General features: G+C 62.1%; 47 protein-coding genes and 1 tRNA gene (2 of these 48 cut by a window edge). 16 read left to right on the top strand and 32 right to left on the bottom strand.

Features of this window, described 5'->3' with window-relative positions; all coding sequences use genetic code 11:
- Positions 1-1025, bottom strand: the 5' end (the start) of a protein-coding gene (gene prsK, locus H7X47_RS16320) for an XrtA/PEP-CTERM system histidine kinase PrsK (RefSeq protein WP_193369787.1). It extends 1036 nt beyond the left edge of the window; the window shows 1025 of its 2061 coding nt (coding positions 1-1025); the start codon lies at positions 1023-1025; its stop codon lies beyond the left edge, outside the window.
- A gap of 527 nt (positions 1026-1552) precedes the next feature.
- On the opposite strand from prsK, the gene prsT reads away from it, so the two are divergent.
- Positions 1553-4339: an XrtA/PEP-CTERM system TPR-repeat protein PrsT gene (gene prsT / locus H7X47_RS16325; protein ID WP_193369788.1), complete on the top strand. Its 2787-nt coding sequence runs from the start codon at positions 1553-1555 to the stop codon at positions 4337-4339.
- 225 nt (positions 4340-4564) lie between these two features.
- Here prsT and H7X47_RS16330 read toward each other — a convergent pair whose 3' ends face one another.
- From H7X47_RS16330 to H7X47_RS16360, 7 genes are all read right to left on the bottom strand, one after another.
- Positions 4565-5548 (bottom strand): PEP-CTERM sorting domain-containing protein, encoded by a 984-nt coding sequence (locus H7X47_RS16330; RefSeq protein ID WP_193369789.1) that lies wholly within the window; start codon positions 5546-5548, stop codon positions 4565-4567.
- A gap of 392 nt (positions 5549-5940) precedes the next feature.
- On the bottom strand, positions 5941-6819 hold the full coding sequence (locus tag H7X47_RS16335) for a ThiF family adenylyltransferase (RefSeq protein ID WP_227010550.1): 879 nt from the start codon (positions 6817-6819) through the stop codon (positions 5941-5943).
- A 54-nt stretch (positions 6820-6873) separates the two neighbouring features.
- Positions 6874-7686 (bottom strand): PEP-CTERM/exosortase system-associated acyltransferase, encoded by an 813-nt coding sequence (locus H7X47_RS16340; protein WP_193369791.1) that lies wholly within the window; start codon positions 7684-7686, stop codon positions 6874-6876.
- Between the two features lie 293 nt (positions 7687-7979).
- Complete coding sequence (locus H7X47_RS16345) at positions 7980-8840, bottom strand: PEP-CTERM/exosortase system-associated acyltransferase (protein WP_193369792.1); 861 nt, start codon at positions 8838-8840, stop codon at positions 7980-7982.
- A gap of 788 nt (positions 8841-9628) precedes the next feature.
- On the bottom strand, positions 9629-10477 hold the full coding sequence (locus H7X47_RS16350; protein WP_193369793.1) for a hydrolase 1, exosortase A system-associated: 849 nt from the start codon (positions 10475-10477) through the stop codon (positions 9629-9631).
- Positions 10474-11289 carry a hydrolase 2, exosortase A system-associated gene (locus tag H7X47_RS16355; RefSeq protein ID WP_193369794.1) on the bottom strand — a complete coding sequence of 272 codons (816 nt, stop codon included), beginning with the start codon at positions 11287-11289 and terminating at the stop codon, positions 10474-10476. Before H7X47_RS16355 ends, H7X47_RS16350 begins: the two co-directional genes overlap by 4 nt.
- Positions 11290-11309: 20 nt before the next feature.
- Positions 11310-11561 (bottom strand): acyl carrier protein, encoded by a 252-nt coding sequence (locus H7X47_RS16360; RefSeq protein ID WP_193369795.1) that lies wholly within the window; start codon positions 11559-11561, stop codon positions 11310-11312.
- Between the two features lie 116 nt (positions 11562-11677).
- Here H7X47_RS16360 and H7X47_RS16365 point away from each other — a divergent pair, with 116 nt between their 5' ends.
- The 4 genes from H7X47_RS16365 (at position 11678) to H7X47_RS16380 (ending at position 17263) form a co-directional block, all read left to right on the top strand.
- Positions 11678-12442: a GNAT family N-acetyltransferase gene (locus H7X47_RS16365; RefSeq protein ID WP_193369796.1), complete on the top strand. Its 765-nt coding sequence runs from the start codon at positions 11678-11680 to the stop codon at positions 12440-12442.
- A 132-nt stretch (positions 12443-12574) separates the two neighbouring features.
- Positions 12575-14203: an acyl-CoA ligase (AMP-forming), exosortase A system-associated gene (locus H7X47_RS16370; RefSeq protein WP_193369797.1), complete on the top strand. Its 1629-nt coding sequence runs from the start codon at positions 12575-12577 to the stop codon at positions 14201-14203.
- On the top strand, positions 14200-15405 hold the full coding sequence (locus tag H7X47_RS16375) for a pyridoxal-dependent decarboxylase, exosortase A system-associated (protein ID WP_193369798.1): 1206 nt from the start codon (positions 14200-14202) through the stop codon (positions 15403-15405). The genes H7X47_RS16370 and H7X47_RS16375 overlap by 4 nt, the downstream gene beginning before the upstream one ends.
- Before the next feature lie 7 nt (positions 15406-15412).
- Entirely contained in the window at positions 15413-17263 is a 1851-nt protein-coding gene (locus tag H7X47_RS16380; protein WP_193369799.1) for an asparagine synthetase B family protein, read from the top strand.
- 34 nt (positions 17264-17297) lie between these two features.
- Here the strand turns inward: H7X47_RS16380 and H7X47_RS16385 are convergent, their stop codons facing one another.
- The 13 genes from H7X47_RS16385 to H7X47_RS16445 all read right to left on the bottom strand — a co-directional run bounded on the left by H7X47_RS16385 (position 17298) and on the right by H7X47_RS16445 (position 32522).
- Positions 17298-18089, bottom strand: coding sequence for a YdcF family protein (locus H7X47_RS16385; protein WP_193369800.1), 792 nt, complete (start codon positions 18087-18089; stop codon positions 17298-17300).
- Positions 18090-18134: 45 nt separating this feature from the next.
- On the bottom strand, positions 18135-19421 hold the full coding sequence (locus tag H7X47_RS16390) for a nucleotide sugar dehydrogenase (protein ID WP_193369801.1): 1287 nt from the start codon (positions 19419-19421) through the stop codon (positions 18135-18137).
- Positions 19422-19473: 52 nt separating this feature from the next.
- Positions 19474-21408: an XrtA/PEP-CTERM system amidotransferase gene (locus tag H7X47_RS16395; RefSeq protein WP_193369802.1), complete on the bottom strand. Its 1935-nt coding sequence runs from the start codon at positions 21406-21408 to the stop codon at positions 19474-19476.
- A gap of 63 nt (positions 21409-21471) precedes the next feature.
- Positions 21472-23196 carry an exosortase A gene (xrtA, locus tag H7X47_RS16400; protein ID WP_193369803.1) on the bottom strand — a complete coding sequence of 575 codons (1725 nt, stop codon included), beginning with the start codon at positions 23194-23196 and terminating at the stop codon, positions 21472-21474.
- Positions 23196-24242 carry a FemAB family XrtA/PEP-CTERM system-associated protein gene (locus H7X47_RS16405; protein WP_193369804.1) on the bottom strand — a complete coding sequence of 349 codons (1047 nt, stop codon included), beginning with the start codon at positions 24240-24242 and terminating at the stop codon, positions 23196-23198. Before H7X47_RS16405 ends, xrtA begins: the two co-directional genes overlap by 1 nt.
- Positions 24200-25108 carry an XrtA system polysaccharide deacetylase gene (locus tag H7X47_RS16410; protein ID WP_193369805.1) on the bottom strand — a complete coding sequence of 303 codons (909 nt, stop codon included), beginning with the start codon at positions 25106-25108 and terminating at the stop codon, positions 24200-24202. The genes H7X47_RS16405 and H7X47_RS16410 overlap by 43 nt, the downstream gene beginning before the upstream one ends.
- A gap of 105 nt (positions 25109-25213) precedes the next feature.
- Positions 25214-26185, bottom strand: coding sequence for an XrtA/PEP-CTERM system-associated ATPase (locus H7X47_RS16415; RefSeq protein WP_193369806.1), 972 nt, complete (start codon positions 26183-26185; stop codon positions 25214-25216).
- Positions 26186-26341: 156 nt separating this feature from the next.
- Positions 26342-27526: a nucleotidyltransferase domain-containing protein gene (locus tag H7X47_RS16420; RefSeq protein ID WP_193370052.1), complete on the bottom strand. Its 1185-nt coding sequence runs from the start codon at positions 27524-27526 to the stop codon at positions 26342-26344.
- A 44-nt stretch (positions 27527-27570) separates the two neighbouring features.
- Positions 27571-28449 carry an HprK-related kinase A gene (locus tag H7X47_RS16425; protein ID WP_319633621.1) on the bottom strand — a complete coding sequence of 293 codons (879 nt, stop codon included), beginning with the start codon at positions 28447-28449 and terminating at the stop codon, positions 27571-27573.
- 373 nt (positions 28450-28822) lie between these two features.
- Positions 28823-29194 carry an HPr-rel-A system PqqD family peptide chaperone gene (locus tag H7X47_RS16430; protein WP_193369807.1) on the bottom strand — a complete coding sequence of 124 codons (372 nt, stop codon included), beginning with the start codon at positions 29192-29194 and terminating at the stop codon, positions 28823-28825.
- Between the two features lie 5 nt (positions 29195-29199).
- On the bottom strand, positions 29200-29946 hold the full coding sequence (locus tag H7X47_RS16435; protein WP_193369808.1) for a hypothetical protein: 747 nt from the start codon (positions 29944-29946) through the stop codon (positions 29200-29202).
- 1495 nt (positions 29947-31441) lie between these two features.
- Positions 31442-31518, bottom strand: a tRNA-Val gene (locus tag H7X47_RS16440).
- 107 nt (positions 31519-31625) lie between these two features.
- Positions 31626-32522: a S1 family peptidase gene (locus tag H7X47_RS16445; RefSeq protein WP_193369809.1), complete on the bottom strand. Its 897-nt coding sequence runs from the start codon at positions 32520-32522 to the stop codon at positions 31626-31628.
- Between the two features lie 423 nt (positions 32523-32945).
- On the opposite strand from H7X47_RS16445, the gene H7X47_RS16450 reads away from it, so the two are divergent.
- The 3 genes from H7X47_RS16450 (at position 32946) to glmS (ending at position 38072) form a co-directional block, all read left to right on the top strand.
- Positions 32946-34928, top strand: a complete 1983-nt coding sequence (locus tag H7X47_RS16450; RefSeq protein WP_193369810.1) for an XrtA/PEP-CTERM system exopolysaccharide export protein — start codon at positions 32946-32948, stop codon at positions 34926-34928.
- Between the two features lie 241 nt (positions 34929-35169).
- Positions 35170-36171 (top strand): hypothetical protein, encoded by a 1002-nt coding sequence (locus H7X47_RS16455; protein WP_193369811.1) that lies wholly within the window; start codon positions 35170-35172, stop codon positions 36169-36171.
- A 77-nt stretch (positions 36172-36248) separates the two neighbouring features.
- The gene (gene glmS, locus H7X47_RS16460) at positions 36249-38072 is read left to right on the top strand and encodes a glutamine--fructose-6-phosphate transaminase (isomerizing) (protein ID WP_193369812.1); all 1824 of its coding nucleotides are present in this window, start codon (positions 36249-36251) and stop codon (positions 38070-38072) included.
- 26 nt (positions 38073-38098) lie between these two features.
- On the opposite strand, the gene H7X47_RS16465 is transcribed toward glmS, so the two are convergent.
- From H7X47_RS16465 to cysD, 4 genes are read right to left on the bottom strand one after another with little or no spacing between them, the layout of a single operon-like run.
- Positions 38099-38854: a metallophosphoesterase family protein gene (locus tag H7X47_RS16465; RefSeq protein ID WP_193369813.1), complete on the bottom strand. Its 756-nt coding sequence runs from the start codon at positions 38852-38854 to the stop codon at positions 38099-38101.
- Positions 38855-38859: 5 nt separating this feature from the next.
- On the bottom strand, positions 38860-39093 hold the full coding sequence (locus H7X47_RS16470) for a hypothetical protein (protein ID WP_193369814.1): 234 nt from the start codon (positions 39091-39093) through the stop codon (positions 38860-38862).
- Positions 39094-39153: 60 nt separating this feature from the next.
- Positions 39154-41133, bottom strand: a complete 1980-nt coding sequence (gene cysC / locus H7X47_RS16475; RefSeq protein WP_193369815.1) for an adenylyl-sulfate kinase — start codon at positions 41131-41133, stop codon at positions 39154-39156.
- Positions 41134-41150: 17 nt separating this feature from the next.
- Positions 41151-41945: a sulfate adenylyltransferase subunit CysD gene (gene cysD / locus H7X47_RS16480; protein WP_193369816.1), complete on the bottom strand. Its 795-nt coding sequence runs from the start codon at positions 41943-41945 to the stop codon at positions 41151-41153.
- A gap of 391 nt (positions 41946-42336) precedes the next feature.
- On the opposite strand from cysD, the gene pgmG reads away from it, so the two are divergent.
- Both pgmG and H7X47_RS16490 read left to right on the top strand, forming a co-directional pair.
- Entirely contained in the window at positions 42337-43743 is a 1407-nt protein-coding gene (gene pgmG, locus H7X47_RS16485; RefSeq protein WP_193369817.1) for a phosphoglucomutase/phosphomannomutase PgmG, read from the top strand.
- A 627-nt stretch (positions 43744-44370) separates the two neighbouring features.
- Positions 44371-44526, top strand: coding sequence for a hypothetical protein (locus H7X47_RS16490; protein ID WP_193369818.1), 156 nt, complete (start codon positions 44371-44373; stop codon positions 44524-44526).
- A 24-nt stretch (positions 44527-44550) separates the two neighbouring features.
- On the opposite strand, the gene H7X47_RS16495 is transcribed toward H7X47_RS16490, so the two are convergent.
- On the bottom strand, positions 44551-45888 hold the full coding sequence (locus H7X47_RS16495; protein ID WP_227010551.1) for a LacI family DNA-binding transcriptional regulator: 1338 nt from the start codon (positions 45886-45888) through the stop codon (positions 44551-44553).
- Here H7X47_RS16495 and H7X47_RS16500 point away from each other — a divergent pair.
- From H7X47_RS16500 to H7X47_RS16525, 6 genes are all read left to right on the top strand, one after another.
- Positions 45887-47317 carry a sugar ABC transporter ATP-binding protein gene (locus H7X47_RS16500; RefSeq protein ID WP_322096503.1) on the top strand — a complete coding sequence of 477 codons (1431 nt, stop codon included), beginning with the start codon at positions 45887-45889 and terminating at the stop codon, positions 47315-47317. The genes H7X47_RS16495 and H7X47_RS16500 overlap by 2 nt on opposite strands.
- A gap of 2 nt (positions 47318-47319) precedes the next feature.
- Positions 47320-48342 (top strand): ABC transporter permease, encoded by a 1023-nt coding sequence (locus tag H7X47_RS16505; protein ID WP_193370055.1) that lies wholly within the window; start codon positions 47320-47322, stop codon positions 48340-48342.
- Between the two features lie 107 nt (positions 48343-48449).
- Positions 48450-49400 (top strand): substrate-binding domain-containing protein, encoded by a 951-nt coding sequence (locus H7X47_RS16510; protein ID WP_322096504.1) that lies wholly within the window; start codon positions 48450-48452, stop codon positions 49398-49400.
- Positions 49401-49468: 68 nt separating this feature from the next.
- Complete coding sequence (locus H7X47_RS16515) at positions 49469-50524, top strand: sugar phosphate isomerase/epimerase family protein (RefSeq protein WP_193369820.1); 1056 nt, start codon at positions 49469-49471, stop codon at positions 50522-50524.
- 10 nt (positions 50525-50534) lie between these two features.
- On the top strand, positions 50535-51686 hold the full coding sequence (locus H7X47_RS16520; protein ID WP_193369821.1) for a Gfo/Idh/MocA family protein: 1152 nt from the start codon (positions 50535-50537) through the stop codon (positions 51684-51686).
- A 534-nt stretch (positions 51687-52220) separates the two neighbouring features.
- Positions 52221-52655, top strand: coding sequence for a YccF domain-containing protein (locus H7X47_RS16525; protein ID WP_193369822.1), 435 nt, complete (start codon positions 52221-52223; stop codon positions 52653-52655).
- Here H7X47_RS16525 and H7X47_RS16530 read toward each other — a convergent pair.
- The 6 genes from H7X47_RS16530 to H7X47_RS16555 form a co-directional block, all read right to left on the bottom strand.
- On the bottom strand, positions 52652-53755 hold the full coding sequence (locus H7X47_RS16530; RefSeq protein ID WP_193369823.1) for a sulfotransferase: 1104 nt from the start codon (positions 53753-53755) through the stop codon (positions 52652-52654). The two genes, H7X47_RS16525 and H7X47_RS16530, sit on opposite strands and share 4 nt — an antisense overlap.
- Positions 53740-54126, bottom strand: coding sequence for a hypothetical protein (locus H7X47_RS16535; protein WP_193369824.1), 387 nt, complete (start codon positions 54124-54126; stop codon positions 53740-53742). Before H7X47_RS16535 ends, H7X47_RS16530 begins: the two co-directional genes overlap by 16 nt.
- Complete coding sequence (locus tag H7X47_RS16540; protein WP_193369825.1) at positions 54126-54356, bottom strand: hypothetical protein; 231 nt, start codon at positions 54354-54356, stop codon at positions 54126-54128. Before H7X47_RS16540 ends, H7X47_RS16535 begins: the two co-directional genes overlap by 1 nt.
- Positions 54357-54382: 26 nt before the next feature.
- Positions 54383-55729 carry an arylsulfotransferase family protein gene (locus tag H7X47_RS16545; RefSeq protein ID WP_193369826.1) on the bottom strand — a complete coding sequence of 449 codons (1347 nt, stop codon included), beginning with the start codon at positions 55727-55729 and terminating at the stop codon, positions 54383-54385.
- 248 nt (positions 55730-55977) lie between these two features.
- The gene (locus H7X47_RS16550) at positions 55978-57333 is read right to left on the bottom strand and encodes an arylsulfotransferase family protein (RefSeq protein ID WP_193369827.1); all 1356 of its coding nucleotides are present in this window, start codon (positions 57331-57333) and stop codon (positions 55978-55980) included.
- 315 nt (positions 57334-57648) lie between these two features.
- On the bottom strand, positions 57649-57671 hold the 3' portion of the coding sequence (locus H7X47_RS16555) for a trypsin-like peptidase domain-containing protein (protein ID WP_193369828.1). Its footprint extends 1291 nt past the window's final position; the window shows 23 of its 1314 coding nt (coding positions 1292-1314); its start codon lies off the right edge, out of view — the gene reads right to left on this strand; the stop codon is at positions 57649-57651.

Consider the following 57671-nt stretch of genomic DNA (forward strand, 5'->3'; position numbering starts at 1 on the left):
ACCATCCAGAGGGCACCAGCCGGGCTGTCCAGCAGGTCGGCCAGGGCCTTGACCACGCGCAGGTCGAGGGGGTCTTCCTGGTCGCTGGCGGAAATCCTCTGCAGGAGGCGGCGCCACTCCTGCCGGTAGTCGAATTTTTGCTTTTGCAGGTGCTCCGCCAGGAAGCGTCGGATGTAGGAGCGTAGCGTCCCCGACAGCAGGGAAGCGCAAAGCAGCAGGATCGCGGCGAATACGAAGATGATCTGGGCGGCTTGGCTCCAGCTGCCGCCGTAGTCGCGGATATAGTAGGCCGCCAGCGCCATCAGGCCGAGGTAGGCGCCGGTCACCACTATCACAGTCGAGCCGAAGACCATCTGGGAGGAGAGGGCCAGGGAAAGATGCCGGGCCTCGGCGCGGAAGATGTTAATGACGAAGAGAGGGACGAGAGACAGCATGACGAAGCCGCGGACGCCCAGGAATGCCTCATCGATCGAGCGGTAGAGCAGCGCGTCGGCGAAAAAGAAGACGTCATAGGCAAACATGCCGCCGACTGCGAGACAGAGATACTTCACGCCCCAGCGATCACCGCGCCGGAAGCTGCGAAAGACGGTCTCGGTAAGCGAAAGCCCGCCGGCCGAGATGACTAACCCGAGGCCGATTGTCAGCGTTGTAGGCGGCTGTTCCGAGAAGGCGTGCAGGAGGTCGATGACGACGGTCGCGGCTGTCAACCCGGCAATGACCAGCCACCCCAGGCGAATGCGGCGGGGATGGTTGTTCCGCATCTCCGCGCTGAGGGCGATCAGCATCCAGAGGAACAGGACCCAAGCCAGGGAGGCGAGGTGGTGCAACAGGCTTACCAGGGAAGACAGTTCGGGCGGCAGGGGGTAGAGCAGCGCTGCGCCGGCCCAGGCGGCAGTGATCAAGGTGGCCAGGACGAACGCATGCCCCGGCCACGCCCAGCGTCCCCAGAGAACGTAAATCAGGGCGAGCGCCAGGTAGCCCCCAACGGTAGCGATGTAGCCGAGCTGATCGAATGCTGTTGTCACTTTGTTTCAGCGCCCCGGAACCTGATCGGACGACGCACAACCGGATAACGGTGACCCGGCCGCTAGCCTATGCGGCCTCGAGAGCGCCACGCCTTCTCACGGGCCGCTGCTCTGCCGCTTCAGACAGTCAATATCGCCCGGCTTCGGTTTCAGGCAAAGCCGATGGCGTGGCTCTCGCGCCTTATGAAATGGAGTTGTCGATTATCATAAAGAGCGCAGCGACAGAATGGCGGCCTGTATCGGCAGGTTGATCGAATATCTCACCTGAATCGGACTTGCTACCCCTTGGGCGTCCCTGAAAGATGTCTGTTGCGGCCCTGCTCTGCAATCCAAGGGGCCTTGGCGCCCAACTGAAGGCCGCCTGGGTCGGACAATGCAACGGCTGTTGGTCCGGAGGGCATCCTGTGGCCGCACCCGAGCGGGAAGGAGGAAAGTCCGTGCCTAGGATCAGTCCGCCGCTTACGAGCGCGCTATCATTCCGCCGTCTTTCACAGCGACCGCTTTCACAGGGATTTAGGCTGCTCGGCGTGACGCTTCTGCTCGGCAGCTTCCTGCTATTCGGGGCAGCTGCCTTTGATCAAGCGGCTGCGCAGAGCGAAAGCTATCGGAGGGCGCAGCAGTATCTGGAATCCGGGGATACCGCCGCCGCGCTTATCGAAATCAAGAACGCCCTTCAGGCTGACTCGAACAGCGCGCCGGCGCGGATACTGCTGGGCGAGATCTACCTTAAAATCGGGGACCCGCAAGCAGCGGAGACCGCGTTCTTGCGGGCCCGCGAGCTTGGCGCCGATGACGAGAGGCTTGATCTCATGATTGCTTATGCCCGCCTGGGGCAGGGCGCCTTCAGCGAGGTCTTGTCGGAGGCTACCGGTCAGGCAGGGGGCTCTACGCCGGTGCAGAGAGACCTCATCGTGGCAAGGGGCGACGCCTTGCTCGCTCTTCAAAAAGTCGGTGAGGCGGAAGAAGCCTATGACTCGGTCCTCGCGTTGGCGCCGCACGCCCTGGCGTACCGTGGCAAGGCCGCCATTGCACTCGCCCGTCAGCAGCCGGAGAAGAGCCGCAAATTGCTGGATCGGGCGCTTGCGCTGGAACCGGAGAACGCCGATATCATAACGGCAGACGCCGAGATGTATTTCCGCGATGGAAAGTACGACATCGCCCGTCAGCGTTTCGAGCGGGCTGTCGAACTCAACCCGATCCTGCTGCTCCCGCGCCTCGGCGTGATCCGGGCCGCACTTGCCGAAGGGGACGTCAAGGGCGCCCTGGCGAAGATGACGAAACTCAAGGCGGCCCAGCCGAACAGCGGCCTGGTGCTGTTTCAGGACAGTGTCGTTCAACTGGCGGCAAAGAACTTCGAAGCGGCCAAGCGTTCCGCCGATGAGGTCCTGGCCATCAACCGCTATCACACGATGGCGCTCAATGTTGCCGGCATCAGTGCTTACTCGCTCGGCCTCTACGAGCAGGCCGCCGCCCGCCTGACCCAGTATCTGCAGACAGTGCCGGAAGACCGGCAGGCACGCATAGTCCTCTCGGCGACCTTCTTGGAATTGAAGGATGTTCCGGCGGCCAAGGCGACGTTGCGGCCTCTGCTCACTGAGCAGCCGCGGGACGCCAAAGTGCTTGCCATGATGGGAACCGCCGAGGCCTTGGCCGGCAACACTGATGCAGCTATCCAATATCTGGACGAAGCCGTGGCTGCGTCTCCCGAGGACGCCGTGCTGCGATCGCAGCTCGGCTTGGTCAGACTCGGTGCCGGCCGGACCTCACAGATGGTCGCCGGCACGCCGCCAGCCGCGGGGTCCGAGGGCCCCACCGGCACCCAGGCAAGCGGCACCGAGCCCAATGAGGTCGCCCTTATCCTGGGGTTGCTGAGAGCCGGCGAATTCGACCTGGCCCTGGAGAACGCGCAGCGCCTGCTGGAAAACGAACCGGATAGCCCCCGATTGCTGGTCCTCACCGGCCTCGCGCACCTCGGACGTTCGGAGAAGGAACTGGCGGAGAAGGCCTTTTCGCGCGCCGTGGATTTGGATCCAGCTTCGACCGATGCCACGCTGAACCTGGCGCGGCTGAAGGCGCAGGACGGTGATCTGGAGACGGCCGAGACACTTTTGCAGGGCCTCGTTGCACGACAACCCGATAACTACCTGGCGATGCTGGACCTCTCCTCCCTGGCCGGGCAATCCGGAAATGTCAGAGCACAAGCGGACTGGCTGGAGAGGGCCGTCGCGGCCCAGCCGACGTTGCCGACCCCGCGACTCAGGCTCGCGCTGCTCTATTTGCACAATCAGGCCGCCCTGAAGGCCCTGGAAGCGGCAGAGCCCGGTTTGGCCCAGAACCCCGACAGCAGGGAGTTTCTCGGCGTTGTCGGTCAAGCGCAGCTGCAGGCCGGCCAGACCGATGAGGCGATCTCGACGTTTGGGCGACTTGTAGAGCTCGCTCCCGAGGCGGTGGAGGCACACTACCTGCTGGCCAGGGCTTACGGCCTGGCCGGAAAGCACGCGGAGATGAAGTCCCAGCTCAATCGTGCTCTGGAGATCGACCCCAAGCATTTGCCGTCGCAGGTTGCGCTCGTGCGTTTCCTGGTGCTTGACGGCGAGCTGGAGCAGGCCCGAAGGGAAATGGCGGAGCTCAAGGCGGCACACCCTGACAATCCCGAGGTGCTGGCACAGGAAGGCTGGATGGATCTTCGGCAGGGCGATGCCGGCGCGGCGGCGAGGCTGCTGCAAGCGGCCCTCGATCGTTCGGGATTGCAGGCAAGCCGGGACCTTGTCGAAAACCTTGCGCAGGCGCACTGGCGGGCGCGCAACTGGGATGCGAGCGTCGCGGTGCGGGAAGACTGGTTGGACAGGAATCCCAAAGACGTTCCGATGCTGCTAGCCGTGGCGCAGTCCTACGCTCAGCTGGGCCGTGTCGATGACGCGACTACCGCTTTCCGGGCGGTGCACAGCCTGCATCCCGGCAGCGTCCTTGCCTTGAACAATCTGGCCTGGCTCCTTCAGAAGGCGGCCCCGGATGAGGCACTCGAATATGCCGAAGAAGCCAACAGGCTGGCGCCGGGAACGCCTTGGGTCATGGATACCCTGGGGTGGCTGCTGCTGGAGCGCGGCGACACGCTCAGAGCGAAGGGTCTCTTCGCAGATGCGGCTGCGAAGGCGCCGGAGAATCCTCAGTATCGCTACCACCTTGCCCAGGCGCTCGGACGGTCAGGCCAGAAGGATGAGGCGAGGCAGATCCTGGAGGCGCTTCTTCTGGACGAGAGGCTGGCGTCCGACCATGACAAGATTCGTGGCATGCTTCAGCAGGTCGGCGACTGAAGCCTCAGGAGAGTAAGCCGCCCCTTTTTCGGGGCCCGGGTCTGTTGCCGGCCTCTGTAGTGGCACAGTCAGCGGCCGGGAGTCAGAGCCCCTCTCTGCTGCAGTCCGTGGTGGCCGGCCGCTTTGGCCATAGGACTCATACCATTTCGGCAAAGAGAAAGAGCACCGGAAACCGGTGCTCTTTCTTTTATGAAACCAGGAGATCGGTTCTGCGAAGCAGGCCCCTTACGCCTGCGGGGACTGCCGGCGGATGGCAATGCCGATGGCGCCAAGTGCCAGGAAGCCGACACCGAACATCAGGAGGGATGCCGGTTCCGGAACCTGCAGCACGAAGTCAATGCTGCCGTCATGGTCCGAGTCCACCGTGAACAGCGCGTCTCCCTCCTCACAGGTACCGGCCAGGAAGCAGGCGCTCGGAGTGGTGATCACGTTGTCGGTGTTCTGGTCGATAAAGACCGCGATCTCGACCAGGCTGCCGAGCAGATCGTTGAAATCCAGATCGCCGTCGACAAAGAACCAGAAGTCCGCCAGGGCGAAGGTCACTTCGCCGATCAGCGTTGAGGTGCCGCGCAGGAAGTCGCCGGTGGCGGCATCGAAGACGTTGGTGCCTTCGCCGCCGACGATCAACACGGAGAGGACCAGGGTGCCGTCGTTGAAGGTCGCGTCGACGTCGTCGGTTTCAGCGATGGTCGCCCCATAGTCGAAATTCGTGCGGCCGGCGCCATTCACGCCGAAGTCGACGTAGAAATTGAAGGTCGTATTGCCGACCGCGTCGTAGGTGATATTGCCGATCAGCTCGCCGGCATCCTCAGGGTTGGGCGAAAGCGCTGTCGAGGTGCCGGTCAGGCCGGTCCACTCCGCCGTCAACTGGTAGCCGCCGAGGCTATTCAGGCCTTCGGTGTCGCCACCGCCGCCGGGAATGAAGCCCGTGACGTTCAGGTGGCCACTGTCCGAGAAGGCGTCGCCGTCGCTCAGCATGCTGTCCCCGTCGCTGTCGAACTGGGTGGTCGTCGTGTTGGCGAAGACGCCGAGCTGGTCGAAGGATTCCGTTATCTGATCGGGATCGATTATCCCGTCCAGGTCAGTATGGCCATCAACGCCGCCGCCGGCGCTGAAATCCATATAGACGGCGTCGGCATGAGCAACTCCCGCCAGCCCGAAGACCATGGCGCCCACGAACAGCGGAGCGAAAAGTGTTTTCTTGTTCATGCTTCCGATCTCCTTTGGTCTGCTGCAGCGGCAAGAGGCGGCGCTACAGACCTATCCTCACTATCCCTGGCATCGCCCACGGCGGTGCCTGGTTCCTATAGGAAGCAAAGCGCGTGCCAATCTGACATTGACCGTCAAGGCATTGATATATTGGGGAGAAATAAGAAGGCGCCGAAACCCGGCGAACGCCGGCGCAGAAACTGTAAAAATGTCTTACGACGACCCGGGGGGCGTTTGGGGGCTGTGTCTTGCCGGAAAGGGGCGGCGGCTCTTCAAAAAGCTGGGGGGGATCCTATCCTATTGTTCCATAATCGAAAATGGCTGACTGGTCGGGAAGGGGTGGGGCAGTAAAGTTCTTTGACACGTCACCGGCGCCTTGTCGCCGGGCCGTGTCACCTGCCGTGCAGCAGCCGCTTGATCTGCTTCTCGACCGCCCTGAGTTTCAGACGCTGCAACGGGTTGTCGTTGCCGAGGAAAAGGCGTCGGCAGACGAAGCGGCCCTGATGGACGTCAAACTGATGGTAGTAGGGGGCGGGGCGAATGCGACCGCGGCGTAAGAGGATCTTGACTGCCTCCGCGCCGACGACGCCGGCACAGAGTTGTACCGCGGCGGCGGAGGAGGGGCCGCGCCGTTCCACGAGGTTCAGCCGACTCGGATCGACAAGGTAGTTTCGGTGCAGCCCCTTCGGGGCCAGCCCAAGCAGAAACCGCGCGTACTGGCGCTCCTCCGGCAGGCCTTCCATACGGAAGTACTGTTCGAATGTCATGCCGCCGGGCAGGAAGATGAGATAGCAGGTTCCGAAGCCGATGGGACCGGCAGTGATGGCTGGGATACCGAGTTCGGCGCAGCGACGGAAGACTTTCGCCCTAATACCGGGAACGAAGAAATCGAACCCGTCGACGAAGAGTTCGGCGTGGGAGAGGAAAGCGTCGATGTTGGCTTCGGTGATTCCTTCGGGAAAGCTCTCGATCTCCAATTGAGGGTTGATGTCGCGAGCCATTTCGGCCATGACCTCAACCTTCGGGCGGCCTATCGTCGAGACGGCGGCGCCGGCCTGGCGGTTAAAGTTCGCCAATTCGAATATGTCCATGTCGGAGATGTTGAACGCGCCGACTCCCATGCGCGTCAGAGTCAGCAGATGGGCGCCGCCGACGCCGCCCATCCCGGCAATGGCAATCCGCTTGCGGCGGAGCTCCTGCTGTTCATCCGCGGTGATCCAGCCGATGTTGCGGTCGAATGCCCGGTCATACTCGAAGTCGCTGTCGATCATCCAAACAAACATCCATTGCTGACGGTCGGCGATGACTCAGCGTGGCGAAGATTCTCACTCGGAGCGGCCGGACTGCAGACTCACCAGGCGATCCCAGTGTTGTCCGCCGTCGGTGAGGATGTCCCAAACGTCCGGCCGCTCCGTTTGCACCTGGGTCAGCATGGTGTCGAGCTTGATCAGACAGGGCTGCCGGTGGCCGTGGTAATCGACCAGGGGGCCGATGTCCTTGAAATGAATGCCCAATCGAGCCAAGAGACGCAGCAGGGGGCGCTCCATCACCGCGCACCAGTAGTAAATGCCGTGGTCGAGACTGATCTGCACAAGGCCCTCGATCAGGCCGAGCGTCATGTTGGGAATGATGCGCCGCTGATGCTCTCTCTGCTCTGGCTCGTTGCTGCGGGGGTACAGCCAATCGCCCTGGCGTTTGCGGAATTCCTTGGAGATGCAGAAGCGGGAGATCTCTCCCATCTCCTGCACTGGAAAGAGTTCCGGCTGGAAGATGGTAGGATCCGTGCAGACCTGTTGCAGGGCGAAGCTGTGTTCGGGAGCATTCTGGTCGGGCAGGATCAGGCGCACCGCACCCGCCCAGCTGTGGGTAGGTAGGTGCAGCAGGAGGCAGTGAACGGCACGCTCGTCGTAGGTATCACGCTCTCGGCCGTCCGGATTGTCTGCAGGATCTTCGAAGGGATTCTCAATGCAATAGACCTGGTAGCGCAGGCGAAATGCTGCGTCACGCAGTGCATCATCCTCCTCTCCAACCACTACAGTCTCGAAATACTGCCGATAGCTGTCCCGGGCAGGCGGCATTGCGACGTTCCGTTTCGGCCCAGCGCCTGGAGGCGTAGGCGTGACCTTTTCCGGCGCCATTGGAACTCCGGAGTTTGGGAGTGACCCTGACGTCACAATCATACCGTCAAACAAAAAAAGCAACTGCCGTCGCGGCGCTGCCACTCTCAACACAGATTTCAGGCGACGTTTCAACCACAAAAAATGCAGAGGCTGCGGCGCGAAACTGCTGCTGGGAGGCGGGCCGTGCTACGACCAAAAAAGAATGGATTTGCAAGTCGCGCCCATGCGTTCGCGACGGTTTAGGGTGGCGTCCTCAGCACGAAAGCGAGTGCCAACCGAGTTGCGGCAAGTGGCGAATCGGCCAGCGGCGTTCAGGCCACGGACTTTCCGTATGCACTGGAGAGCAGAAAACCGCCGACCGTAATGATATCCCAAAACTCCGGCTGCTCGACTTCTGCGCGAGCGAGCAGGGCCTGCAGGTCGGCAAAGCAGATCTGCCGCAGTCCCCGGTGCTCGACCAGCGGACCGGCATTCTGAAAATGCAACCCGAAGCCGCGTAAGCGCCGAAGCAGGCTCGGTTCCGCCGCAAGACACCAGTGCGTGATTCCGTGCTTCATGCTGAGGCGCACCAGTCCACGAATTAGTCCGAGTGACATGTACGGCAGCAGCTTGCCGCTACTTTGCAGAGCACGCATGGACAGACTGGATCTGTCCCGGACGGCTTCCTGCGATTGCCAGAGAATGTCCCGCGCCGATCGGGTAATCGCGAAGCGCGACACCTCTGCAGTCGTCGCCTTGGGCAGGCTCCTGAGAACGTCGATGCTTTCCTTTGGGGCGTACTCGGCCAGAGGAAGCGCTTTAATCCCCGATGTCCTGTGCGCAGCGGGAACCAGTCGCACGGTACCCAGCGGACGCCTGCCGGCTCGTTCCCTGAGAAGGCAATGCAGCGCGGTGTCGTCGTAGCCGTCTCGCTCCAGCCCGTTCGGACAAGCTTCGGCGTCTTCAAATCCACGGTCCAAACAATAGACGAGGTAACGCAGTCGAAAGGCAGCCTCCGCGTCCTGTGAGGTTGAAACCGGGGACTCGCTGAACACCTCATCGAAGTGACACAAAACCTCAAGTCGTTTGCTGGAGGGGGCAGGCGTTGCCGCTTCCGGTATGCTGCTTATCGGTTGTTGCAATGTGGTGAGGGCGGGGTGGTCGTGGAGGTGACGAGGCAGCTGAGATCCCATTTTTTTCCGTGGCCTAGGAGTCGGTAGCGGAGATGCGCGGGGCGCAACGGAAAGAATCGCTGGCGGATGACAACAAATTATTAACCAGTCGTTCTTTTCTTGGCGGGAAAGCCAAAAGGCTTTTATTTGCCACAAACAGCGTTTTGTTGCGGACAGGCCCATTTCTTCGCGCGCGCAAATGACCCCGAAGGGATCGCGACAAAAAGAGGCGTCCCGCAAGGACTTGGCGGGTGCGGTGACGAATTGTGGAAGTTGGCGCACTCCCCCAAAAGCGCCGTAGGCAGTGTTTTAGGGCCAGCAATTCTGTGGTAACTGCAAATCCAAAAGAGTTAGTGGATGATAATCGGCTTTCTCCCGAACCGTTGTGATCTTTTGCGGTTTACTGGTTTTTTTTGGGTCGGGCGGTGGTTTTTAGGTAAATGTTCTGAGGCTGGCATGAACCATTCAGTCGAAATAAGGGCGGAGATAGTAATTCGCGCCGCGATTCAACTATTTCATGTACCAAAAAGCGTCGCAATCACGACTCGAGAAGGGGGCGACGGTGAGGCAGCTACCGCCTGCGGCCCGTCGGCGGCGACGGAGCGTGCACAGTGGGAGGGGGTGGCGGAACACTGGTACTGCGCTTGCCTTTCGCGGAACGGGGGCTCTGCGGGACACGCATCCGGATGAAACCGGCCTGCTCCCTGATCGACGGTGCCGCATCGTTCTTTATGCTCCAGAATACAACGTAAACGATGCACAGGATGAAAACGCCAAACGCGATCGAGAACAGCACTTTGCAACTCCTTTCACCAGCCGCGCAGCCAGTCTAAGGTCCAGCAGGCAACCTTGTCACGCCAGGTGCGGCGCGAGAACGTGTGGTCGGCCGGCGCCAGTTTTTCCCACCGGACCCGCACTTCGGCCGTCAGTCGGCGCCAAGTCTCCGATTTCTGTACCGTATCCTCGAACTCTCTTGCCGTCAGATCCTGGCCGCTCGTGATGAGCAGCACGGGTCCGCCAAATCGGGCAAAGCCCTCGGCCATCCGATCCGCCAGCGGCGCGTGTGAGTCGGGAGGCCGGGTGGTGCGGAATCGACGGGCCAGCAGTTGCATCAGGGATGTGGCTGCCGTGTGAGGTTTCACTTGTCCCGTTAGGAGGCGGCGCCAAAAATCGCGCGCCATCAGTCGTCTCAGATAGTAGTGACGCAGAAAGACAGCCGCTTCGCTCTGCGGCGTGCGCACCCAGGGATTCAGCAGCACCACTCCCGCTACCCTGGGATCGCGGTGGGCATAGAACAGAATTGCCGACGCGGCATCGCAGAGACCCCAGAGCACCACTTCCTCCAGTTCAGGACAGGCGGCGAGAAAGGCATCGACCGCGGTGCCGATGTCGTCGTCCAGCGCTTCGAAACCGGGGTAGGTCCCACCGCTGTCGCCGATGCCCCGATGGTCAAAGCGCATTGCCGCAACACCATGCGCGGCCAGGGTGCGTGCCAGCAGCAGGAACTGGCGGTGACTGCCGATGCGGTATTGCGGCCCGCCGACCACGATCAGGACGCCGCGCCGGGCCGCCACGGCGGGCAAATGGACAATGCCGACCAGCGTGGCAGTGCCGCAGGTAAAGGTTAGTGCTCGCTCTTGCGGCTGAGCGCGGGTCATGCTCGAAACAGAGCCTCCGTCGCCTCGAGAAGTTTTGGCGCCACGGTGATCTCCTGAAGGGACCAGAACGGATCGCCGCTGACTGCATGGGCGCGTAACCGCCGCTTTCGATTCCCGAGCTCCTCCAGCAGTTGCCGCGTGGAAAGGGCGACCGCCGGATCGTCGCCTGCTCTGACCTCCAGAACGTCAAGCGGCAGTTCCTCAGGGCGCTGCAGCATGCCGGCAAGCTGGCGCTCCGCTATTGCCCGAGCCAGAGGCGAGGCCAGTTCGTAGCCGGCAATTTCCAAAGCCTCTCCTTGCCACAGGCGCGCCCGCAGTTCCTTGGTGGTCTCTGCTTCGGAGCTTTTGTCCATACCGGCCGCCACGCGTAGGCGGAGAAACTGGGTTAGGAAGCGATCACCCGAGAGGATCGGCTGCCACAGCAGCAGGCAGGCCGGCGGCTGGGCCGCTTCCGACGTGACCTCGGCAGCCAGCAAGGCGCCGAGCCGCAGGCCCCAGAGGCCGACCCGGGCTCCGCTGCGCTCTTTCAGCCAGGCGATCGCAGTCTTTGCGTCCTCTCGCCAAATCTCCCAGCGGGCATCGCCGAAATCGCCTGCGCTGTCCCCGGTCCCAAAGGGATCAAGAAGGAGCACATCGATCCCGAGCGCCGCCAGCCGGCCCGCCTGCAGGCTGGCCATGCGACGCGAGCGGTTCATCTCCTCGGCGAAGGGGGGCAGATACACCAAACCCAGTTTGACTCGGCGTCGGGGTCGAGCGGGATGGTAGATCGCAAAGAGCGTACCTGCGCAACCTTCAAGGAAGAGCGCCTGCATGTCGGTCGTTTGCATCGCCGTCAGGCAACGAGCTTTCTTTCGACAAAGCGGGTAAGGCTGTCCAAGGTCGCAAAGACCTCGGCCGAGATGTCATCGTCGTCGACTTGGATGTCGAACTGCTCTTCGAGACCCGTAACCACCGCAACCACCGCCATGGAATCGAACTCCGGGATGCTGCCGAAGAGCGGTGTCGAGGGGTCCAGAACCACCATCCGGTCGCCCACCTGCAAGACCTCCTGCAATACGCGTCGCACGTCATCGATGACGGACATCGGTCCTCCCCGAGGTTTCAATCGGCGCCGCGATTGTGTCTCGCCGGCGGTCATCCCAGCCCGGCAGCAAGAGCCTGGCGATTCCAAGATAGCGCAGTGATGAGAAAATCCACATAGTGAGATCGCTCGGAGTTTGGCTGCGGCGACATATCATTCTGGCAACGGAATCTGATTTGGTGGCGGCATCTTTGCTATGCAAATTCAGAAGGCTCGTGCGTGAACTCGGGCTGTCCCACGCTCTCTGCTACCTGATGCAACGCGCGAGCGCCAAGTCAGGCGGGCTTATGGCAGTCCACAGCTATCTCCTGGTTGCGCAACCCGTCCCTGCCGCGCCGCTGCTCGCGGCTCGACGCGGCCGCTCAATCGTTGTGCGTCAACTCGACCCGCAGGACCGGCGTCTCATGGCGCTGCCTCTTGATGAGGCCGTTCTGGCATACCGTGCGAGCCAGGGCGCGGTTTGCTTTGCGGCCTTCAAGGAGGAAGATGTCATCGGCTGCCTCTGGCTTTGCCTTTCGCCCTACGACGAGGACGAGGTGCGCTGCCGCTACAGGCCGGCACCGGCGGGAGAAGCATCCTGGGATTTTGACGTTTACTTGATGCCGGCGCACCGCAGTGGTCTCGGTTTTGCCCGGCTATGGGACGAGGCCAACGCTTATCTGCGCCAGCGCGGCATAGCCTTCAGCTGGAGCCGCATCTCGGCCTTCAACCCGACCTCACTGGCATCTCACGCACGCCTCGGCGCACGCGTCGCCGGCCAAGCCACCTTCCTGCGGCTCGGTCCCTGCCAGCTTATGCTCGCCTCGCTTCCGCCGCGCTGGCATTTATCATTCCGGCCGACGGACCGACCTTCCATAACCTTGCAAAACCCAAAAAGACGGTAAAGGGGCGCGAGTGAACTGCGCCGGAGGCGGCGCTTCTTGGCGCAACCGTTGTCTTGAATTGACAAGCCGTTGCGGCAGCTAGCAGTGTCATTGTCATGCTTTGCGAAATCAGTTGCGAATGCGGCAGGTCCGATGATCCAGGTCCTTCACGACTTTCTTTTGCGTGGCGCAAGACGATGGCCGCAGGCGACAGCCTTGGCCTTGAAGGAAGACAGCGTTTCCTATGAAGAGCTCTGGGGCGAGGTCGAGAGTCATGCGGCAGGATTGGGGCAACTAGGCGTCGCCCGAGGTGAGCGGGTTGGCATCTGGCTGGAAAAGCGTGTCGAGACCATAACGGCGTTCTTTGGTGCGTCCCTTGCCGGAGCGGTCTTTGTGCCGATCAACCCGGTGTTGCGCCCGCCGCAGGTGCATCACATTCTCACCGACTGCGCCGTGCGCGTCCTCATCACCTCCCGCGAGCGCCTGCGGGTTCTCGACCTTCACGGCCACGAGTGCCGAAGCCTCGAATACGTGGTGCTAGTCGACGCGCAGGGAGACGAGGAACAGGGGCGGGCGGACAACCCGACGGTGGTGCCATGGGGGGCGCTGAAGGCGGCGCCCCTCTCTCGGCGCCATCCGCGGATGATCGATCTCGACATGGCGGCGATCCTCTATACCTCAGGAAGCACCGGCCGGCCGAAGGGCGTCGTTCTGTCGCATCGCAACCTGGTGGTTGGCGGCGAAAGCGTGAGCCAGTACCTGAATAATAGCTCGCACGACTGCATTCTCTCCGCACTGCCCCTCAGCTTCGATGCCGGCCTGAGCCAGGTCACCACCGCCTTTTGCGTAGGCGCCAGACTGGTCCTGCTGAACTACCTCGTGGCGAGCGACCTGATGCGCGTCTGTGCCCGCGAGGAAGTCACCGGCCTCACCGGGGTGCCGCCGCTTTGGTTTCAGCTGAGCGAGCTGGACTGGTCCGACGACGCAGGTCGTTCCCTCAGGTACTTCGCGAACACGGGCGGCCACATGCCCTTGCCCCTGCTGCAGCGGTTGCGCGAAATCTTTCCTTACGCCAAGCCGTACCTGATGTACGGCCTGACAGAAGCGTTCCGCTCTACCTATCTCGATCCGGCGGAGGTTGATCGTCGGCCCGGTTCCATCGGCAAGGCGATTCCCAACGCAGAGGTTCTGGTGGTGAACGCCCAGGGTGACCTCTGCGGGCCGGGGGAAGAGGGCGAACTCGTGCACCGGGGCGCCCTGGTGTCGCTAGGCTATTGGAACGATCCGGTAGCCACGGCTGAGCGCTTCCGGTCTGTGCCGGGGCGCCCGGCGGAGTTGCCGTGCGAGGAACTGGCGGTTTGGTCCGGCGACATCGTCCGGCAGGACGAGGAGGGCTTTCTCTATTACGTTGGCCGGCGTGACGAAATGATCAAGACGTCGGGCTACCGTGTAAGCGCGACGGAGATCGAGGAGGTCATCTATGCCACCGGCTGCGTGGAGGAGGCAGTGGCCCTTGGTCTGCCGCATCCGAAATTGGGACAGGGCATTGCGGTGGTTGCCAGGCCCAAAGATGGCGGGCCGCTCTCTAAGGCCGCCATCCTGGCCGCCTGCCGCGGCAATCTGCCTTTGTACATGCTGCCGGCGCTTGTAGTGGAGCGAACGCAATTGCCGCGCAACCCCAATGGGAAGATCGATCGGCCGGCGCTGGCCCGTGAGCTCGCCGGAGTGTTCATGCCGCAGCAGGCGTTGCCCGAGGGTGCCGTGGCATGCACCCAGCCATGAAGCATTGGCGTGCGCGCAATGGCTGCCTCGAGCTTGGTGGGCAGAGCCTGACACGCCTGGCGGACCGCGTAGGCCAAACCCCTTTTTTTGCCTACGATCGGCAGCTGCTGGACGAGCGCGTGGCGCTGCTGCGCGGTTGTCTGCCGGTGGGCGTGAGGCTCCACTACGCCGTTAAGGCCAACCCCATGCCGGCCGTCCTCCAGCACCTGAAGCCCCTGGTGGATGGGTTTGATGTCGCCTCAGCCGGCGAGATGATTGCGGCCTTGGACACAGGGATGGATCCTGCCGCCGTCGCCATTGCCGGACCGGGCAAGACCGACTCCGAACTTCGACAGGCTATTGCCGCCGGTATTCTCGTCGAGATCGAGTCGGAGAACGAAGCGCGGCGCGTAGCGAGGCTATCCGAGGACAGCGGATATACGGCGCGGGTGGCGGTGCGGATCAATCCGGACTTCGTCCTCAAGGGAGCAGGCATGCGCATGGGCGGTGGCCCGCAGCAGTTCGGCGTCGACCAGGAGCGCGTGCCAGAACTACTCGGTCAAATCACCAGTGCCGGCCTGCAGTTCGAGGGATTTCATATCTTCGCCGGTTCGCAAATCCTGCGGTCCGACATCATCTGCGACGTTCAAAGGCAGAGCGTGGAGCTCGTGCTCGGTTTTGCAGAGCAGGCAAGGCGGCCGCTGCGCTACCTGAATATCGGCGGCGGTTTCGGTATCCCGTATTTTCCAAAGGACGAGCCGTTGGATATCCGGCAGGTTGGCGAAAACCTGCATCTGCTCGCCGAGCGGGTTTCTGAGCGGCAGCCGCAGGCCGAGGTGGTGGTGGAGCTGGGTCGCTATATTGTCGGAGAAGCCGGCGTCTACGTCTCGCGCGTTGTCGATCGCAAGGAATCGCGAGGCCAGATTTTCCTGGTGACCGACGGGGGACTGCATCATCAACTCGCGGCTTCGGGCAACTTCGGCCAAGTGATCCGGCGCAACTACCCCGTGGCGATCGGCAACAAGTTCGACGCCGTGCCGACCGAGGTCGCGTCCGTGGTCGGTTGTCTCTGCACGCCGCTTGACCTTCTGGGCGATCGCTGCGAGTTGCCGGCCGCGGAGGTGGATGACCTCGTGGTGATTTTCCAGTCCGGCGCCTACGGCCGGACTGCCAGCCCGAGCGCCTTTCTCAGCCACCCGACCGCCATCGAAGTTCTGGTATAGTGCGACCATGAGCGCTTTTTGCGGCTGGCTGGCCCTGAGCGACAGCGACCGTCCACCCCAGGCAATGTTGGACACCATGTCTGCTGCCTTCCGTGGCCGACGGCTGAAGGAAGGTCGGGTTGCCAGTGGGCCCGCCGCTGCCTGGGTAACGACAGCCGCGCCGCAGGCTGATCTCTGCACCGCAGAGGACCCCTGGGTAGTCATCGTCGGCACGGTCGACTGGCGTGATGCCGCCTTGATCAAGGAGCAGCAGAAGAAGGGTGCGGCCTGGGCATTGCGGCGCGCCTACCTCGAGCACGGCCTGAAGCTTTTTGACAGCATCACGGGAGCATTCGCCTTTGCCATCCTCGACCGGCAGCGACGCAGGGTATTGCTCGCCATAGATCGGATGGGCATCCATCGTCTCTACTATGCCGCCGTAGCGACGGAGGGGCTGGTGTTCGGCACCACCGCCGATATGGTGCGCGCCCATCCGAAAGTCGAGTCCAGTGTGTCGCTGCAGGCAGTCTACGGCTATCTCCACGCCTTCGTTTGCCGTTCTCCGCGCACCATCTACGAAGCGCAGCGAAAGCTGGAGCCGGCGCAATATCTTCTGTGGCAGGACGGGCGGAGCCGGGTGGCCAGCTACTGGCAGATGCCCTTCGTACCCGATAGGCGGAAGAGCCCGACGCAGTTTGGTGACGAGCTGGTGGCGCAGGTGCGCCGCGCGGTGCACGGGGCCGTATCCTGCGACGAGGTGGCGGTTACGGGAGCTTTTCTCAGCGGCGGCCTCGACAGCTCTACGGTCACCGGCATGCTGAGTGAGGTGACGCCGGGGCCGGTGGAGACCTTCACCATCGGCTTCGAGGAAGCACCCTACGATGAGATGTACTACGCCGGTGCGACCGCCCGCCGCTTCGGCGCGCGTGACCATCGCTACTATCTGACCGCGGAAGCGACCGCCATGATGGCGCCGAAGATAGCTGCCTACTACGACGAGCCCTTCGGCAACTCTTCGGCCCTGCCGGCCTATTTCTGTGCCGTCCAAGCGCGGGAGGCAGGCATGACAAGGCTGCTTGCCGGCGACGGCGGCGACGAGATCTTGGCCGGCAACTCCCGCTATCTTGAGCAGTTGAAGCAGGGCCGCTATCAACGCCTGCCGAAGCCTCTGCGCATCGCGTTGAAGTCGGTGATTTTCCATCTGCCATTGCTGTGCAGCACGAGGCTTTGCAGGAGAGCGCAGCAGCATATTCTGCGCGCGGAGATGCCTCTTCCGGAGCGCCTTGAGGCCTACAACTTCTACCAGCCCGGCCGCATGGCGGAGGTATTCGATCCGCAGATACTCCCCGCGCTTGACCTTGACGCACCCTGGCGGGAACTGCGTCAGGCCTACTTGGGGGCCGCCGCAGAGGACCCCTTGCTGCGAATGATGCATCTGGATCTCAAGTATGCGCTCGCGGACGCGGACCTGAAGAAGGTGACCGGTATGTGTGATCTCGCCGGTATAGATGTCGCTTTTCCTTTTCTCGACGACGATCTTGTCGCCTTCTGCGCCACCATTCCGCCGGAGCTGCTTCTGAAGGACGGGCGCCTCAGGGCGTTTTACAAGGACACCTTCCGGCATCTTCTGCCGCAAGAGGTGATCGCGAAGAAAAAGCACGGCTTCGGAATGCCGTTCTACGAGTGGACGCGGGACGATCCTCGACTTCGTGAGCTTGCCTACGACAGTCTAGGCAGCTTGCGCGGGCGCCATATTATCAGCGGCGGCTTCATAGACGAGGTAAGGAGGCAACACGCGCGGCCTGCGCGAACGCCGTACGACGGCCTGGTGTGGGACCTCATGATGCTGGAACTGTGGTTCGCCAGTCACGGCTTCTAGGGCCGGTCCGGAATCGCCGCTCCGCCCCTGTACCTCAATCCGGGCCGAGATGACCCTGGCGGCGCAGCCAGTACCACGACAAACCCAGCCACTCGTGCATAGCAAAATAGGTCGTGTGGAAGGCGCCGGCCGACGGTATAAAGTCGCGCCAGAACAACGTCGACCGGGAAATGAACCGGGTGGGTGCCGGAACGGGCTCGACGCCCAGGCCCTCGAACGAAGCCATGGCGCGCGGCATGTGCCAGGCGTGCGTCACCAGATAGAACCGGCGGATGCCCGCGTCTCGAAGCAGCGTCGCGGAGAGGCGGGCATTGGATAGCGTCGACTGCGACGCCCTCTCGATCCAACGGCTCTCCACCCCGAAGTCGCGCTGCAGCGTCGTCTTCATCACGTCGGCCACGGTATACTGCGGCGCGGCACCGGAAGAGCCACCGGTGACCAGGATAGGGGTGCCCGTGCGCCTCGCCAGGAAGGCGGCGTATTGCAAGCGCTGCAAAGTGAGGCCATCGGCGGTGATGCCGGGCGCGTCGCCTGCCCCGGCCAGAGTGTACTCAGGCGCGCCGAAGTAAATTCCGGCGCCGAGCACCACAACGGCGCCGATGTCGGCGTCAGGATGCTGTAGATCGACCGCCGGATAGGGTTGTAGAGGGGCCATGAGCTCGCCGGCAACGAAAGGAGTGGTGCTGAGGTAGACCACCGTGAGCAAACCCCACAGAAATACCCGACCTGCAGTGCGCCGCCATTTCCTTATTAGCAGCCCCAGAAGGAAAAGAATGAAAAAGCTGGAAGGCGGCAATACCAGAGTCTTTGTGACTGTGTAGATCATGGCTGCAGCCTCCCCCTGGTTCCGAACTGCGCAAGCGGTGCACCGCTACAGGCTCCAATAGTGGATAGACGGGGGCAAGGTCGCAGGTTCGAGCGCCGACTTGACATCGACAAGGATGCCGCCCTCCACCAGGCGGTCGGTCAGGCAGGGCGTCATTCCCATCATGATTGACCGGTGTGGGACGCAGAGCACCAGCGCGTGCAGGTTCATCAGGTCGCAGGCATCGGCAAGCTTTATCCCAAACTCAGCTTCGGCTTGCGCCGGATCGACCATCGGATCATGCACGAGTGCTTCAATGCCGTACTCACGCAGCTCCTTCACAATATCGGGAACACGGCTGTTGCGCAGGTCGCGCACGTTTTCCTTGAAGGTCAGGCCGAGGATCCCAACCTTCGCCGATCCGCTCAGCCGGCCCCTCTGGCCTAACATCTTGACCACGCGCCCAGCGACGAAGGCGCCCATGCCGTCGTTGATGCGTCGGCCGGAAAGGATCACTTCCGGGTTATAGCCGACCTCCTCTGCCTTGGCCGTTAGATAGTACGGATCAATGCCAATGCAGTGACCCCCGACAAGACCCGGAGAGAAAGACAGGAAATTCCATTTCGTGGCGGCGGCGGCTAGGACGTCCCGTGTCGGAATGGCCATGCGATCGAAAATGATGGCAAACTCGTTCATCAAGGCGATGTTCAGGTCGCGTTGCGTGTTCTCGATCACCTTTGCCGCTTCGGCGACCTTAATGGATGAGGCGCGATACACGCCGGCACTGGTTACCGAACCATAGATCGTGGCGACCCGGTCGAGCGATTCAGCATCTTGTGCCGACACGACCTTCACGATCCGCTCCAGTACGTGTTCGTGGTCGCCGGGATTGATGCGCTCCGGTGAATAGGCAAGCTTGAAATCCTCACCGGCTACGAGGCCGGAAACCTCGCTGAGCAGCGGCCCGCAGACTTCCTCCGTCACGCCCGGATATACGGTCGACTCCAGCGAAACGATGGCACCGGGTGTCATATGTGCGGCGATTGTCCGGCAAGCTGCTTCGACGGCGCCGAGGTCCGGTCGATGGTTGCTGTCAACAGGGGTGGGGACGGTGACCGCGTAGAAGGTGCGATTGCGTAAGCTCGCCGGGTCGGCCGAGACTTTGAGCCGCGAGGCACGGAGCACCTCGGTATCAACTTCTCCCGTCCAGTCTTCGCCCCGCGCCAGGCACTCGACGCGCTTCCGGCTGACGTCGAAGCCCACCACGTCTTCAAAGTGAGCGGCGAGTGCGATCGCCAGGGGCAGTCCGACGTAGCCCAGGCCGACCACTGCGATTCTTTCGCTGCTGTCCATTCCTGTTTCTCCAGGAGAGCGTTGCGGGATGGGGATTCGCTCCGGGCTTTCGTCACGAGCCGGCAGCGCGCTGTCCGTTCTGGTGCGCTGCCGTCTTCATGTTTACATTGCCGAGGAACGATTCGAACATGAGCAGTGCCCAGATCGCGGCACTGTGGTCGCTGACTCCGCTGGCGTGTTCGTCCAGGAGGCGCTTCACGAAGCCCATGTCGAACAAGTCGACTTCTTGCAGCATGCCATCAAGCAGCCGTTGGCGAATTACCGCCTGTAGCGGCCCACGGAACCAGCGGGTTAAGGGAATGCAGAAGCCCATTTTCTCGCGATAGAGAACCTCCCGGGGCAGCTGGTCTTCCATGGCTTTTTTCAGCAGGTACTTTCCCTCCCGCGCCCGAAGTCGGAAGGTGGGCGGCAATGTAGCCGCCCATTCCAGGAGTTCGTGGTCAAGCAGGGGCACGCGCACTTCAAGGGAAGTCGCCATGCTGGCGCGATCGACCTTCGTCAGGATGTCTCCCGGCAGGTAAGTCTTCAGGTCCGCGTACTGAACATGATCCAGGTGATGCTCAACCGGTGCGTCCCGGAGCACGTCCGCAAGGACGTCACGGGCGTCATAACCTTGAAGATCGCGAAGCATGCGCGCGGAGAAAAGCTTGCGGCGGAGACGGCGGTCCAAGATCGATACGCTGTGGAAGTACGCATCAACGCTGTCTCGGGCCAGCGCCTGCAGGGTCGACTTGGCGCGCAGTGCCCGTGGCGCCCAGTCGAGTTTAGGATACACCTGGCCAAGCAGCGCGAAGAGCGGCTGCCGCAGGGATCGGGGGAGGCTGCCGCGTACCAGTTCCTCATAATGATGCCAACGGTAACGGCGGTAGCCGGCAAAGGCTTCGTCACCGCCGTCGCCGGAAAGCGCCACCGTCACCTTCTCGCGCGCGAGGCGGCAGACCTGATAGGTCGGCATTGACGAACTGTCGGCGAACGGCTCGTCGTAGAACGTCGACATGCGCTCTATCAGATCGAAAGCGTCGGTGGATACTTTCCGAACACGGTGATCGGTGTTCAGGTGCCGAGCCACTGTTTCGGCATAGTCAGCTTCGTTGAATTCTGGCACATCGAAGCCGATCGAACATGTGTTCACGCGACCCGCCGAATGGCGCGCCATCATGCTGACGACGCTGCTGGAATCGACACCGCCGGACAAAAACGCGCCAAGCGGCACGTCCGCCATGAGGCGGATTTTGACGGCCTCGCCCATTCGCTCGCGCAACTCGGCACAGGCATCCGCCTCGCGCAGCTGTGTGTTCGCCTGGAAGAAGATCTCCCAGTATTGCTTCAACGAAGGTGACGGCGCTCCCCTTTGCCAGACCAGGGTATGAGCCGGCGGCAGCTTGCGCACACTGGAATAGATCGTCTTCGGGTCCGGAATGTAGCCGAACGCGAAGTAGTCCTCGATAGCCTGGACGTCGAAGCCCCGCGTGAGGGCCGGGTGACAGAGCAGCGCCTTCAACTCCGAGCCGAAGACTAGCTGCCCGTCCGGCAGGACTGCATAGTACAGAGGCTTTATTCCCAGACGATCCCGGGCAAGGAACAGGGTTTCCGTGTTACTGTCCCAGAGGGCAAAGGCGAACATGCCGCGGAACCGTTTGACGCAGTCCACGCCCCATTCCTCCCAGGCATGTACAATTACCTCGGTGTCGCACAAGCTGCGGAACCGATGGCCGCGGTTGCGCAGCGACTTCGCCAACTCTCTAAAATTGTATATCTCGCCGTTGTAGACGACAGAAACGGTGTCGTCTTCGTTGTGCATGGGCTGTTGGCCGCCAGCGAGGTCAATGATTGACAGGCGACGGTGGCCGAGCCCGATGCCGTCATGCACGTAGAAACCGCTCCCGTCCGGTCCCCGATGCGCGAGGCTGTCGGTCATCGTCTGCAGCAGACTCCGGTCGATCGACCGGGTTGCAACGCTATTGAAGAGTCCTACAAGGCCGCACATTCCCGCTATATCCCAGTGCAAAGGAACTCGTAAGGAGGGTGAGGCGTGAGACACTCCCGGCTGTCATGGCGAAGCGGTTGTCCCGGCGCCTGTTCGCGAGGTCCCGATCTGCATCAGGGAGCCGTCGCTATTTAGGGCTTGGTTCATAAAATCCCGGATAAGCGCATTTGCCTGTTGTGCATCCTCCGTCACTCTGGAAGCGATGGCAATAACGGCGGCGCTCTGGTCGCCGCCGGAGACCAACGCCTTGAACTCCAGTAGCTTGCCGAGGAAAGGCGAGTTCGTGTTCTGCCCGCCAATGCGATACCAGTACCATACGATATAGCTTTCATTGCGGCTGGCGAGGAGCATGCGGGTGTGAGGATGCTCCCGTCCGGCAATCCGGGTCACGGCGTTCCTGATCTCCAGCGCGTGCCATTCTTTGCCGGAGCCGCCAAGCGCATGCACATCACTAACCGCTTCGGCTCCCTCGCGCTGATGGCTGAAATAGGCGACATGGAGATCGACCGTCTTGCCGCCCAGGGCATAGCTGCCCTTGAGAGCCAGGTCATTGCCGTGGAAGCGAGGCGTCCATCCGGTTTCGTCGCCTGCGGCCGCCAGCCAGGGAGCCGCAACCTGCGGCAGAAGGAGATCTGGAAGCGGCCCGGCCGGCGGCTCCTTAGCTGCAGCCGTCCAGGCCTGCGCGAGAAGGATGACCACCAACGTCAAACCGCTCCCCAAAAGCGAAGTCGCGAGGGGGCGGCGCGCCATGTTGTCCCGCTGTCGCTGGCCCGGATCCTGGGCGTCGAGTGTTGCTGGCGCCGTCCGGTCTACGCGGTCGCGCAAAAGCACAGCGATGCCCAGTAGGCTGAGAGTCACGACACCCAGGAAGAGAAAGCCGTAGAAGACATGGTCGATGTCTACGGCAATCCGATAATCGCTGAGGTGGGCGAGCATCACGATCCCGTAGGCGCGAAGGCCGTTGGCCACTATCGGCACGGCGAGAGACAACCCAAGAATAGCGATCCGTCGTGCCCACGATCTGAAGAGAAGATGGGCTACCAGGGCGCCGAGAGCGACGCTGACCATGAGATAGCGCACGCCGGAGCAGGCCTCGGCAATCACGAAGCTTCCCGAGGGAATTTGGATCAAGTAGCCGTCGAGGAACACCGGTATGCCCGAGAGCCGCAGAAGGTGGACGACGATTTGTGCCGTCACATCCTGGAGCGCGGGGATGGCCGATGAACCGAAGGGCACCGCGAAATACAGGTAGAAGAGGGGAAAGAGCGCTAGCCGTGTGATCGGCCAACCCAGAACCAGCAGGAACAGGGACTGCCAAAGTCCCACGAAAGCGAACTGCTTTACGACCATGATATTTGCCAGCGCGCCGAATGCCCATAGCAGCGTGAGGAGGACAATCGGCACGGCAGCCCATGGAGTTGGCGCCGGCTGCAGCAGCGCCAGGCGATGGCGCTGGCCGAAGAGAAGCAAAAGGCTGATAGGAGCAATGAAAAAAGCGTGACCGAAGGTTGCGGAGCTCGACCACACTGCAATTGCGGCGGCGATCTCTTGTCGAAACGCAAAGAACAGTCCTATGGAGGCCGCTCCGAAGATTATGAGGCTGCGGGCCCAGGGAGTCTCAATGCCCGCTCGTGGTCCCGCCGGGTGGGACGGCGGTCGACGCAGGGTGGCTTCCCTTCCTTCGGAGCGCCGCTCAGCTTCAGGTCTGGTCTGCCCGCGAGGACAAGCCTCAGCATCGTCGGCAACTTCCAGCTCGTCTGCGTGTTCCGACTGCGGGACAGACGCCATTACGCCAGTTCCTGCGCAATGTAGGGTCCGATGGTATTGGCAACGACCAATGGCAGGCGCCGCCATGCAGCGATCATCAGGCCATATCGTGGGTTAAGGGGGGTGATGTCGGGAACATCATTGAGACGAAGCAGCCGGTGCTCATAGTGCAGGGGACGCGGATCGAACCCCCAATGCTTTTTGAAGGCATAAGAGCCGGTTCCGACCTTGCTGCGGCCGAAGTCGAAAACACCCAACCTCGCCTCACAGGCGCGGCTCATCACCACCCAATACATGAAATCATTGGCGGCATGGTTCCTCGCTGCCTTGCAGCCGCCGCCATAATACGGCAGCACTTCGTCGCGGAAGAAGAAGGAGAGAACGCTGGCGAGCGGCCGCCCTCCCAAAGTTATGGTGACGACCTCGCTGGCGTCTCGGAAGATGGTTTTCAAGCATTCGAAATAGCGCCGCCCGAGGACAGGCGTGCCGAGGTTGCGCAGACTCTCGGCATAAAGCGGATAGAACCTGCTCACATCGGTGTCGATCTCGCCAACCAAGCCTTCCTTGATGCCCTTACGGACCATGGCACGCTGCTTGCGCGGAATGGCCGCCATCGCCCTCGCGGGGTCTGGCTCGATCGCCTTTCGGAAGGTGACATAGGTCGTCCGATTGGTCGGCCAGTCCGGGTGTTGCGGTTCTCGCAGGCGGTACTCGATCCGTTCTGCTCGGAGGTCCTGGGCCAGCGTCAGCGCAGCGTCGTCCAAGGCCGCCAGGGCGGCGGGTGTCGCGACAAGGGGCCCGCCGTAAACGCCAAAAGCGTTTGAAAGCAGGCTGTTGCCGAACAACCGGCCGCGCACGTGCGTCAGGGGCAGGATCCCGACGATTTCGCCCGCCTGGCGCGCGACAAGGTAGTGGCACTTATGTCCGAAGCTTTCCTCAATCACCGCTTTCCAGGCGGAGAGATGAAAGAACGTAGCTTCCGGCCGGCCTTCGACAAAGCGGTCCCACGCGGGATCGGTGCCGTCTAGGCAATTGACCTGGACGCTGTCGGTGAAGTCGCGGGGCATTCTTCGCCAAGTTCCTTGGATAGAAAGAGCCGGTCGATGCGGTCCCAGGAGAAGTCCCTCAAGACAGCGCGCAGGCGCTCCTCCATCGCGCCCAGGTGCACGTAGTGGCGAAACCGCGAGCGCAGGGAGAGGCCTGCTATGCGCGGTTGCTCGGGATCGATCTCCCAGGGGTGGAAAAAGAACACCGTGGGCTGCCCGTCTTGCTCGCCGATGCGGCGCAGGGCCCAGCGGGACACGCCATAGGGAAGGAGCCGGAAATAGCCGCCACCACCACTCGGCAGATTGCGATCGAACAGGCGCAGCGTGGAGATCGGGATTTCGATAATGCGATGGCGATCGCTCGGGTGGAATGCGAAGCGCGAGGCGTCGGGCATTCCATAGTGATCGTGTCTGATGGGATATACGCTGGAGCTGTAGTCGTAGCCCTCTTCGGCCAGGACGTCGAAAGCCCAGAGCGTCCGCTGGTCAATGGAGAAGCTCGCGGCGCGATAGCCTCTGACCCGCTGACCGCTGATCTGCTCGAGAATTGCCTTGGTGCGGCGGATATCCAGGCGAAAGGCGTCCGGGGCCTGATTGTGGATTTTGACATGCTCGTAGCCATGGCTGGCGAGCTCGTGTCCTGCGCCAACGATCCGTCGGATGAGCAAGGGGTAGCGTTCCGCAATCCAACCAAGCGTAAAGAACGTCGCGCGCACCCGTCGCTCGGCGAACATCGCCAGGATGCGATCGACGTTGCGTTCCACGCGGCAGGGATAGCTGTCCCAATCCGCGCGCCGGACCTTCTCGGCAAGTGCCGCCACCTGGAAATAGTCTTCCACGTCCACGGTCATCGCGCCGGTATGGGCAGAGGTGCTGTTTACGCTCATCTTCCCTTCTCCCACGTCTTCCGCGAGCCCAGGCGGTTCTCACCAGTCGTCAAAGAAATGACCTGTCTCTGCCTGCGGTGCGTTCGCGGGGGGCACCACCCCACGCTAGTTATCCTTACCGTGAGACGCGTGAAAGCCGACGACGCGGTCCGTTCCGGCCGAGGCGGAGTCCCTGCGGTGAGCCTCTTCCAACTGGTCCGCCTCTTCGGGTTCGACTCCCAGGTCGATCTCGGGGGATGGTTCGCCGTCCAGCGTCAGTCCGCTCGCATCGAGGCGCATGTCGCCGATAACCATTTCCACATCCTCGACCGTGATAGCGTGCTTTTCCTCAATGAAGGCATGCCACAAGAGGCGGTCGCATAGATTGTTTACAAGTCGAGGGACGCCTCGCGCCTCCTGATGAATGAGCGGGAAGCACTCGGCAGCAATTGCGGGATCATCTGCCCAACCTGCGGTGGTCAGGCGGAACAGGATGTATTCGCGCGTCTCGGAGTCCTTGAGAGGCGTCAGGTGGTGGATGGCGACGATGCGCTGGCGCAGTTGCTCCAGGCCGCGTCCGGCCAGATTGCGGCGGAACTCCGGCTGACCGACGAGAAAGACCTGAAGCATGGGCCGGCCCCGGTGGTAGACGTTCGAGAGCATGCGCAGTTCCTCCAGGGCCGATACCGGCAATCCCTGCGCCTCGTCGATTATCAGAATGGCCCGGACGCCGCGGCGGTGAGTGTCCCGGAGGAATTCCTCCAGGTGCCGGAACACCGTGGCTTTGTCGGCATTCGCTTGCTGCAGGCCGAACGCAGAAGCGACCATGCGCAGGAAGCTGTCGGCTTCGAACTGCGTGCTTGTAATGGTTGCCGTCACGACGTCGTTTTGCGGCAGCTGACTGAGGAAGTAGTCGATGAAGACGGTCTTCCCGGCCCCAATCTCGCCGGTTATGACAACGAAGCCCTCGCCCTTGCTCAGCCCAAAGCTCAGATACGCCAAGGCACGGCGCTGGGATTGGCTCCGATAATAAAAGCGGAGGTCCGGCGTGAGGTTGAAGGGGTAATCCCCGAGATTGAAAAATTCAGTGTACTTCATGAAATGCCTTTACCAGGCGTAGCCGCGCCGTATCCGCGAACAATCAAAATAATCATCAGCAAAACCGAATTATGCTAATGGCGCAGATGCCAATCGTTGGCCGGCATACTGACGAAACCTGAGTAGTATAGACGCGTTCAGCCTACGTGAACTGTGTCAGCTTTCGCTACCGATGCCGATCTGGTCGCTGCGTTGCATGGCTTGCCTGCGATCCGTCTCGTTCTTCGGGGGAGACATCGTCCGGAGGAGCTGCTCGATCCGTGTCTGTCGGCGCCGGCGGTCTTCCTCCTCCCGTACGTCCGCGGGGCGCAGCAGGCTCTTGCGTGCCAGATGCGGCAGCAGCAGATGAAGGGGCATGCGGAGATAGTGGGCGCGCACGTAGAGGAGCCAGCGGGCGGCGCCGGTCAATCGATCATTACAGCTCTCATGGTCCGGCAGCAGGGCGCGATCGAACAGGGCGTCGAAGGTTGTGCGTTTCAATGTCGAAGGCTGCCACTGCAACGTCGCCTCCCCAGCTCGGTCGGGCAGCGGCGCGCCGAGGACGCGATCGAGGTATCTGCAGCAAAGAAACAGCGGCCCGGTCAGGCCAAGTGCCTCCGCGCGCCCTGTCAGGCGATCCCAGAATGCCGGGCGGCGGCCAAAATGGCTCAGCAGGTCGTGAAGATCCAAGAGATCGCGTAGCCCTCGATTGAATTCGCCCTCATTGAAGAGATGAACCGCGGAGTGCAGAACCATGTCTTCCGGTGCCAGGACATGCAGCTGCCCATCGTCGTCGAGGGGCAGGCTTTCGGACGCCAGGACCGCGGCCGAGACAGGAGCGTGGGCGGTTGGCGGCACGATGGTATGGTGGACGTCAAGAACGCTGTGGCGCAGTACATGCTGCAGGGGCGGGATCTGATGGGTCCAGCGTCGGTAGTAGCGCTGATCATAGAGGTCTTTGACCATAGGGACCCAATCGGCATGCAGAAGGAGGCGCTCGACTTCTTCCAGTCGTGTCCGGGGTACCATGATGTCGATGTCGGCGAATAGGCGCCCACGCGCGGGCGGCAGGTCGGCCAGGAGATAGGCGGCGCCCTTCAGCAAGGTGATCGGCACTCCGGATTCCGCCAGCACGGAGCGCAGGCAGGTCACCTCCCAGCGAACATCGCGGGCATGTTTTAACGCGAGGGTCCTTGCGGCCTCCAGATGTTCACGCGGCTTTTCGGGTAGCTGCGCCAGGATGCCGAGATCTTCGAGCTGAAAGCAAAGCCGGGCCAGGACGCCGGCCTCTCGTGCCTGTCGGATCGCAAGATCCCAGAGATCGAGGGGGAGGCTGGTGACTCGCTCCGGTTTCCCCAGCATGTGTGTCAACAGCGCCCTTGGGGCACGAGAGTTGCGAGGCGGTGTCACGCCGAGGCAGCCTTGAAAGCGGCGCCGCCCGGCGCGAGGGCGTCAAAGGTCCGACACGCCTGGTCCATGCTGCTGTAGCGGAAATCATAACAATCGCAACTGTCCACCAGGTGGGACAGCAGTTCGAAGCCGCGCTTCCCGTGAATGCTGTAGTTGAAGGCATTGTGACCGACATCGATCAAAGTGCGCGCCTTGGAGCGCGATTGGAGCTGGCCTTCTGCGCCGGGCATGAACCGGGGGAAGATAATCCAGGCCGGGTGAGCCGTTTCGTCACTGCGGAAGACACTATCCTGCGGCGCTTGAAGCAGAGCGACGGTGCCTTTTGTCGTGTCGGCGCAGGGTGGGCTCATCCGGGCGCCGGGCAGAAGCCGGCCGATAAGGTCGATGGACTGGTTCTTGAGGCCTAGCGGCCGGGCAAGGGGAGTAACGCGCCCGTCGTCGAGCGACAGCAGCGCCAGCTCATCCGACAGCAGCCGCCAGCCATTGCCGGTAAGGAAGGCCGTGAGGGTGCTCTTTCCCGAGCCCGGCGGGCCCGGCAGTATGACGGCGCAACCGTCGCGCTCGATGGCGGCCGCGTGGATGATGAGGAAGTGGTGCGCGTGATTGCTGATGCACCAGTTCAATCCCCACTCGAGCATAGGTAGCGCCTGTGTCAAGGGCAGGGGCTTGAACAAGGAAACGCCGTCAAACTCGAAGAGGGCCTGCGGGCGGAACCAGCGTCTCGCGCCCGGAGGCTGCGTCAGGGCAAGATGAAAGTCGGCGAATCCCTCTGCCTCAGAGACCGGATAGTCCGCGTAGAGAAGGGCTATCCCGTCAATAACTGCGGGCAGGCGCGTTCGAATGCGGCTTATGAAGGGGCCGGTTTTGAGGCTCACGCCAGGCCCTTTAAGCCGCATGATCAGTTCGTCTTTGGGCCAGCAGGAAAGAGTCACTGAGCATTCCCGGCCTCGAAAACAGCAAGGCCTCTGTTTTAGCGCTCGCGCAGCCGATACTCGTTCAGCGGTACCCCGGATCTTTGCAATGCCGAACAGGTGAACCCCATTCAACGCTGTCACCCTGCCGAGCCGCCAACGATTTCCAATTGCGCAATATGATCTGCCGCCACGATTTCGGGCGCAAGACGAAGATCCGCCGGCCCGGCGATCACCGGTATCGATTTCATAAACTATGGAATTTGGAGATGTTTCGCCAGTGGGCGCCAGGCGCGAGAGACGGTATCAGGCAGCTGTCGTTGTTTCGGTAGTTCGATCAGACACTGCGCGGCGGGGTTGCCGTGTTGGGGACCGGCTCAATCAGGCCGCATCGCCGGAATTTCTCCAGAACGAGTTCCGTATAGCAGGCCAGCTGTCGATCTGAATCAAGATCGAACTGCTTGGCGAGATGATCGGTCAATTCGGCGCGGGTCGCCGGAGCCTCCAGAAGGCGGAGAAAAGCGCCCGACATTACAACATCCAACATCATAGTATCGCCGGATAGGTCGTCATAGATGACCACTTCACCATCCCAGCATTGCCAATGCCCGAGGTGATTCCGGTCGATCTGCCAAGCCCGTTCGTTGCCTGCCTTCTGGGAGAGGCTGGTTGTGTCCAAGTTTTCAATGGGACGCAGTGTTGCGGCCATGTGGATCAACTGCGGCCATTCATCGTCGTGAGCATGTCCTGCATATCGTAGGTCGGCCACCCTGCCTGCACGAACGCAACAACTTCGGAGGGAGTCATACCGTATTCCTCTTTGCCGAACTTGACGGCATTCAGATAGGCCGCAGAGCATTGCGCGGCCATATCCAAGCCGTTTCCGGCGCCGAGGGACTGCATTATTGTCGTGAATTCGTCGTTAAGGAGCCCTGTGCCGAAGATGTCGGAAAACGGTGTGCCGAAAGGCGGACTATTAGGATATTCGTTATTTATCAAATCCTTGTAAGCATTCAGGGCCCGCTTCTCGTCGGGGCTAAGAGTGCTCGCATTCGATGAAAGATATTGTTGTATCTCCGTCGTGGTGGGAACCGAATAGTCGGAGCAGGTTGCCCCATCGTAATAAAGCGGATTGCACGGGCCGACGATAATTCCGCAGTTGGCGACGTCATCCGGATGAGAGAACCACCACTCTGGCGTTAACCCGCTACAGATGGCCAGTGCGGCTCTGGATGGATTGCCCGATGTAGTTGCCGAGGGGGAGCAATAGGTCGCGAAGGCGGGGCGAGAGGTGAGAGTCACCACGAATGGCGCCCCAGCCAGGCCACCAGCGAGAATGCGACGCCTCGCTTCACGGCGCGCCTGTTGTTCCGTCGAGGCCTGAGGTGCGGGCCCGGATGCGGAAGTGCAGGCATGCCCGCGGTCGCCGGTCTCAACGTCAGAGCGGACTTCGTCAGCCATTTCAGCAGTCCTGCTTTGCTGCGCTATGTTACCACCCTACGCTCTACAGTGTATGTCAGGTTGTCCAAGAATGTGCATCAAGGCAATCACACTGTGCGGTGCGCAGAGGCACTTACACTTCTGCGTTCTCCACTTCTGCGTCCTCCAGTCCCGAAACGGCCCGCGAGAGGCTACGATGATCTTTACGCAGGTTTCGTGCCGATTGTGAAATGTGCCGGAAAACGCGGCAAAATGGGTGAGCGTCCTCTTACCTCGATGCCGGAGGTGTAAAGTTTTTTTACGGTGTCTCCGGCCGAAAGGCTCTCGAGGTGCTCATGATCTGCTCATCTGAGAAGACAAGGTGATTGGCGGGGAACTACGCTTTCCATTGGTGAGAGGCCGTTTGCTATTTATGCCGCGGCAAGGCCAGGAGCTGCCATTCAATGAGACCTGACAGCTTTCTCGATACGTCGGACGGCCCAAGGGGCGGGCCTGCCGAACTGCCGCCAAGCCATGCCCCGCTTCTGCTGGTCGTGGTCGACACCGAGGAGGAGTTCGACTGGCGCTTGCCCCATCGGCGGGAGAATACGAGCGTCCACTCCGTTGCGGCGCAGGGCCTAGCGCAGGAGATCTTTCGGCGCCATGGCATCGTGCCGACCTACGTCGTCGACTACCCGGTCGCCACCAGTCCGGCGGCTGTAGCCGTGCTGAAGTCCTTTGCCGACCGCGGCGAATGCCGGATCGGCGCTCACTTGCACCCCTGGGTAAATCCGCCCTATCTGGAGACCGTCAACGCTGCCAATTCCTATCCAGGAAATCTATCACCCTCCCTCGAAAGAGCGAAGCTGGCGGAATTGACCGAAGCCATCGTGCGGGCGTTCGGAACTCGCCCCGTGGCATACAAGGCGGGCCGCTACGGCATCGGCTCTGCTACCCCCGGAATCCTTGAGGAACTCGGCTATACGACCGACATGAGCGTCGTCCCCTTTACGGACTTTGGCGACGACGGCGGGCCGGATTTCACGGAGAACGGGTTCCAGCCGGGTTGGTTCGGCGACGGCGGGAGGCTGCTTGAAATTCCCCTTTCGTGCGGTTTCTGCGGCTTTCTGCGGTCGGCAGGCCCCAGAATATTTCCCCGCGTCGGCGGCCGTGCAGGGTTGCGCCTTCGCGTGCCGGCGGTGCTGGCCCGCAGCGGCATACTGGAGCGTATCCGCCTGACCCCGGAGGGCGTCGATCTCGCTGCCAACATGCGCCTGGCCCGCAGCCTGTATGAACAAGGCTGCCGCGTCTTTTCATTTACTTATCATTCTCCCTCCCTGGCACCTGGGATGACGCCCTACGTATCCTCCGCCGCGGAGCTGGAAGCCTTCCTCGACTGCATGGATCGATTTTTCTCTTTCTTCAGGCGGGAGCTGGGCGGCCGTCCTTCAGACCCCGTCGAGGTCTACACCCTGTTGCGATCGCTGAAGGGGACAGCAGAGGAAACCGACAGCAGGCAGGCGGCGGTGGGAAAGGCTGGTAGGCGGGGGAAGGAATCGAACTTTCCGGCCTCTCCCGTGTAGAGGGAGCGCTCTGCCTCTGAGCTACCCGCCTGTAGAAGTGCCGAGATCAGTCTCAGACATCGCTAAAGCCGATGCAATGCGTTCTGCCGTCAGCCGCGCTTCGCGATCAGAGGCCTGTGGAACGAAGAGCCCGTTTAGCTATTTCCAGCAGCCAACTTGCACCATAAAAGGGCGGGTGTCCTGCCGGAGCCTTTCCTCCGGCTGAAGCGGTCGCCGCTGGCCGCTGTGGTAGCGGACGTCCTGCGCATCGAGAAATCTCCGCACTCTGTCGATGGGTAGAACGAAACCGATGTCGCGTACGACCTTTCCGGTGGCGTTGTACGTGGCCACGGTGTCAACCTTCGCGACAACCACGCCAATCACATTGCCGCCTGTATCCAGCAGCGGCCCGCCGCTGCCTCCCCTTCTGACATCCCCTCTCACGATCATGGCAGGACCGCGAGGTGTATGGGATTCGCGCCGCAGAACTTCCACGGCGGTGAGAACGGGTATCAGACTCACCATGCCCTGCTCGGGATATCCCGCAATAAATGCGGGCCCCACAACAGCTGGTCCGCCGTCCTGGGCAAGGACGGCAATACCGGTAGGCGCTGCTCCAGTGTGCAGCAAGGCAAGGTCGGCCCTGTCGTCGGAAACCATCGAAGTGACGAGGGCCTTCGCGCCGAACGAGGGCGCTACAGTCACCTCTATGCAGTCTTCGACAAGGTGACGGCTGGTGAGAACGCCACCATCGTCGTCGACGAAAAAACCGGATCCGCTGCTCGCCAGACGTTTGCCCTTCAGCTTGCTATTCCCAGGGTTCGCCAAGACCTTCTGGATGTAGTCACGCCGCTGATTGCGGGCGGTTACGGCCTCTTCCTCCGTAGCCACCCGACCTTTGCAGTCGTCGGCCAGCGTGTCCTGGACGATCCCGAGAACCTCATCCAGGCAGTGCACGATAACGTGACCGTTCTGCCCTCCGGCGGGCCGGGCAGCGAACAGGGCCAGCAAAATTGCTGCAGCGATCCCAAACTTAGGAACTGTCGCAGACTGCATTGTCATTCTTGGCCTGGGGAACATTATTCCCAAGTCCGGCGAGTTTCCAATTGCCAATCCGCGGCGGCAAGGAAGATGGCGGCTGCCGGTGCCGTTGAGCGAATTCTATCAGGTGTTCGGTGCCGCAGGGAAGCAACGGCATGTCAATTCCGCGTCTTCAGACACCCCACAGCCTTGCCGGTTCGGCTTGGTCGCGGAGAGTTGCTGAGGCGGGAAACAATGGATTTGGCTGATCGGACATTCTACAGTTTCGCAAGACCTTACCTGTCTACGTGAATTCGGCGGTTCATAAGTGATCCGGAAATGATCGTAGCGACGGCAGGGGCTGCAGTGATCTTACAAAGTTCGCCCGATCGCCTTTCAGGCAGACCGATTTGGGGGGGAGCATTGTCGGGACCCGCTCTTCAGCTCACGAGCCAGCCGATGCACGGCATCGTTGCGAAGCATTGGCGCGCATTTTCATTGCTGCTCGGGCTGCTCGCCCATCTGTTGATCTGGATGCTCGGCCCCCTTGCGCAGGCAGCTCCCGCTGAACCGCCAACCTATCTGATCGGTCCGGGTGACGCCTTGGAAATCACCGTCTGGCGGCAACCGGAACTGTCCACGGCGGTCACCGTGCGTCCGGACGGCCGCATCTCGATCCCCTTGGTCGAGGATCTCCCTGCCGCAGGCAAGACGCCTATGGAATTGGCCGATGCGATAGAGGCCAGACTGTCGCCATACCTGCAGGATCCCCTGGTCTTGGTGACGGTTGGCTCCGGACTTGGGGACCTCGGCCAGCAGATCCGGATCGTGGGGGACGCCGTGGAGCCTATGGCGATTGCCTACAGGAGCGGCATCACCCTGCTCGATGCCATCATCGCTGCGGGCGGCCTGTCCCGCCAGGCGGATGGCAACGCTGCCGTGATTCTGCGCCGCAGCGAAGATGGTCGCCGGGAGATACCCGTGCGTCTCGCCGATCTGGTGAGGGAAGGGGATTCGACAGCTAATACGCTTCTCAGCCCTGGCGATGTGATTGTCATTCCAAAAGGGTTCTTCACAGGCGAGTGGCACGTGACCTACGGCGCCAGTGCCAGTCAGACCTTCAGCGACAACATAGATCAGGGGCCCAGTGGTGATCGCGAAGCCGGCTTCGTCACTCGTGCCGGCCCGAACATCTCCATTAGGGGAGAGACCGCGCGCGTGACGGTGGGGTTGAACGGCAGTCTGGCCGGTGTCCAGCAGATTGGAGGCGATGATGAGGGGGTTTCTCTCGATCCCCGCATCAACGGCACCTCCAAGACCGAGGTGCTGCAGGACCTGATGTTCTTCGACCTCAGGGCCGCGATCAGCCGGCAGTTGCTCGATTCCCGGCAGTCCACTTCGACTTCGGGCGCCAGCATTGCAAATCGCGACCTCGTCGCAACTTTGACTGCGAGCCCTTACGTGGTGCACAGGCTGGGGGACGTTGCCAATGTGGAATGGCGCTACAGCTTCAGCCCGGTCCTGGTGGATGCCGGAAACCGATCGGACGTCTTCAGCCACGAGGGCAGCCTGACCGTCGACAGCGGGTCCGCGTTCAGATCCTTCTCATGGACCTGGACGAACCGGGGCGGCGAAGAGGTTCGCAGCCAAAACGGCGACATCACCACGGCCAGCACCGATTTCGGAGCCCGCTATACACTCTGGCAAGGCTTCTCCCTGCTAGGTGGAATTGGCTACGAGTATCGCGACGGTGACGGGAGTAATGATAACAACTTCGACGGCATGACTTGGCGCGTCGGATTTGACTGGTTCCCCCATCCGGATCTCGATCTCCAGGCTACCTATGGCCGACGGCAGGACGATGAGAGCATCGATGCATCTTTGTACTATCGCCTCGGCCCCAAGACCACATTGCGTGCCAGCTACGCCGAAGCTCTGCAGACATCGCAGCAGCGGGCGATAGCCAACCTGGGCCGTCTGGTCATCGATCCGATAACTGGCGAACTTGTCGATGAAGCGACGGGGCAGCCCTTTAGAGAGGACGAGTTATTTACTTTCGAGGACGCGACGACGCGGACTCGCACTTTCCGGTTGAACGCCGAGCACAGGAGCGGCCGCAACACCTTTCGTCTGAGCGGCCTGGCAGGCACTAGTGAAGGTGGCTCGGCTGGCGACGAGGAATTCTACCGGGTGAATTTAGCCTGGGGGCGCCCGCTGAGTTCGACCGTCGACCTCACTGCCAGCGGTGGCTATCAGCGCAGCGACTTTCAAGACGAAGACCGCACGGATGATACCTTCAATGCAAACTTGGGCCTGACCTACCAGCTATCTTCCAATGCGCGGGCATTCGCGTCATATGGCTTCCAGGTCCGCGACTCATCCGCTAGTGACGAGAGCTTCGTAGAGAATGCCGTGACCGTGGGCGTGACAATCTCATTCTAAGAATCTCCGCTTGAAGACGCGGTAAGCTCGCTTGGCGTGGGCGGCCACCCCACATCTCGGATACGACCAATAGTAGAAGTTCCGGCCTCAATTAATTGTCTGGTATATGCAACCATTTTGATCATGAAATCTAATCGCCAAATAATCAGAATCATTGCTTTGCGATGCAAGGAGCCTTAGCCTTGTTGGCAAGGCATTATCAGCCGTGGGGGTCCTTATTTTCATAAGGGAGGGGATCCAGATGCAGCTTACGGCGGATCAAGAACTGCGGAGAGAGCTTCTATTATTCACTCTCAATAAGCAGCCGGATTTGAGTTCTGCGATTGCTCTGGCGGCCCAGATGGAGCAGTTCGTTCTTACCGGCGCGCCGGATGATGGTGTAGTGGGTAGGCTATCAGCGTCGGCCATGGCGCGCGGCGCGGAGGCGGCCGCTGCACGGGCCGATGCTCAGCGCAACGGCGCGTCCGAGGAAACGCCACCTCGCGAAAGGATTGACAAGGCGGCTTCGTCGGCACGGACGAACGGCGGCACAGCCAACTGGCGGCCGCCAGCTGAGTCTCCGGCTGAGTCTCCGGCTGAGGCTCATGAGTTCGGCCGCGGCTTGAAGAAGCGGCGTTGGAGCGAGGGCGACGACGAGCGCCTGGAAAAGCTCTGGTACTCCGACCATTCCCTCGAAGAGATTGCCGAAGCGATGGGGCGGACTACGCCGAGCCTGTACAGCCGGGCGCGCGCACTGGGGATGAGCAAGCGCAGCCCTGTGGTCGAAAAGCACGAAGCCACTCGACCATCCCATATGGGGCGCACGCCAACTTCCTCCGGCGCGACCACGGCGTCCGCCAGCGAGGATGATATACCGGGAGAGCAACGGAAGGTCACCGCCCCGCCAGTATTAAAGGAAGATCCTCAGGCGATTGAGGAAAGGCGGCACCACGCGATAGCGAAGGCCCAGGGAGTGCATTCGCCCAAGAGTGGAGGCGTTGCTGGAAACGGCAAAGTTACGAAGGTGAGCAACCGCTCCGCAGCCACCCCTTTCCACGGTGGACTGTTGGACGCCGGGATCGAGGTGGTCATCCATTTCCTGCGCAGCCGGGACTACTCGGTGGTGCGCGTCGATAATGAGCACTTCAAGCTGGACGGCCGCCGGATCCTAAATGCCGAAGAGCTTCGCGAGAAGGCCAATCACGTACGCCAAACCCTTGGCAAGCCTCCATTCGCCCCGCACTCGTCCAGGCTGGCCGGATAGTTCACAGTTGTTCTCGGCCATATCCTGGCCGAGTTTGGTTCCCGGCTTTCTTGGTGACAAAATGGGGAGTGCCGGCGATGTGCGGCATCGTGGGGTTCATCGGTTCGCGTCCAGCAGTGCCCGTCCTTATGGAAGGGCTAAGAAGGCTCGAGTATCGCGGCTATGATTCCGCCGGCGTTGCGACACTCATCAATGGCGCGATCGATCGGCGCCGGGCGGTCGGCAAAGTGAGCAGCCTTCAGGAGCTGCTGGACCGACAGCCGTTGGAGGGGACAATCGGCATAGGGCATACGCGCTGGGCGACGCACGGCTCGCCCAGCGAGTTGAACGCCCATCCCCATGCCAATGAGCGCGTGGCGCTGGTCCACAACGGAATTATCGAGAATCATCAGCTTCTGCGAGCCGAACTGGAGGCGAAGGGACATGTTTTCACGTCCCAGACTGACAGTGAGGTCATTGCGCACCTAGTCTCTGATCTTCTGGACCGCCAGTTCAGTCCGCAGAATGCGGTGGCCGCTGCGCTCAAGCGGCTTGAGGGAGTCTTCGCGATCGTGCTGGTCTTCGCCGGCCGCCACGACCTGGTGATCGGAGCCAAGCGCGGCTCACCGCTCGCTGTGGGGGTCGGCGACGGCGAGATGTACCTGGGGTCTGATGCGCTGGCGCTGGCGCACCTCACGGATCGCATCATCTACCTGGAAGAAGGAGACTGGGTGGAAGTCAGCTGCCAGGGCTGCGTAGTTCATGACGTCAACGATCAACCGGTCGTGCGGCAGATGCAGCATACCGCGTTCTCCGGAGCTCTCATCGGCAAGGGCGACTACCGCCATTACATGCTGAAGGAAATCTGCGAGCAGCCGATGGCGATTGGTGAAACCCTGAGTTCGCTCGTCGACCCTGTCAACGCCCAGGTGGTGCTGCCGGAGTTGCCGTTCGACTTGGCGACTGTGAGCCGCTTTACCTTCTGTGCTTGTGGCACGGCATTTCTTGCCGCAGCGGTGGCGAAGTACTGGTTCGAGCAGCTTGCGCGTCAGCCGGTCGAAATCGACATCGCCTCGGAGTTCCGCTATCGCGAAGCACCGATGCCGAATGGCGGCGTCGGTGTATTCGTCTCTCAGTCAGGCGAGACGATCGATACCCTGTCAGCGCTGCGCTATGTCAGGACGCAGGGGCAACCAGTGTTGTCTATCGTAAATGTCCCGGAAAGTGCCATTGCGCGGGAGTCGGATTGTGTTCTGCCAACCTTGGCGGGACCGGAGATAGGGGTGGCTTCGACTAAGGCTTTCACGACCCAGCTTACCGTTCTGGCCTGTCTTGCCCTGGCGGTTGCCAGAACCAGGAAAACCACATCGCCGGAGGAACTGGAGAGGTTGACGCTGGCGCTGATCAGTCTGCCAAAGCTCATTGACGACACCTTGCTTATTGACGGAGCGGTGCGCAATGTCGCCGCGTCTCTCGCCGGCTCCCGCGACGCGCTCTACCTGGGCCGCGGCTCCTTGTACCCCATTGCCATGGAAGGCGCATTGAAGCTGAAGGAGCTCACCTATATCCATGCAGAGGGCTATGCGGCCGGAGAGATGAAGCATGGTCCCATCGCATTGATCGACGAGCAAATGCCGGTGATCGTCTGTGCGCCGGTGGGTCCCCTTTTTGAGAAGACTGCCGCGAACGTCCAGGAGGTGCTGGCACGCGGCGGGCGGATCATCCTGGTGTCGGATCGGGTAGGCATCGAGAAGATCGGCCGAGATGCCGAGGCCGTCATCGAAGTGCCGCCGGCGGACAACTTCATCGCGCCGATGGTCTACAGCATTCCGGTTCAGCTTCTGGCCTACCACACGGCTGTTTTCAAGGGTACGGACGTTGACCAGCCCCGGAACCTCGCCAAGTCGGTGACGGTGGAGTGAATCGGGGCAGCGGTTGGAGCACGGAGTCAGAGCGCAGAGGTGATGAAGCGCTGCGACGTTCCTTCCAGAACGAGGCAATTCAGGCGATCCGTTGCGTAGGCCATAGTGTCCACGCAAATTCGATTGCGTCGCACGACGACATCGCGGCCGGCTGCATGTCCGTGGACGATGACGTGCTCATGCCGGCATCTTGAGCGCAGAAACTCGCCACGAATCCAAAGCATGTCTTGCGGGTCCTGGTTTGCAAGGCGTCGCCCCGGCCTGATTCCTGCATGAACAAAAAGGTAGTCGCCGGCCGCCTGGAAGAGGTTCAGCGCGCGCAGGAAGGAAAGATGGCGTTGGGGAATGGCGGCGTTCATTCTCTCCCGAATGGCTTCGGTGGGGAGGGGGTGACCGCCGTTCTTGCGCAGGCACACGCCGTAGCTCTTGGCGGTGGCGCCTGCACCGAGCGCCAGCCATCTTTCCCCGCCCTTCTGGCCATCGAGGAATCTTAGCAGCGTGTCTTCATGATTGCCCTTGAGGAATGTGCATTCCGCGCGCTTCACGGGGTGATCTAGTAGGCGGTCGAGTACCGCCTTGCTGTCGGGACCACGGTCAATGTAGTCACCGAGATAGATCACCCTGGCGCGGCGGTTCGCTTCTCCCGCTTGGAGATCGGCTTCAATCGACTCGTGCAGTTGTCCCAGCAGGTCGTCACGACCATGGATGTCTCCCACCGCGTAGATGACTTCGCCGTCTGGCACCTTTGCCTTGCTGTTGAGAAGTCGTGAGAGGAGCTGCATCGCGCTCAGCCTGGGCTATCGTCGCGGTAGCCCGCCATGACCCATTCGATCGCGGAGACCAGTGTGAGGGGCAGGAGGAAGGCTGTAAGCAGAATGGCTGCCATGATCCACCACCAGAGGGGGTTGTACGGTGTTCCGTAGAACACCAGGACGGCAGCCATCAGGACGGCGCAGGCCGCGCCGGAAAAGCCGCAAAGAAGTATGCTCAGGCGCAGGCGCCCCTTTCTCGCCATCGGCATGGATCATTTACTCCAAAGCAAGTGGCCGTCATGTCGGGCCGGCAGGGTTTTGCTGCTGCATCAGGCGCAAGGCGGCGGGCCGCTACGCATGGGCGGCTTCCGATCGTTCCGTTTAAAGGTGGAGACGTTCTCCACGTAGCGGACGATCCGCTCCACCGACTCGGGCACCGTCTCGGTGGAGGTATCGACCTCCAGGTCGGCGGCCTCCGGCGCCTCGTAGGGCGCCGAGACGCCGGTGAACTGCGGAATCTCACCCGCGCGGGCTTTCTTGTAGAGGCCCTTGGGGTCGCGCTGTTCGCAGGTCTCCACATCCGCCTTGATATAGATCTCGTGGAAGCGGCCCGGCGCCGAGGCGCGGGCGCGGTCCCGGTCGACCCGGTAGGGCGAGATGAAGGCGGTGATGCAGATGATGCCTGAGTCGGCAAAGAGCGCCGCCGCCTCGCCGACGCGGCGGATGTTCTCCGTGCGGTCTTCCGGCGAGAAACCGAGGTTGGCGTTGAGGCCGCGCCGCACGTTGTCGCCGTCCAGCACGTAGACCTGGTAGCCCTTGGCGAAGAGGCGCTGCTCCACCTCCATGGCGAGCGTCGACTTGCCGGCGCCGGACAGCCCGGTGAACCACAGCACCCCGCCATGGTGGCCGTTGCGGGCAGCTCGGTTGTCGGCGGTCAGGCGGTGCTCCACCGAAATGACGTTGGTCGACTTCACCTCGACCGCCTGACGCTGGTCGGGCAGTCCCTCCATGGAGATGACGCCGCCGCCGACGGTGTCGTAGTCCTCGATCAGCACGAAGCGGCCGGTCTTGGGCAGGTCGCCGTAGTCGTCGAGGCCCAGGACCTGGCGGCTGCGCAGGGTGACCTCGGCCACCGCGTTGCGCTCCACCGAGTCACCGGCGGAGGTCTCCAGGGTCTGGGTGTCGACGATGCGCTCGATCGACTCCACCGTGACCTCCGCCTCCTGGGTAAGGAGCTTCAGCTTGTAGCGGCTGCCCACGGTCAGCGATTTGTGGCCGAGCCAGAAGAGTCGCGCATGGAACAGGGTGGTCAGCTTCGGCGGGTTCTCGACGTGGCTGGCGATCTCGCCGCGCTCGACGAAGAGCTGTTCGTCCAACGTGATGCCCACCGACTCGCCGGCGGCCGCGCTTTCCGGCTTGCCGTCCTCCGGCCAGGCCTCGATGGCGCGCACCCGCGCGGTCTTGTTGGAGGGCGAGAACAGCACCGTGTCGCCGACCGAGATGCTGCCGCTCTCGATGCGCCCGGCCAGGATGCGGCGGGCATCGAATTTATAGACGTCCTGGATCGGCAGGCGCAGCGGCTGGGCGCCGACGCCCGGGTGGCCGTGGAAGCCGTCCAGGGCGGAGAGCACCGTCGGCCCGTCGTACCAGGGCGTGCGCCAGGAGCGCTTGGCGATGTTGTCGCCGTCGCGCGCCGAGATGGGCACGATGACCATGGGCGTGGCGCCGATGGACTCCAGGTACTCGGTGATCTCCTTGGAGACCTGCTCGAAGCGCGCCTGGTCGAAATCGACCAGGTCCATCTTGTTGACCACCACCGCGACCTGGCGGATGCCCAGAAGATGCAGCAGGTAGGCATGGCGGCGCGACTGCTCGCGCACGCCTTCTTCCGCGTCGACCACGACAACGGCCGCATCGGCGCTGGCCGCGCCGCTGACCATGTTCTTCAGGAACTCGCGGTGGCCGGGCGCATCGATGATGACGTAGTCGCGCAGCGCCGTCTTGAACCAGATCTGCGTGGTGTCGATGGTCACCGCCTGGTCGCGCTCGGCCTGGAAGGCGTCGAGCACGAAGGACCATTCGATCGCCATGCCGCGGCGCGCGGAGACGGCTTCCAGCTCCTCCACCTTGCCGGGCGGCAGGGAGTCGGTGTCGTACAGCAGCCGGCCGATCAGGGTCGACTTGCCGTGGTCGACGTGACCGACAATCACGATACGGTGCAGCGCCCGGGCGCCGTCGGTTTCTGCCTCTGCCAAAGCCTGGCCCTTCAACTGGTCCGGCGTCAGGGTGGTGGTTCCGTCGTCTTTCATCTTCTCACCCCCCTCCCTTACATGTAACCCGTGGCGCGCAGCCGCTCGAAGGCGTCCTCGCGCTCGTGGTCCATGGCGCGGCCGGCACGCTCCGAGGTATTGGTGGTCTGCAGCTCCTTGATGATGTCGGCGATGGAGGCGGCGTCGGAGTCCACCGGGTTGGTGATGTCCTCGTCGCCCAGCGAGCGGTAGCGCTTGCCGTCCTTCGACAGATAGAGCGGCACGATGGGAATGCCCTCGCGCTGCGTATAGAGCCAGATGTCCAGCTCCGTCCAGTGCAGCAGCGGATGGATGCGGATATGGGTGCCCGGCGGGAAATCGGTCTTGTACTGATCCCAGAACTCCGGCGGCTGGTCGCGGAAATCCCAGGCCCCGGTCTCGCCGCGGGGGCTGAAGACGCGCTCCTTGGCGCGGGTCGCCTGCTCGTCGCGGCGGATGCCGGCGATCACGCCCTTCAGCTCATGCTTGGCGATGGCCTGGCGCAGCCCCTCGGTCTTGCGCGCGGCCGAACGGGCCGCCGGCGGCAGCGAGGGGTCGATCTCCTCGATCGGCGGGCAGACCTCGCGCAGGAAGTCCAGTTTCCACTCCTCGGCGTAGCGGTCGCGGAACTCGTACATCTCCTTGAACTTCTTGCCGGTATCCACGTGCATTACCGGAAAGGGCACATGGCCGAGGAAGGCCTTGCGCGCCAGCCAGATCATCACGTTGGAATCCTTGCCCAGGGACCAGAGCATGGCCAAGGGCTCAATCCGGGCATAGGCCTCGCGGAGGATGTAGACGGATTGCGCTTCCAGAGCGTCCAGATGGTCCATAAAGGAACAGGTCCTTGGCCTTGGGGAGATGCTGAGGGACCCACTGTCTCCATAATTGAAGGGAGGTGGGCGGCAAGCGTCAACAATGTCACTGCTTCGGAAGTATTCTTTTCCTGGCTACGGGCCGCGTAGGAAAGCGCAGGAGGGGGCTGCGAAGCGCGCAGCCGGCAGGAAACTTCTGTCGTTCGTCGCGGTCATTGCCCGCCGGGCTATTGCTAGACTAGTCGACAGGACTGCTATGGCGCGACAATCATCCGACAGCTCTTGAGAATAGGCGATCTTGCCAATTCCGGATCAGGTCGTTCCGTTGGTTGGAAAACAATGGTTGGTTACCCGAGCCCTGGGGAACCATTCCAGAATTATGATAAATGGCGAGAGGAGGTGGCAATTGATGGAAATCTTCAGCTCGTCAACAGAGGATGCTCCGTACAACTTCCACAGCTCCCTCCTTCGCGAATACGACCTTAGGGGCGTAGTCGGAGAAACGCTTTCTGCTGCCGACGCGTGGGCCCTGGGTCGTGCGTTCGGGAGCCTCGCCCGCCGCCGGGGTGCCGGTGCTATCGCGGTCGGCTATGACGGCCGTCATTCCTCACCCATGCTGGCAAAGACCTTGACCGCCGGACTTGCCGCCAGCGGCATCGACGTCATAGACATCGGTCGCGTTCCTACACCGATGTTGTACCTGGCATCCCATATACTGGACGTCGATGGCGGCGTCATGGTGACAGGGTCCCATAATCCACCCTCCTACAACGGCTTCAAGCTGGCATTGAACGGGGCGCCGTTTTTCGGAACGGATATCCAGGAGCTCGGCAGAATTGCGGCGACGGCGGAATTCGAGAACGGCCGAGGGGGGAGCGAGAGCATCTCAGTGTTTGACGCCTATGTCGCCCGCGTTCTCGAGGACGTAACCGGCAGTCGCCCGTTAAAGGTGGCCTGGGACGCCGGCAACGGCGCCATGGGAGAGGCAATGTCGGCGGTGGCTTCGCGCTTGCCTGGCCGGCATATTCTGTTGAACGAGCGCATCGACGGCAATTTCCCCAATCACCATCCCGATCCCACGGTGCCCGAGAACCTGAAGCAGCTGCAGGAAACCGTCCTGGCCGAGGGCTGCGACCTCGGTATTGCCTTCGACGGAGACGGGGATCGGCTCGGCCTCCTCGACTCAAAGGCACGGATTCTCTGGGGCGACCAGATTCTGCTACTGTTGGCGCGGGACGTGCTGAAGCGCCGCCCCGGCGCGCCGGTTATCGGCGATGTCAAGTGCAGCCAGGTCCTCTTCGACGGTATCGCGGCGGCCGGCGGCCAAGCCGTCATGTGGAAGACCGGGCATTCTCTCATCAAGGCTCGTATGAAAGAGCTTGGCGCCCCTCTTGCCGGCGAAATGAGCGGGCACCTGTTTTTGGCCGACGGCTACTACGGCTACGACGACGCGCTCTATGCGGCCCTGCGGGTTATTTCGATCCTGCAGTCTTCCGACCAGAGCCTGGCCGAGTTCCGCGACTCGCTGCCGGCTGTGGTGAACACACCCGAGTTGCGCATCCCCTGTGCGGACGAGCGAAAGTTCGAGGTCGTCGAGGTGGTCCGTGCAAGGCTCGCCGCCCGGGGAGCCGAGGTGGATGACACCGACGGCGTGCGCGTGCGCGAGTTGAGCGGATGGTGGCTGTTACGGGCGTCCAATACCCAGGACGTTCTGGTCTTACGTTGTGAGACCGCGGATGAGGCGCATCTTCGGTCAATGGTTGACCGGGTTCGTTCCGAACTCGCGGAATGCCATCTGGAATTGCCTGCGTGGTAGGCAGCGCGACCTTGACGCGCCCCGCGTGCAGCACTTGGGGTGCAGCGATACACTACAGGATTCGATGCAGCGCTTCCCCAAATTGACGGGGGACCGGTTTCTATACCATTGCGCGGCAACCTTCGATGCTTTGGCGTCCCGAGGTTTACCGACAGGCGCCCGCCCTGCTTCTTGTACTTTAATCCCTATATGGATCCTCCCCGAATAGCAGCTATTCCCCCACTGAGTTCTTGGGTGTTTGAATTCTAGATTGTTGGATTGGTGAACGGATGTTCACGCAGCTGCTGCGCGGACCTGCATGGAGGCGCCTACTGCCTCTGGGGTTCAATCCAGAAATTCGTCGCGGCCGATGGGCATCGGGTCGAGCTGGGGCTTCGCCGCTTGCTACAGTGTCGGCGGGACTATAAGCCCAGGGCCGGCCCTCAACTACCGCCTGCGCGGCCGCGGCAGTCTTGCCTGCCACATCACTGTGTCAGGAACGGGGTGGACAATGTGCGCCTCTTCGAACGCGCTGACGTTGGCGAGCCTGAACCGCACGAACCGGGTTGTGGATGGCCCAAGGCGCGGCGGCAGATCAATGGTGTCTGGCTTGCGCCTTGGTCCTTACACCAAGGTTCGCGACAGGCGATGCCGCGTCGCTCCCGTCTGAAGCGCAAGGGCAACTTCCGGTACTTCCCCGCCAAGGCGCCGCAAGACGTCCGCGAGATCATCGGTAAGTCCGAGATCAGGACGCTGCCCAGGATCCTCGCGAACCAGAAGCTGCACATTGCCGGCCCCTCATGATGGGGGCTGCGCAATGTGGGCAAATCACACGATGCTTCTTTGTTTCGACAAGGTTGCACAGCTCTCACGTACAATGAGGTCGCCATGAAGGAGATGCGGCTGGGCGGTGAGAGACCGGTTCGCCAACTTGTCGAGCAGGATGTTCATGGCCAGTTCGCCGATATGGTGCCGTGGCTGGCGGATCGTGGTGAGGGCTGGTGTGAAATTGTTCGCAAAGGGAATGTCGTCAAAGCCAAGCACCGAGAAATCCTCCGGCACTTTATATCCACGTCGCTGCAAAGCGGAAATCACGCCAATCGCCGTATTGTCATTGAAGCAGAAGAAGGCCGTCGGCAGGTCATCTTTGATAAACAGCCGTTCGACGGCCGCCCGGCCGCTTTCGCTGGAACCATCTCCTTCGACGCGCCAGTCTCGCAGCTGCTCCGGTGATTCCCGCAAACCTTCTTGGTAGCCCAAATGACGGAGATCGCTGCGGACGTCCGTAAGGCCTCCAGAAATATAGGTGATCCGCCGATGGCCGAGTGAAATCAGGTATTCCGTGGCCACCTTGGAAGCAGCGGTATCATCGACGCCCACGTAGCTGATGTCCGGATTATCGACCGGCCTTTCGGTGGCCACGATCGGGGGAAGGGTGCCCAAGGGGGTCCGTGGCTCACCCGCCACGGGGATATGTCCGGTCAGAAGAACAAGCCCGTCAGCCATTCCGGTGGACAGGAACCGCAGATAATTCTGCTCGAGTGAGATGGTGCCTTCAGTGTTGCCGATAAGGACACCATAGCCCCGGTCGTTGGCCGTTTTTTCCAGGCCGGTCAGAATGCCCGAGAAATTCGGATCGGCGATTGAGGATGCCAGAACCAAGACCATTTTTGAGCGTTGCATGCGCAGGTTCTGCGCCATGGCATTGGCCGTGTAGCCGGTTCTGGCAATGGCCGCGGCAACCTTCTTCCGCGTGCTTTCGGCCACCTTTTCCGGTGATCGGAGTGCCCGGCTCACGGTAGCGATCGAAACGCCGGCAAGTTTGGCGACATCCTCGATTGTGGCCGGCCGTGCTGCCGCTTCGCTCATCTTTGTTGTCTCCGGCATTTCAGGACTGTGGCGGCCGGAAAGATCATCGATTCCAATGGCATCCGCACTGTATAGTGCCTCGGGACGGGCATGAAAAGGTTTACATTCATCAATGTAAAGGTTTACATCATGAATGAAAACGTTTACATATTGGCCCAACGCCGGACAAGAGAACAATCGGCGCTTGGGAGGTGCAGCAAGGATGTCAGCTGAAACGTCCGCTTCGGCGGCGATCATTGAAGCTGTAAACATCAGTAAGTCATTCGGCCCCGTGCCAGTCCTTTTCAGCGTGAGCATGGATGTACGTCCAGGCGAGGTCCATGCGCTCATCGGCGAAAACGGTGCCGGCAAATCGACACTGATGAAGATCCTGTCCGGCTTTCACGAGCCGACCTCCGGTCAGATCAGGCTGGACGGTGAGGCAACCGATCTCCCTCCCAATGGAGCCGCCGAACAATACGGCGTCGTGCTCATCCACCAGGAGCTGAACCTGGCGGAGCAGATGACCGTTGAAGAAAACGTTTTTCTGGGGCGGGAGGTGACGGCGCGGGGCTTTCTGGACCGCGCGTCCATGCGGGCCACCGTTCAAGGATATCTGGATGAAATCGGTCTTGATATTTCGCCGAGCGACCGAATTTCCGATCTGACCATCGCGCAAAAGCAGATGGTGGAAATCGTCAAGGCGGTGAGCCGCAACGCGCGCCTTCTGATCTTGGATGAGCCGACAGCCGTTCTGACCGAGGCGGAGACGGAGGTCTTTTTCCGTCAGGTCGAGAAACTGAAGGCGAACGGCGTCGCGATCGTTTTTGTCTCGCACAAGCTCGCCGAGGTGAAGGCAATCGCCGACCGCGTCACTATTCTGCGCGACGGACAGTGGATCGACACGCGCCCCACGGAGGACCTGACGCCGGACACGATGGCGCAGATGATGGTGGGCCGGGAACTGTCCGATCTCTATCCCCCGCTCCATGAAGCCGATGTCGATGCCGAACCGGTACTGGAGGTCGATAACCTCTATGCCCCGGGTGTCGACAACGTCAGCTTTCTCCTGCGCAAGGGGGAGATCCTCGGATTTTCAGGCCTGATCGGCTCCGGTCGCACGGCCGTTTTCGAGGCGATCTGCGGACTCGCACCGATTGAAAGCGGAGAGATCAGGCTCTTTGGAAAACGCGTCGGTCTCATGACCGTTGCGGAGGCCCGGGACCTCGGACTCGCGTATCTGACCAAGGACCGCAAGGAAAAGGGACTGCTGCTGGACAAACAGATGCGGCCCAATCTGACTCTCTTCGCCCTGCCGAAGTTCGTGCGGAATTTCGCCATCGACCGCAAGGCCGAAGAACGTGCGCTCGAACGCGCCGTGCGTCGCTTCGATGTGCGGGCACGCGACACCGCGATTACCGTCGATAAACTGTCAGGCGGGAATCAGCAGAAGCTGCTGCTGGCTAAGATCATGGAGTGCGACCCGAAGATCGTCGTCATCGATGAACCGACCCGCGGCATCGACGTCGGCACCAAGCAGCAGATCTACCACTTCATTGCAGCGCTTGCGGCCGAAGGCGTGTCCGTCGTCGTCATCTCGTCCGAGATGCCGGAGATTATCGGGATATGCCATCGCGTGGTGGTCATGCGTGAAGGTCATATCACCGGGATTCTGTCCGGCGACCACATCAACGAGAACGAAATCATGCGTTACGCCGCCGGGCTGAAACGGGAGGAACTCCATTGACCATGATATCCGCTCCCGAACGACACGCGCGCAAGCCGTCAAGACGCTATGCGCTTGATCTGAAGACGCTCGGCCCGGCATTGGCGCTGCTGCTGCTCTGCGTGATCGGCTTCCTTCTGAACCCGGCTTTTGTGAGCGAGGGCAATCTGACCAACCTGCTGACACGATCGGCCTTTATCGGGATCATCGCGGTGGGCGCGACCTTCGTCATAACAGCGGGGGGAATCGACCTGTCGGTAGGGTCCATGGCCGCCGCGATCTCCGGTGTGATGATCATCGTGATGAACAATGTGGTCGAAACCATCGGAACCGGCGTTGCGACGGTGTTGCTCGGCTGCGGGCTGGCGATCGTGCTGGGGATCGGCGCCGGGTGGATCAACGGAGCCCTGACGACGAAGGGGAAGATCGAAGCCTTCATCGTCACGCTCGGCACGATGGGGATATACCGGTCCCTGGTTACCTACTTCGCCGACGGCGGTACCCTGGCGCTGAACTTCGACATTCGCGGCACCTACCGCCCTGTCTACTATGACAGTTTCCTGGGGTTGCCGTTCCCGGTTTGGGTTTTCATCGGTGTTGCGATCTGCGGCTGGCTGCTGCTGAGCAGAACCGCGTTCGGCCGCTATTGCACGGCGATCGGATCGAATGAGTCGGTTGCCCGCTATTCGGCGATCAATGTCGATGCGGTCAAGACGCTGACTTATGTCATCCAGGGGCTTTGCGTCTCCTTCGCGACAATCATCTATGTGCCACGCCTGGGCTCGGCCTCGGCGTCGACGGGTGTGCTGTGGGAGCTGGAAGCGATTGCGGCCGTCATTATCGGCGGCACCGTCCTGAAAGGTGGCTACGGCCGGATCGGCGGCACCATCTTGGGGGCGCTGATCCTGACGACTATCGGCAACATCCTGAATTTCACCGACATGATCTCGAACTACCTGAATGGAACCATGCAGGGTCTGATCATTATCGTCGCGGTTCTGCTGCAGCGTAGCGACTGGAGGCTCGGCAAGAGCAGAAAGACCTAGGCAAGCAATACAGAAATAGGGACCCGTCCCCCAATTCCAAAAAACCGGCTCGCACCGGACGGGAGAGGTGCGCCCAAATGGCAGCATCAGAGGAGGAAGCAATGCTTATGAGGAAAGTCGTCGGGCTCGCCGCAATTGCCAGTGTCCTGGCATTTGCCGCCCCCGCAACGGCCCAGGAAAAGATCAAGATCGGCGTCAGCTACCCAACCCCAACCCATGCCTGGGCGGCCGGCATGAATTGGCATGCCGAGGTTGCTGAGAAGCGCCTTGAGGCCCTCTACCCGGACGTTGATCTTATCTTGGTCAACTCTCCGGACCCAAGTGCGCAGGCCAGCGCACTGGAGGACCTTGTCGCCGTCCATCAGATCGACGCTTTGGTCGTGTTGCCCTTCGAGTCCGAACCGCTCACGGATCCGGTGTTGAACGTCAAGAAGTCCGGGGCCTGGATTACCGTGGTCGACCGGGGGCTCAGCCAGCCCGGCATCGAGGACCTCTATGTGGCCGGCAATAACCCCGAACTCGGCCGCGTCTCCGCCAAGTACATGAAAGGCCGGCTCAAAGACGGCGACAACATCGTCATTCTTCGCGGCATACCGACCGTGATCGACAACGAGCGTTTCGATGCATTCATGGAGGAGATTAAAGGCTCCGGAATCAACGTTCTGGATCATAAGCATGCCAACTGGAACCGCGATGACGGATTTCAGGTGATGCAGGACTTCCTGTCCCGCTTCCCGGATATAGATGCGGTTTGGGCACAAGACGATGACATTGCGATCGGTGTCGTCGCGGCGCTCAAACAAGCCGGCCGCGACGGAAACGGCATGTTTGTCGTCGGCGGCGCCGGCATGAAGCAGATCATCAAGGGCATTATGGATGGTGACGACCTCATCCCCATCGATGTGCTCTATCCGCCATCGATGATTGCGACCGCGATGGATGCGACTGTTGCCCATTTCAAGTCCAACGGCCCTATTGCCGGCCGCTACATCCTGGGCGCGACGCTGATTACTCCGGAGAACGCGGAGTCCTATTATTTCGCGGAATCTCCCTTCTAAGAGAGGGCGCGGGGGTGGAGCCCGCGATACGCTCCACCCCCGTCTTTCACGCCAAAACGGGGACTAAGATGAAAACCATCAAAGGACCGGGCCTGTTTCTCGCGCAGTTTGCGGGAGACGCATCGCCCTTCAATTCCTGGGAAAGCATCACGAAGTGGGCGGGGGAGTGCGGCTTTAAGGGCGTTCAAGTCCCCAGCTGGGATGAGCGTCTTATCGATCTGGCAAAGGCGGCCAGCTCCAGAACCTATTGCGACGAGCTGATCGGCATCGCGAGAGAGAACGGCGTTGAGATCACCGAGCTCTCAACACATCTTCAAGGTCAGTTGGTTGCTGTCCATCCCGCCTATGACGCCGCATTCGACGGTTTTGCAGCGCCTGACGTGCGCGGCGATCCGAAGGCACGCCAGTCCTGGGCCGTTGACCAACTGAAGCAGGCCCTGACGGCCAGCAGTAATCTCGGCATTTCAGCCCACGCAACCTTTTCCGGAGCGCTCGCCTGGCCCTTCGTCTACCCCTGGCCGCAACGGCCGGCGGGTTTGATCGAGGTCGCGTTCGACGAGCTTGCCAGCCGCTGGCGCCCGATCCTGGACTATGCCGACGAGATGGGGGTGGATGTCTGTTACGAGATCCACCCAGGCGAGGACCTCCATGACGGCGTTACATTCGAGATGTTTCTGGAGCGGGTGAACAACCACAGCCGCTGTAAGATGCTCTATGACCCGTCCCACTATGTTCTGCAGTGTCTCGACTATCTCGACAATATCGACATCTACCGGGACCGGATCGGCATGTTCCATGTTAAGGATGCCGAGTTCAATCCGACAGGCAGGCAGGGCGTCTACGGCGGCTATCAGTCATGGGTCGACCGGGCGGGCCGGTTCCGATCTCTGGGCGATGGCCAGGTCGACTTCAGCGCGGTCTTTTCCAAAATGGCGGCGAATGACTTCGACGGCTGGGCGGTTGTCGAATGGGAGTGCTGCCTGAAGCACCCGGAAGATGGGGCCCGGGAAGGCGCGCGGTTCGTCAAGGAACACATCATTCGCGTAACTGAAAAGGCATTCGACGATTTTGCAGGCGGTTCGACCGACGAGGGCGCCAACCGCAGAATGCTGGGTATCGGATAGGAGCCGGGCGATGGCGAACGAAGACAGCACTTTCCCCCGTCCGATCCGGCTTGGCATGGTCGGCGGCGGCAAGGACGCTTTCATCGGTGCTGTGCACCGGATCGCGGCGCGGCTTGACGGGCGCTATGAGCTGGTGGCCGGCGCCCTGTCGTCCACTCCCGGAAAAGCCTTGGAATCCGGACGGGTGCTGGGCCTCAAGGAGGACCGAATCTACGGCTCGTTCGAGGCGATGGCCAAGCGGGAAGCCCGCCTCAAGGACGGCATAGAAGCCGTCGCGATCGTCACGCCAAACCATGTGCATTACCCGGCCGCGAAGGCTTTCCTGAAGCGCGGCGTCCACGTCATCTGCGACAAGCCGCTGACTTCGACGCTGGCGGATGCCAGGAAGCTCGCCAAGGCAGTGGAGACATCAGAGGCACTGTTTTTCCTGACGCACAACTACACCGGCTATCCGATGGTGCGCCAGGCCCGCGAGCTGGTGCGGAACGGTGATCTCGGCACGATCCGGGTGATCCAGGTGGAGTATCCGCAGGACTGGCTGACAGTCGAACAGCATAACAAGCAGGCGGAGTGGCGCACGGATCCGGCCCGTTCCGGTGCAGGCGGTTCCACCGGCGATATCGGAACCCACGCCTATAACCTGGCCTGCTTCGTTTCGGGGCTCGCATGCGAATGCCTCGCCGCGGATGTGCAATCCTTTGTTCCGGGCCGACTGGTCGATGACAATGCCCATGTCATGCTGCGCTTTGAGGGCGGTGCCAGGGGAATGCTCTGGTGTTCGCAAGTGGCTCCCGGAAACGAGAACAATCTCAGGCTGCGGGTCTATGGCGACAAGGGAGGGTTGGAATGGCACCAGGAAAATCCGAACTACCTTCACGTCACGAAGTTCGGCCAGCCAGCTCACGTTGTCACCCGTGGCGGCGCCGGCATGTCGGAAGAGATTGCCCCAGCCACTCGCGTTCCTCCCGGCCACCCGGAAGGCTATCTGGAGGGCTTTGCCAATCTCTACAGGGAGGCGGCGGATGCGATCCGGGCGCACCAGGAGGGAAGAACCATCAGCACCCTCATCCCGGGTATCAGCGACGGAGTCGAGGGTGTGAAGTTCGTCGATGCCTGCGTGCGATCGTCGCACAAGAACAGCGCATGGGTCTCAATGAAGTGAGCTGCCCCAGTCGACTGGGGCCAACCCGAACTGCGCCGCTTGCGCCCTCGGTTGTGCTGGTTCAGTGTCTGATCCTGGGGCTCAGTCACCTTACGGACCAGCGCGGCCCCTCCGGTGGCTGGCGGATCTTCGCGCGACGCTTTGGATGTGACCGCCACGCGCGCTACCCGATCCGCCAGGCGGAAGGCCCGGGGTGTATAGATCAAGTCCGGCGCGGGCCTACTGCCCGGTGACTACCGACCTAGAAGACGTAATGTTCCGAATGAGCCGACCGCTGCCTGGGCACGCCCTTGCCGGGCGCTACAAAGATTGCTACTAAACCCGCATCGAGAAAATCGATAAAACATTGTTCTCTAATTAGTTTTTGGCTTTTATAGCAGTTCCCTTGGGGACGCCAGGAATTTTCCAGGAAATCGCGACTTCGGCGCCCTCAGGGCGTTTCACTGCGTTCGGGTGGTGAGCCCGTCCGGTGGGGCCGTGCTATGTGCGTCCCTACCGGGCATCTTTTTTCCGCGATAAGAAGGCCGATCACCCATGTCCCTCCTCAGCGTTCTCCTGAACCTTCTCTGGATCCTCTTCGGCGGGCTGTGGATGGCGCTGGCCTGGGCAATTGCCGGGATCCTCATGGCGATCACCATCGTGGGCCTGCCCTGGGCGCGGGCGGCCTTCAATATCGCCGGCTACACGCTGCTGCCCTTCGGCCGTGTCGCGGTGTCGCGCGAAAGCGTCAGCGGTGAGGAAGATCTCGGCACCGGCCCGCTCGGGACGCTGGGCAACCTCATCTGGCTGGTCCTGGCCGGCTGGTGGCTGGCGCTCGGCCACATCGTCACCGCCCTGGCCCTGGCAGTCACCATTATCGGCATCCCTTTCGCCTGGGCGCACCTGAAGCTGGTGCCGATCTCGCTCTGGCCGATCGGCAAGACCATCCTCGACCGCGACGCGGCCGAGCGGTTGCAGCAGGGGCGCTAGGCGCCCGCTGCGGCCCTCAAGTTTGCTTCCACTTCCGCCGCTCTTTCCAGCAGCGCCGGGTCGGCGTCGCCGGCCGCCGCGCGCGCCGGCGGCGGGGCCTTGAAGAGACCGGCTGCGGCACCCAGTTCGCCGCCCGGATCGACGTCCAGGCGGGCGCAGAGGGCGGCCAGGGCGGCACGGCCGCCGGCGCAGGTATCTTCGTAGGATAGCAGGAGGATCCGGCTGGGGTTCCCGGCCTGCTGCTCGGCGATGTGCGCGAAGGCGGCGATCCAGTAGGCGAGCCAGTAGTCGAGGCCTTGCGGATCGCGGCCCTCCGTCAGTTCCGCCAGGCCGGGGAAGGCGATGGGCCGGTGCAGGGCGCCGAACTCGTAGTGGCCGATGTCGGCCATGTAGCGGCGCACGAAGGGCTGGTCCCGGTGCAGGGTCAGGAAGTTCTCGTGCTGGCGCAGCAGCGAGGCGGCGTGCTCCAGCGGCCGGCGGAAGGGCACGACGATCCTGGCGTCGGGAAACATCCGGGCGAGGAGGTCCAGGCGGGCGATGTTGCCGTTGTTCTTGGAGAGGTAGCGCCCGCTCTCTTCGCCGCTGCGGCTTTCCGGGGACCGGCGCAGGGCGACGATCTTCTTCAGGTGCTCGGCGAAGAAGGCGGCGGCCTCCTCCTTGCCGTCGCCCGCGCGCCACAGGGCGATGCCGTCGTCTTTGTACTTCTCCGGCCAGAAGGCGCGCCACAGCACTTCCTCGAAGGCCTCCGGGCTGTCGAAGCCGATCTCCATGCCGTCGCCGTGGGCGCGCTCGGCGAGCTCGGCGCGCTTGCGGAAGCCGCCGCTCAGCCGTGCCCAGACCAGGGGCGCCATGACGAAGGGCATGTCACGGTAGCAGTGGGTGGCGAAGGCGGGAAAGCGGTGCAGCACCTCCAGCAGCAGGGTGGTGCCGGCGCGCGGCAGGGAGGTGATGAAGACCGGGCGCTCCGCCGTCACCTTGCGAAGGTCCGCCGCGTAGAGCCTGCTTTCCAGGTCCGCCGCCGTCAGCTGCAGCCCCGGCACGCCGAAGGCGAGCCGATGCAGGCAGCGGTCGAGGGCCGAGTAGTTCAGCTCGAAGCCCATAGCCGGTTCCAGAGGACATAGCCGGCCAGCAACACCAGGGAGACGACAAGAATCACGTCCCAGCGCGCCAGGAACAGCAGTACCGTCTCGCTGGATGCCAGGCCCAGCGTGTCGGCGACCCAGATCGGCAGAAAAGAGGCGAAGAGAGCGAGGAGGCTGCGCGCCAGGATCGAGAAGAAGATCCCCAACAACTTCAGGGAGGCGCGCTGGACTTCCTTCTCCCGCGCGTCCTCGTCCAGCGCCGCGTCGCGCATCGCGGCAAGGGCGCCACGGGTCACGGCCAGCGCGGCGGCGGCCCTGCGCACAATGCCGAGCAGCCAGAACGCGCCGATGAAGGCGCAGATCGAGGCGAGGGCGACGGCGGGTGTCATCAGACGGAGGGAGACTCGCGGTCTTCCTTCTCGGCGCGCATCTTGCGGCGCAGCCGCTTGATCGGATACCAGACGAAGCCCACGATCATCAGCGCGAGGGCGCCGAGCAGCGCCACCACCGTGCCGATCGCCGATATGCCGGCGCCGGGACCGATGTAGGCCTCAGCGGCCTGCGGGAGGGTGGCCAGTACGGCGGCCAGCACCAGAGCATGAAAGGTTCCTCTAAGCATGGGGATTTTCTCCTCAGGTAGTCGGCCTAGTTGCCGCAGGACCAGTTGGTGACATTGAAATAACTCTGCGGATAGGCGCGCGCCTCGGTCACTTCGGCGACCTGGTCGGCGCTGTAGCGGTTGATGAATTCCCAGACCACCTTGCCCTCGGCGTCGGTCTCGAAAGCCCGGCCGCCCTCGAACTCGGTGATCAGCAGGCCGCCGCCGGGCCTCAGCTCCACCTTGCCGCGGATTACGGTCAGCATCTTCTGCCCTTCCGCATCACCATAGATAGTTTCGTAGCGACCGCTCGCCGGGTCAATCTCGACGATGGTGGAGCCGCGCGTGTAGGTGACCGGCGTCAATTCCTCAGAGTTCTGAAAAGCGGTCTTGTAGACGTTGTTGTTGAAGACGACGATCGTGCCGCCGGCCTTGAACTCCGGATCGTGCTGGCGCAGCCAGGGGCCGACGCGCCACCACTTCACCTCGCCGTCGTCGGGGTCCATCACCAGTACCAGGTTCGACTCGCGGATCGAGATTGCCAGATCGCCTGCCTCGAACATCGGAAAGTCGTCGGCAATACTTGCCGGCAGCTCTTGTATTTTATTGACATGAAGAATCTCTCCGTCCCAGGTGCCCCAGGAGGCAAGACTGTGCCCGGTTGCCGTGATCAGCGGCTCCAGGCCGTTGTCGTAGAGTACCTGGACGAGAGGAATCTCCTTCAACACCTCGCCGTCTTGCGAGACGCGCAGCAGGGTGTCTTCGAGCAAGGGGGGCTGGAAGGGAGGGTAGGGTGTTGCCTCATTCTCATCCCAATAGCGCCGCGCGGGCACCCAGTAGCCACCGCCGGCGCTGGGCTCGACGGAGTGGTGGGTCATGCGCGGCAGTGTCCAGAGAACCTTGCCGCAGCGGTTCAGCTTGACGAGGCCGGAGTACTCGAGATTGAAAACGACCGAGCCGTCCGGCTCGATCAGCGCGCCATGAATATCGACGTTCCAGTCGCCGGCCGGCGGCCAGGGCAGATAGCTCGTATCCGAGACGAGCTCGGAGTAGACGACCGGCCAGCGGGCGACAACGCCGCCGTCGCGCCGGATCAGGCGAAGCTGGTTGTTGCCCTCGAAGAACCCCGACAGCAGTACGAGGTCGTCCCCGCCGCCCGGAAGCGCGTTGACCGTGACGCCGTCGCCCTCGTGGCGCGCGGCTTGCAGGAAGTGACTGGGCAGGACGCCGGTCAGGGTAAAGCGCTCCTCATAGACGGTGACGATGCTGTCCCTGATGAAGTAGGCGACCTTACGCGGCGCCGGGTGGAAAGCGGTGAAGGCGATCCCGGCGAGAAAAACAGCGACGATGCCGACGCTGTTGAACAGGAATTTCGAAAGGTCGAAGTTTTTCATCTGCCGGCTCCGCAATCCGTCATCTCGCCTTTCGGTAGGATCCCCCGACCGGTCTGGGACCGGTCGGCCGTGGAACTGAATAGGATCATAGCGTTAGTCGACGGATGATCGGGGCGTCGCGAATAATCGCCCCGGTTGCGAGCCTTCGCTGCGGATCTGCCGCTTTCGGACTCCGGCGGGCGCACCGCGGGAACGGCCTGCCGCGGCACCCTCAAGAGGCCGGGATCGGCGGCCGCGAAAACTGCTCGTCATGCGCCCGTCCCTTCGCAGGACCAGCTCGAAACCGTGAAGTAGCTCTGCGGATAGAGGCGCGCCTCGGTGATCTCGGCGACTTCCTCGCTGTTGTAGCGGTTGATGTATTCCCAGATCACCCGGCCCGCGGCGTCGCTTTCGAAGACCCGGCCGCCCTCGAACTCGGTGATCAGCAGGCCACCCAGCGGCGTCAGTTCGACCTTGCCGCGGACGATGCTCAGCATCTGCTGTCCCGGCATATGACCGTAGAGCGTCTCGTAGTCGCCGGAAGCCGGATCGATCTCGACGATGGTGGACCCGCGGTCGTACTCCACCGGTGTCTTCTCGTCGCCGACGGGATAGGCGGTCTTGTAAGCGTTGTTGTTGAACACCACCAGGCGGCCGCCGGCCCTGAACTCGGGGTCGTGCTGGCGCAGCCAGGGGCCGATGCGCCACCACTTTACCTTACCGTCGTCGGGATCGATCACCATGATCAGGTTCAGCTGGCGGATCGAGACGGCCAGGTCGCCCGCCTCGAACATCGGGAAATCGTCCGCGATTTCCGCCGGCAGCTCTGCGATCTTGTTCAGGTGAATGATTTCGCGGTCCCAAGACATGGTCCTGTAGAAAGTGTGGCCGCTGGCTGTCAGCAGACCCTCAAGGCCGTTGTCGTACATGATCTGCAGCAGCGAGAGCTCGCGCAGCACCTCGCCCTCCGCCGATACCTGAAGCAGGGTGTCCTCGGAGAAGGGAGTCTGGAACGGCGGGAAGGGCGAAGCCGCTGCCTCCTGGTGGATTCGGCGCCCGGGCACCCAGAAGCCGCCGGTGGCGGCGAATTCGACCGAATGATGGGTGAGGCGCGGCAGGGTCCAGGCGACCCGGCCGCAGCGGTCCAGCTTGACCAGGCCGGCGTATTCGAAGTTGAACACCACGGAGCCGTCCGGCTCGATCAGCGCGCCGTGCGTGTCGACGTTCCAGTCGGTGGCCGGCGGTCGGTCGAGGTGGTCGGTGTCCGGGAACAGTTCGGAAAAGCGCACCGGCCAGCGGGCGACGATATCGCCGTCGCGGCGGATCAGGCGCAGCTCGTTGCCGCCGTCGAAGAAGCCCGACAGCAGCACCAGGTCGGCGTCGCCGCCCGGCACCTCGTTGACCGTCACGCCCGTGCCGTCGTAGCGGGCCGGCTGCAGGAAGCGCTCGGGCCGCACGCCGGTCAGCGTATGCCGCTCCTGATAGACGCTGGCGACGCTGTCGCCGATGAAAAGCAGCGCCTCGCGCGGCGCCGTGTGGGCGACGCCAAAAACCACGCCGACGAGAAAAAGACTCATGATGCCGGCGCAGTTGAACAGTGCCTTTGAAATATCGACATTCTTCATCAGCCTGCTCCACGACGCCGCATTCTCCGCGGGCCCGCCTTCTCGCCTTTCCGTTGGGACAGGCGAACAGACTAGGCACTTAGAATGAGTATTAGGTTAATGCGCTGAGGCGCGGCGGAGCCCGGGAATCCGCGGAATTCCGCCGTATTCTGCAGAAAATCTCATGCTTATCGCCGGCCCGGGCGGCGCTGCCGTGCCGACTGGAAATCCTGGTCGCAGGAGCGTAGCAGTTGCTCGCCGATGTCGCAGGGCGGGCTGAGGCGGGGCTCTTTCGATGCTGGCGCGCGGTTGAAGCGCTTGGTGCCTGCCCCGGGCTCAGTTTTCGGAGGTGGGGCGCC

Source organism: Pelagibius marinus, from assembly GCF_014925385.1.
Taxonomy (GTDB): Bacteria; Pseudomonadota; Alphaproteobacteria; order Kiloniellales; family Kiloniellaceae; genus Pelagibius; species Pelagibius marinus.

Bases quoted from the DNA above. Each gene is read 5' to 3' on its own strand.
- H7X47_RS16330 (WP_193369789.1), bottom strand. From the start codon at position 5,548: ATGAACAAGAAAACACTTTTCGCTCCGCTGTTCGTGGGCGCCATGGTC.
- H7X47_RS16335 (WP_227010550.1), bottom strand. From the start codon at position 6,819: ATGATCGACAGCGACTTCGAGTATGACCGGGCATTCGACCGCAACATC.
- H7X47_RS16340 (WP_193369791.1), bottom strand. From the start codon at position 7,686: ATGGCGCCGGAAAAGGTCACGCCTACGCCTCCAGGCGCTGGGCCGAAA.
- H7X47_RS16345 (WP_193369792.1), bottom strand. From the start codon at position 8,840: ATGGGATCTCAGCTGCCTCGTCACCTCCACGACCACCCCGCCCTCACC.
- H7X47_RS16350 (WP_193369793.1), bottom strand. From the start codon at position 10,477: ATGACCCGCGCTCAGCCGCAAGAGCGAGCACTAACCTTTACCTGCGGC.
- H7X47_RS16355 (WP_193369794.1), bottom strand. From the start codon at position 11,289: ATGCAGGCGCTCTTCCTTGAAGGTTGCGCAGGTACGCTCTTTGCGATC.
- H7X47_RS16360 (WP_193369795.1), bottom strand. From the start codon at position 11,561: ATGTCCGTCATCGATGACGTGCGACGCGTATTGCAGGAGGTCTTGCAG.
- H7X47_RS16370 (WP_193369797.1), top strand. From the start codon at position 12,575: ATGATCCAGGTCCTTCACGACTTTCTTTTGCGTGGCGCAAGACGATGG.
- H7X47_RS16375 (WP_193369798.1), top strand. From the start codon at position 14,200: ATGAAGCATTGGCGTGCGCGCAATGGCTGCCTCGAGCTTGGTGGGCAG.
- H7X47_RS16380 (WP_193369799.1), top strand. From the start codon at position 15,413: ATGAGCGCTTTTTGCGGCTGGCTGGCCCTGAGCGACAGCGACCGTCCA.
- H7X47_RS16385 (WP_193369800.1), bottom strand. From the start codon at position 18,089: ATGATCTACACAGTCACAAAGACTCTGGTATTGCCGCCTTCCAGCTTT.
- H7X47_RS16390 (WP_193369801.1), bottom strand. From the start codon at position 19,421: ATGGACAGCAGCGAAAGAATCGCAGTGGTCGGCCTGGGCTACGTCGGA.
- H7X47_RS16395 (WP_193369802.1), bottom strand. From the start codon at position 21,408: ATGTGCGGCCTTGTAGGACTCTTCAATAGCGTTGCAACCCGGTCGATC.
- xrtA (WP_193369803.1), bottom strand. From the start codon at position 23,196: ATGGCGTCTGTCCCGCAGTCGGAACACGCAGACGAGCTGGAAGTTGCC.
- H7X47_RS16405 (WP_193369804.1), bottom strand. From the start codon at position 24,242: ATGCCCCGCGACTTCACCGACAGCGTCCAGGTCAATTGCCTAGACGGC.
- H7X47_RS16410 (WP_193369805.1), bottom strand. From the start codon at position 25,108: ATGAGCGTAAACAGCACCTCTGCCCATACCGGCGCGATGACCGTGGAC.
- H7X47_RS16415 (WP_193369806.1), bottom strand. From the start codon at position 26,185: ATGAAGTACACTGAATTTTTCAATCTCGGGGATTACCCCTTCAACCTC.
- H7X47_RS16420 (WP_193370052.1), bottom strand. From the start codon at position 27,526: ATGCTGGGGAAACCGGAGCGAGTCACCAGCCTCCCCCTCGATCTCTGG.
- H7X47_RS16430 (WP_193369807.1), bottom strand. From the start codon at position 29,194: ATGGCCGCAACACTGCGTCCCATTGAAAACTTGGACACAACCAGCCTC.
- H7X47_RS16435 (WP_193369808.1), bottom strand. From the start codon at position 29,946: ATGGCTGACGAAGTCCGCTCTGACGTTGAGACCGGCGACCGCGGGCAT.
- H7X47_RS16445 (WP_193369809.1), bottom strand. From the start codon at position 32,522: ATGCAGTCTGCGACAGTTCCTAAGTTTGGGATCGCTGCAGCAATTTTG.
- H7X47_RS16450 (WP_193369810.1), top strand. From the start codon at position 32,946: ATGCACGGCATCGTTGCGAAGCATTGGCGCGCATTTTCATTGCTGCTC.
- H7X47_RS16455 (WP_193369811.1), top strand. From the start codon at position 35,170: ATGCAGCTTACGGCGGATCAAGAACTGCGGAGAGAGCTTCTATTATTC.
- glmS (WP_193369812.1), top strand. From the start codon at position 36,249: ATGTGCGGCATCGTGGGGTTCATCGGTTCGCGTCCAGCAGTGCCCGTC.
- H7X47_RS16465 (WP_193369813.1), bottom strand. From the start codon at position 38,854: ATGCAGCTCCTCTCACGACTTCTCAACAGCAAGGCAAAGGTGCCAGAC.
- H7X47_RS16470 (WP_193369814.1), bottom strand. From the start codon at position 39,093: ATGCCGATGGCGAGAAAGGGGCGCCTGCGCCTGAGCATACTTCTTTGC.
- cysC (WP_193369815.1), bottom strand. From the start codon at position 41,133: ATGAAAGACGACGGAACCACCACCCTGACGCCGGACCAGTTGAAGGGC.
- cysD (WP_193369816.1), bottom strand. From the start codon at position 41,945: ATGGACCATCTGGACGCTCTGGAAGCGCAATCCGTCTACATCCTCCGC.
- pgmG (WP_193369817.1), top strand. From the start codon at position 42,337: ATGGAAATCTTCAGCTCGTCAACAGAGGATGCTCCGTACAACTTCCAC.
- H7X47_RS16490 (WP_193369818.1), top strand. From the start codon at position 44,371: ATGCCGCGTCGCTCCCGTCTGAAGCGCAAGGGCAACTTCCGGTACTTC.
- H7X47_RS16500 (WP_322096503.1), top strand. From the start codon at position 45,887: ATGGATGTACGTCCAGGCGAGGTCCATGCGCTCATCGGCGAAAACGGT.
- H7X47_RS16495 (WP_227010551.1), bottom strand. From the start codon at position 45,888: ATGCTCACGCTGAAAAGGACTGGCACGGGGCCGAATGACTTACTGATG.
- H7X47_RS16505 (WP_193370055.1), top strand. From the start codon at position 47,320: ATGATATCCGCTCCCGAACGACACGCGCGCAAGCCGTCAAGACGCTAT.
- H7X47_RS16510 (WP_322096504.1), top strand. From the start codon at position 48,450: ATGAGGAAAGTCGTCGGGCTCGCCGCAATTGCCAGTGTCCTGGCATTT.
- H7X47_RS16515 (WP_193369820.1), top strand. From the start codon at position 49,469: ATGAAAACCATCAAAGGACCGGGCCTGTTTCTCGCGCAGTTTGCGGGA.
- H7X47_RS16520 (WP_193369821.1), top strand. From the start codon at position 50,535: ATGGCGAACGAAGACAGCACTTTCCCCCGTCCGATCCGGCTTGGCATG.
- H7X47_RS16525 (WP_193369822.1), top strand. From the start codon at position 52,221: ATGTCCCTCCTCAGCGTTCTCCTGAACCTTCTCTGGATCCTCTTCGGC.
- H7X47_RS16530 (WP_193369823.1), bottom strand. From the start codon at position 53,755: ATGGGCTTCGAGCTGAACTACTCGGCCCTCGACCGCTGCCTGCATCGG.
- H7X47_RS16535 (WP_193369824.1), bottom strand. From the start codon at position 54,126: ATGACACCCGCCGTCGCCCTCGCCTCGATCTGCGCCTTCATCGGCGCG.
- H7X47_RS16540 (WP_193369825.1), bottom strand. From the start codon at position 54,356: ATGCTTAGAGGAACCTTTCATGCTCTGGTGCTGGCCGCCGTACTGGCC.
- H7X47_RS16545 (WP_193369826.1), bottom strand. From the start codon at position 55,729: ATGAAAAACTTCGACCTTTCGAAATTCCTGTTCAACAGCGTCGGCATC.
- H7X47_RS16550 (WP_193369827.1), bottom strand. From the start codon at position 57,333: ATGAAGAATGTCGATATTTCAAAGGCACTGTTCAACTGCGCCGGCATC.